This window comes from Streptomyces sp. NPDC001634, assembly GCF_040298185.1.
Lineage (GTDB): Bacteria > Actinomycetota > Actinomycetes > Streptomycetales > Streptomycetaceae > Streptomyces.
In genome coordinates, this window is record NZ_JBEOZU010000010.1 from 121,134 (window position 1) to 168,100 (window position 46,967).

The window sequence follows — 46,967 nt, forward strand, 5'->3', positions numbered from 1 at the left end:
GTCGGTGCGGCGCTGGGCGAAACAGGACGCATGACCTGGCTCGGCGGTGGCGCACAGGTGCTGGGTCGGCACCTTCTGGCCGACCTTGCCGGTCGAGTGGTAGGTCTGCCGCTCGGGGGCGGTCAGTGCCTTGTTGTTCTGCGTGACCTTGGAGGTCTGAGGGTGGGTCGCGGCAGGCTGGGCGCCGGCCGTCGGTGCGGCGGTGAATCCGGCGACGGTGAGGGCGAGGGCGGGGAAGGCGACGGCGACGAGTCTTCGCAGACTCCGTCTCCGCCCGCTCGGGTGTGACTCACGCATGGGGTACTGCCTCCGGTTGACGTGGGGTATCGCACTGGATGGGCAGGCCCGTGATTGCGCGTAGCGGCGGTGGAACCGCGCAGTCAGGAGCATGACACTCACAGCGCCCTGCCACGCCGGGTGAGCGTGACATGACAGGGTGCGAGGGGAACGTAGACCGGAACAGGTCCTTCCGGGCAGTACCGGGTCGAATTCTTTGCTTCTCCATAGAATGCGGTTGGCCCCCTCATGGGGGCCGGCGCGTGCTGATCAGCCTGACCTCCCTTCCGGGACCGCACAGCAACCGCAAGCGCTCCTTCCACCGTTGTCCAGCGTCTGCGGCACCCTCGACGAACCCAATGACGTCAGCCGGCCGCGCACCGCCGCGCCGCCTCTGGCCACCTGCCTTGGGAACGCACCGCAAGGGCTCTCCAGCCCCGAGACTGAACGGATCTACGGCCCGACCACGCCCCATCGCGCCCTGCCGCACACCCGCAGAGGGGCCGTTCTCCTCCTATGGCGACGGGAGTTTCGCGGCACGCACCCCGGGGGGCGGCGCGGAAAATGCGGCCGGTGAAGAGGTTCATGATCCAGGCATGGTGAGCAGAACGCTCGATCTTCTGGCGATGCTCGGGCTGAGTCCACGCCACAGCCGTTCCCTTACTCTTCCTCAGGGCCGCCGCGCAGGACCGGCTCCGGAGGGGGCACGGACAACCGCGAGGGAGACGGCATGGGAACCGCTGACCGGCAGAGCGCCGGAGACTGGAACCGGGTCGGCGACCCGCCCCGACCCAGAGGTGGTCGCACGAACGAGTACGGCCACGACTACGGGTACGGGACTCCTCCCGAGTCGATACCTCACCCCGGCTACGGACCCGATGCCGGCGCGGGCCACCTCCCCCTCTCTCAGGCGATAGGCCACGGGCACGCACCAGCGACCGCCGCCGAACATGGCTCCAATCACAGCCCCGAAGCGGGAGCCGGCGGTCACGGACACGGCCACTCGCACGGCCACGGGCCCGCGGCGCCGGTCTCCCGGCACCTGCGCAAGGTCATCGCGGCGATCCTGATCCCCTTCACCGCCGCGGTCGTGGTGGGGCTCGTCGTGCTGTGGCCGGGCGGAGCCCCGCCGCACAAGCACACCGGTGTCGGCTTCGACCAGCAGACCCAGCAGGCGACGGTCACCAAGGTCGTCGAGGTGAGCTGCAAGGCGGTGAACGCCTCCGGCGAGACCCCGACCGGCGACACCTCCACCGCCGAGGGCAACTCGGCACAGCAGGAGGCGAACGGCACCTGCCACAAGGCCACGATCCGGGTCGACACCGGCAAGGACAAGGGACGCACCTTCACCGAGATCGTGCAGCCCGACCAGGCACGTCAGCTGCACCAGGGCGAGAAGGTCGTCACTGCCTACGAACCCTCCGCGCCCAAGGACCTGCAGTACTCGGTCACCGACGTCAATCGCCGTTTTCCCATGGGCCTGCTGGCCGGCATCTTCGCACTCGCCGTCGTGGTCGTGGGCCGGCTGCGCGGCGTGATGGCGCTGGTCGCGCTGGCCATCAGCTTCCTGGTGCTGAACTTCTTCGTCCTGCCGGCCGTCCTGCAGGGCTCGAACCCGCTGCTCGTGGCGGTGGTCGGCTCGAGCGCCATCATGCTGATCGCCCTGTACATGTGCCACGGCCTGTCGGCCCGCACCTCGGTGGCCGTGCTCGGCACCCTGCTCTCGCTGGCACTGATCGGCATCCTGGGCTCGGCGTTCATCGGCTGGGCCGCCCTCACCGGCAACACCGACGACAGCACCGGCCTGATCCACGGCCTGTATCCGAAGCTCGACATGAGCGGTCTGCTGCTCGCCGGCGTCATCATCGGCTCGCTCGGCGTGCTCGACGATGTCACCGTGACGCAGACATCGGCCGTCTGGGAACTGCACGACGCCAACCCCACGATGGGCTGGCGCGGACTGTACCGGGCAGGCATCCGCATCGGCCGCGACCACATCGCCTCCGTGGTCAACACCCTCGTCCTCGCGTACGCGGGAGCCGCGCTGCCGCTGCTGCTCCTCTTCTCCATCGCGGAGAGCGGCGTGGGCACGGTCGCCAACAGCGAGCTGGTGGCCGAGGAGATCGTGCGCACGCTGGTGGGCTCGATCGGTCTGGTCGCCTCGGTACCGGTCACGACGCTATTGGCTGCCCTGGTGGTCGCAGCCGATCGCCCCGGCCCGGAGAGGGAAACGACAACCGCGGGAGCGGCAGCGGGCCGGGGCGGGCGTCGACGGAAGCGTTGAGATCGATCTCTTCAAAGTGAGGGCGGACCGCGCAGGCCCTCACCTGGTCAGCAGTGCAACCTCGCGCTCTGCGGGAGAAATCTGGGAGGGGGTGAGTCGGCCGCGTGGCCTTCGTCATCGACAACCACGGCGCACCACCGGCCGTCGCTACAACCGCGCTCCCCCGGTCTCCACCCTCGAATCCACGACAGATCCAGGCATCACGACGCACTCCACACGTTGAACCGCCAGGACCCGGAAACGGTCGAGCAGAATCTACCGGAGTCATGAATATGCAGGTCGGCGATCCAGCGCCATAGCTGGACCCACGGTGACCGCACCACAGTTCATCAGGGCCGGCAGGACGGCCGGACGCTGAGCAGCTCGGTCCGCAGCACGGGCATGCCGTCGACAGGCGCGGGGTCCTGCGTAGTTGGCTCGATTCCGCCAGCAGCGATCTTGTCGAGCGTCTTCAGGCCGGCGGCACCGACCGTGCCGAACACCGTGTAGTTCGGTCGCAACGCGGAGTTGCCGTAGACGACGAAGAACTGCGAACCGTTTGTGTCAGGCCCGGCGTTGGCCATCGCCAGCAAACCGCGCCCGTAAAGGCGACGGACGCCGGTCGGATCGCTCGGTGCCGGCGGTAGGTCCACCGGCAGCTCGTCCTTGTACTCGTACCCCGGCCCACCCTCGCCAGTGCCGGTCGGGTCGCCACACTGCAGGACCTTCAGCGTCGGATACGCCGTCAGCCGATGGCACACCGTACGGTCGTAGAACCGGTGCCGCGCCAGGTGCAGGAAGCTCTGGACCGTGCATGGCGCCTTCGCCCGGTCCAGGCGCAGCGGGAGCGGGCCCTGGCTGGTCGGGACAGCCATATCGACCGTGCCGTGACTGGGGGTGTGCCGCGGGTCGGGCGGCAGGGGAACCGGCCGCGCCGCCGGCTCGTTCGGTGTCTGGGTGTACTGGCAAGGACCGTGCGTGGTTCGCGGCGGGGCATCGGAAGCGGAGGCGGTGGTGCTGCCCCCGGACACGACCAACGCTGCCGCCGCCAATGCGGTCATGAGAGCTCGGTTCATCCTGCACACCCTCCAAAAGATCGTCAGATTTCGGAGCGGTCGCAGTCTAAAGTGCGGCCCGGCGGGCGAGTACCCGTCCGCAAGCCACATCCGCCTCCCAGCCTTCGGCCCGCGGCCACAGGCCACTACGTTCGGGTGCGACACAGCGTCGGCCGGCCGATCAGGGCGTCCACCCGGTGCACGACGGATGCTCTTGCGCGACCACGAACAGCCCGCGGACGAAAAGCCCGTGCGCCCCTCCGCGGGGGCAGACATCGCCTCAGCCATCTCCAGGGGCGTTCGACTTTGCAGGGGCGAAGGCTATGACTGTTGGTCGCCCGAACCCGAGGGCAACGGTGCCGACGCCGGAGCTGCAGCACACCCGCCCGTAAGCCCCCGCCAGCCGCGCCTGCAGGGGCTTGCCGTCGAACGCACCTCTCACACTGCCCCTATGACGGGGGTTGCGACTGCACAGGTCTGACCAGGTGGAAGACGATGTCGACTTGAGCAGGGCACGCAAAGGCGCAGGCCACGCCCGGTATTACGGCCCGCTGTCCCGCTTGCGGGCACCCAGAGCGTCAAACGAGCGTCACGGCTGGCGGTCATTTCTCCGGCCGCCGGGCCGGAATCACGCCTTCCACCTCCCTGCAACCGCCACCGCGCCGGTGGACCTCTCGGCTCGGACACCTAGAACTTCGCGCTGTACCCGGAGTAGTTCCGGCGGCGCCTGCCGGAGTCACTGAGCGAGTTACACGACCCGCGTGTGGTGACCACAGGACGTGATCAGTGGGCGCGCGCGATGGGCTGTTCGGACCAGATGATCTTGTGATTCTGGCCGTGGCGGCAGCCCCAGCGCTCGGCGAGTTGGGCAACGAGGAACAGGCCGCGTCCACCCTCGTCGGTGGTGCGAGCGCGGCGCAGGCGGGGTTGGGCGGTGTTGGAGTCGGTGACCTCGCAGACCAGAACGTGGTGGCGGATCAGTCGCAGCTCCGCCGGCGGACGACCGTAGCGGATCGCGTTGGTGACCAGTTCACTGACGATGAGCTCGGTGGGGAAGAGGAGGTCGTCCAGCCCCCACGCGGTGAGTTGGCGGGTCGCCCATCCCCGGGCGTCCGAGACAGCAGCCGGATCGGCCGGTATCTGCCAGTGAGCGGTGTCCTCGGCCGGTACGGCGCGGGTGCGTGCCAGCAGCAGGATCGCGTCGTCACGCGGTGCTTCGTCCACCAGATTGCCGAGGAGGGCCCTGCCGGTCTCCTCCAGCGCGCGGTCCGGGCGGCAGGAGGTGGCGAGGGCATCGGTCAGCCGCTGGAGCCCGTCGCACACGTCGTGTGCGGCTTGCTGGACCAGGCCGTCGGTGTAAAGCGCGAGGACGCTGCCCGGCTCGACGTCGATCGTGGTTGTCTCGTACGGCATGCCGCAGACGGCGAGGGGCGGCCCCGGGAGTATGCCGACGGCTTCGGCACTCCCGTCGGGCCGCACGAGCACCGGCGGCGGGTGCCCGGCACTGGCCATGGCGCAGCGTCGGGTGACCGGGTCGTAGACCGCGTACAGACAGGTGGCGCCCATGACGTCATGGTCGCCAGGAGGTGCTTCCGCCGCGAGGCGCTGGACCAGGTCAGCGAGACGCGTGAGCAACTCGTCCGGCTCCAGTTCGAGGTCGGCGAGGGTCTGGATGGCAGCGCGCAGACGGCCCATGGTGGCACTGGCGGGTATGCCGCGGCCGATCACGTCTCCGGCGACCAGGGCCAGCCGGAGAGCGGGCAGGGGTATGGCGTCGTACCAGTCGCCGCTGGTGCCGCCCCCACGGTCTGTGGGCAGGTAGACGCCGGCGGTCTCGGCCGCCGGAGTGTCGGTCGTGGCCGGGGGAAGGAGTCTTTGCTGCAGGGCCATGGCCGCTCTGTGCTCGCGCGTGTAGCGGCGGGCGTTGTCGATGGCGAGTGCTCCCCGTGAGGCGATCTGCCTCATGAGATCCACCTCGTCCGCGGTGAACGGTTCGGACGGACCGGTGCGCCAGACCACGATCGCTCCGAGGGTGAGGCCGCGGGCGTGCAGCGGTGCCACCATCACCGCCTGGACGTCGTACGGGAGGAACTGCTCGGCCGAATGTGGGCCGCCGATCAGGGCGATGTAGTCGTCCCGGTCGTAGACGACCGTCTCGCCGTGCTGGAAGCGGCGCAGGAGGGGGTGGTCGGACAGGGATGGGACGAGGTTGCCGCGCTGGATGCCGGGCGGCCAGTCCGCGGTGGCCGGCGCCAGGGCAGCGTTGCGCAGATGCGGATCTCCGCCACCCAGCCGCTCTGCGGGTTCGCCACCGTCGAAGACGGCGTCCGCAAGGTCGACTGCTGCGAGATCACCGAAGGTGGGTACAAGGGCGTCCGCGAGATCCTGGGCGGTCCGCACGGCATCCAGGGAGCCCCCCACCCGCTCGGCGACCGCGTGGGCAAAATCCAGCTGTCGGCGGGCACGCAGTTGGTCGGTGTCGTCTATGTACAGGGCTGCGACTCCTGCAGGGCGTCCTCGCGCGTCCTCCAGTCGGAAGGCGGACAGCGACAGCGCGTGCCGCCGCGCCGGATGGTGTCGCCAGCTCACTCGCTGGTGCCTGTGGATCACCGGGACGCCCGTCTCGAGCACCTGCCGCAGTACCACTTCGATGGTCTCGGCGTCCTCGGCGCACAGCACGTCGCTCAGTCGGGCGCCGGGCTGTATGGGACGGCCGTCGGGAGTGTCCGGCACGGCGTTCGTCTGCACGGTGGTGAGATCCGTGTCGTGCAGGGCGATCGTGATCCGGTTCTGTGCGGACAGTGCGCGCAGGAGGGCTGCGCCGTGCCAGTGGTCGGCGACGTGAGGAGTGGGGGCCGCGAGCACGAGGAAGTCCGCCGAGCCGCTCACCCGTGTGGTCCGGAATGTGACGTCGATCGTGTTGCCGCACTGGTGACGCAGTCGTACCCGGCCGGTCTCCGGCACGTGTGCGGCCCTGCGCGGGTCGTGCGGGAGGTCGGCCACGAGCTCCTGCACGGGGCGGCCGTGGACCTCGTCGGCGCAGAACCCGGTCAGGTCCTGTGCTGTGCTGGTCCACCCCACCACCGTGCCCCGATCGTCGAGCACGGCCGCGGCCAGACCGTCGAAGGCGGGCGGCCGGCCGCCGGGGCCGGCGCCGGAGACGCTCGTCGCGCCTCGAAAGGCGCCTGCCGGGTCGGTGTTTTCAACATCCGATGTGTGCATGTCCCTGGCTTTCATTACGAGGTTCCGCGGCTACGGGAGATGGGGATCCTGTGGCGGCTGTCGGCGCTCAGCGGGCGCCTGTCGGGGATGGCAGGTCCTGTTCGGCCCAGACGACCTTGCCGTCTGTTACGGAGCGGGAACCGCATCTGCGCGACAGCCGACCGACCAGGTAAAGGCCGCGGCCGTGCTCGTCGAGATTGCCGGGATGGCGGGGGCGTGGCCGACCGGTGTTGGTGTCGGAGACTTCGCAGGTAAGCACCCGGTGCTGGATGAGCCGTAGGCGGATCGGGCCGTCGCCGTGGCGGATCGCGTTGGTGACCAGTTCACTGACGAGCGACTCCACGGCCGTCACCAGCGGCTCCAGACCCCATTCACGGAGTTGACGGGCGGCCAGACGCCGGGCCGTCGGAACGGTGACGAGTTCGTTCGGCAGATCCCAGGACGCGACTTGGGCGGGTGGCAGGGCGCGCGTCCGCGCAAGGAGCAAGGTGACGTCGTCGGCCGGTGCCTGCGCCGACAAGGTCTCCATCGCCCGCGAGCACAGGTCCTCCAGGGCGGCACTGGGCTGTGCCAGGGAGGCGCCCAGACGCCGCAGGCCAACGTCGATGTCCTCGCCGCGGGACTCCACCAGGCCGTCGGAGTAGAGGGCGAGCACGCTTCCTTCGGGCAGTTCCAGTTCCACGGACTCGAAAGGCACCAGGCCGAGACCGAGGCCGAGCGGGGCTCCGGCCGGCAGGTCGGGGACAGTGACCCCGCCCTGCGCGTCGACGACCAGGGGCGGCGGATGCCCGGCCCGTGCCAGCGTGCACCGTCGGGAGACCGGGTCGTAGACGGCGTACAGGCAGGTGGCACCGACGACCGCGGGAACCCGGTCGGTGTCGTCGGCGTCCTCGTCGTTCAGTCGCCGGACCGTGTCGTCGAGGTGCGCCAGCAGTTCGTCCGGGGGCAGGTCGAGGTCCGCGAGCGTGCGCACGGCGGTGCGCAACCTGCCCATGGTCGCCGCGGCGTTGATGCCGTGTCCCACCACATCGCCGACGACCAGCGCCACCCGTGCGCCGGACAGCTCGACCACATCGAACCAGTCGCCCCCCACACCGTGGTCCATGTCGGCGGGCACATAGCGCGAGGCGACCTCGACGGCAGCACCGCCCTGCACCTGGTGAGGGAGCAGGTCGCGTTGCAGCGTGAGAGCGGCGGTGCGCTCGCGCGCGTACTGGAGCGCGTTGTCCAAACAGAGCGCGGCCCGGGTGACCAACTCCTCGGCGAGGAGCAGGTCGTCCTCTTGGAACGGCGTCTGTTCCGTGGAACGGCCGAACAGCGCCAGTCCCAGCACGCAGCGCCTGGCACGGATGGGTACGACCATCAAGGAGTGGACGCCGCTGTCGCGTACCTTCTGCGCCCGCACCGCGTCATGGTCGACCCAGGGGCCGGAATGGGTGTCCAGCATCGGCTCCAGGTACGACCGTCCCGTGCGCATGGCGGCGAAGAACGGCGAGTCCGGGTGGGGGTGGACCACTTCTTCACGCACCCACGGCAACTCGAGGAGACCCAGGTCGACGGAGGCCAGACCGGCACGGCGCAACAGCGGCGGTCGGCCACCCGTCGTGCCGGTCCGTGCCGGCGGCTCGACGCCGAACGGAACAAACTCCACGAGATCGACCAGGGCATGGTCGGCCAGCAGGGGCACGGTGAGCTCTGCCAGTTCCTGGGCGGTCTGCATCACGTCGAGGGTGCTGCCGATGTGCGTGCTGGCCTCGCTGAGGATGGCGAGGCGCTCGCGCGCCCGCTTGTTTCCGGTGACGTCCACGGTCATGGAGCACACGCCCAGTGGCGTGCCGTCCGCGCCCTGGAGACAGAAGAAGGAGGCGGAGAACGCGTGCTCGCGGGGCCGGTCCGCAGGCGGCCACGCACGGTACTCGTGCACCGTCGTCGTGCCGCTCTCCAGCACCTGTCGCATCACTACCTTGAGCGCTTCGGCCTCGACGGCGGGCAGTGAGTCCTTCAGACCGCGCCCGAAGCGTCGGTGACGAGGCACGCCGTCGTGCCGCTCCATGGCGTCGTTCACCCAGACACAGCGCAACTGCGCGTCATAAACGACGATGCCGATCGGAGCTCGGGCAAGGAGCGACTCCCGCACCGGTCCCCCGGTCGCCCCCGAGGACAGAGATCCTATGTCCGTCACGGACACCAGCCACCGGGTGCCGGCGTCCTGCCCCCGCAGCAGCGAGACCCGCAGCGTCATCCTGAGCGTGTGGCCGTCGCGGTGGCGTATCGCGACAGTGCCGGACCAGCCGCCCCGCTCACGGCACTGCTCGGAGAACGCCGAAGCCCTCCGTGCGTCCTCGGGAGGCGGCAGCACGTGTACGGCGGACCGGCCCACGACCTCCCCGGCCGTATAGCCGACGAGCTGCTGAGCGGCGTGCGTCCACCCCACGACGATGCCCTCGGCATCGATCATCGCTATCGCGGCATCGGGCACCTCAGGGAGGCTCACCGGCTCGGCGAGGAGGGTGTGGTCAGTGTTGGTCATCGCGGTCCGTCCCATCGGTGCGGAAGTAGGAGCGTCGGCATGTGGCCCGGCGGCCCTGTGTGCAGCGGTGGTGAACGGCGATGTCCCGGTGAGCGGCACACGGTGCGGTATGTGTCATATCAGAGCAATTTAACCCTTTCTGATGAAATCATCAGATGTAATGGCTTGGACGTCAAGACCCTCATAGGTGATCGAAAAATCAGATGCTGGGGCTCCAGGTCACGGCTTCACAGGTGAACGGACGGGTGGCGGGTTCCGCGGAGCATGCACGGCGGGTGAGAGCGGCTCCCCGAGGCTCAGACCACCCGCCGGATGGCGGCTCACCCTGGCGGTCGCCCGGCAGACTGGGCGCCGGGACGATGCCGGGGAACCCATACCCGTAGTGCCCGAGGGCTGATGCGGCACCGCACGGGAGTCGGCAGGCTGACGGCTTCGCCGTCCAGCCCGGCGGGGAGGACCGGGGCGTCGGCGTACACGACCACGTCGTCGGGCGTGGCGAGACGGGTGAGGCCGTGCGGTTGCCCGCTGCGCAGCCTCGCGGCCGTCTCGGCGGGCGTCTCTGCCCTGGCGGTCAGTACTCCCAGCAGGCCGGAATCCAGGTGCGCACGCCTGCCGAGTCCGGCAGGGTCATCGACTTGGTACGGGTTGTTGCTCACCAGTACGGCATCCGGCCCGTCCACGGTGAGCGGCCCAGTGCGGACCACCAACTCCGGGCCCTCGTGGCGGGCCAGGAATTCCGGAAGGACGCGCACGGCCGTGCCAAGCTTGTCGTCCCGATAAGCCGGGTCCTGCACCAGGGCGGCATAAGCACCGAACGAGACGTTGTTGACGAACACCCGCTCGCCTGCGTACCCCAGATCCACGCGCAGCTCGACGCCGTCCGTGAGGGCCTCCAGCGCGGCCGAGGGGTTCTCACGGTCCAGGCCGAGATCCATGGCGAAGTGGTTGCGGGTACCCGCCGGAATGACCACGAAGGGCAGGCCGCTCTCCGCGGCCACCTCGGCGACAAGCGCCTGTGTACCGTCTCCGCCCGCCACGCCCAGCAGATCCGCACCGTCGTCCACCGCGCGTCGGGCGACCGTCGCCAGGTCCTGGGGCAGGGAATGATCGATCAGGAACACCTGGGCTCCGAGCGTGCGGGCGCGTTCCGCGATCCGGAACCGGCTCGCCTTCCCTCCCCCCGAACGCGGATTCACGATCAGACAGGGACGCCGCGCGCCGGTCGTCGGCCGCGCTGCGTTCTCGCTCACGGCGCGTACCCGAAAGCCGCATGCATCAGCCGCGCGCACCTCACTGGCGACAACAGGACTGCCGCGATCACGCCCGCAGCTGACGGCTCCGTCCCCCACCGGGCCGACGGTCCGGCGATTGCGCCTGCGGCCACCGCCACGATGACACTTCCTTCGACGGTTACGGCCTATGACATCAGCTTGCAGCTCGGCCTGGGGATCCGCACCTGGGATACGGCGGTGCCCATAACGCCCTGACCACCGCCGAGCCGACGCCGTCTCCTCCACGGCGTACGGATGAGAGTCCGGCCGGGGCCTTCTCCAACGCCAGCCGAACGAGGCGACAACGCCCGGGACGCGACGGACGCGGCAGCCTCGGGTGATCCGTTGGGGACGGACGAAGCATCCACCACCGCAGCCCGAAGAGGGCTCCTCGTTTTCCCGTGACCGGGGCTGGGCACCCGACGCCCATGGCGACGCGTCCGGTTCCGGTGCGAACCATCCTCGCCACCATCGGCCTGGTGCTCGGCGCCTACGTCGTACTCGAGCTGGTGGTGCAGGCTCGCCGGGTCCTGATCTGGGCGGTCATCGCGTTGTTCCTGGCCGTCTCCCTTCATCCGGCGGTCGAAGCCCTGCAGCGACGGGTGCCGCGGTGCCGACGATCGGTGGCCGCCTTGCTGGTCTTCCTGGCTGCGGCCGCAGCCGTCTGCGCGGTGGTCGCCCTGTTCGTCATCCCCCTGGCCCAGGAGGGAAGCCGGTTCGCCGGTCGCCTGCCCGCGATGATCAGGGACGCCCAGGCCGGCCGCGGGCCGGTCGGCAACCTGCTGGAACGGACGCACGCTCTGCAGTATGTCCAGCACCATCAGGCGCAGATCCACGCGTTCGCCACCGGACTGAGCACGCCGGTCGCGAAGTTCCTCCGCGGTGCAGCGAGCACCACGGCGGGAGCTCTCACCATCTTCGTGCTGGCCTATCTGATGGTGCTGGAGGGCCCCAAGGCCATAGACCGGTCCCTGGCCCTCGTGGACGAGGCGCCCGCGGCCCGCATACGCCGCGTCGGAGCCGCGTGCGCCCGTACCGTCAACGGCTACTTGACCGGGAACTTGCTGATCAGCGTCATCTGCGGGCTTCTGACCTACGTCGTGCTGCTGGTTTCCGGGGTGCCGTTCGCCGGCCTGCTGGCCCTCTTCGTCGCCGTGACCGACCTCATTCCCCTGGTGGGAGCCACCATAGGAGCTGTCGTCGCCTCCGCAGTGGCGTTCGTCCACTCCCTGCCGGCCGGCATCGGGGCCATCATCTTCTTCATCCTCTATCAGCAGGCCGAAAACCACCTCCTGCAACCGGTCATCCTGTCTCGGACGGTGAAACTCAACCCCCTCACCGTGCTGCTGGCCACCCTGATCGCCGCCGAAGTCGCCGGGATCCTCGGTGCCCTGCTGGCGATTCCCGTCACCGGCATCATCCAGGTCGTCCTCGGTGACATCTGGGCTCACCGCGGCGGTCGGCCACTGGGGCTGCCGACACGGGCAGACAACGGCCCCGAGAACGCCGACCGGTCCGACGCCCCCGGATGACGGCCCCGTGGAATCCGGCCGCCACAAGCGCAGCGAGGATTTCGCCCGGGTCGACGGCTGCGCCTTTCCTCGTCAGGGGAAAGTTCGTTGACAGGCCGGTCGGGGTTGCAGGGCACAGCTTGAACGGACGGACCTGGCAGACAGCGAGGACCCGGGGTGAGAGCGGGTTGTTGATCGCCCTCGCCCGGTCAGTGTTCGAGCGGGACCTGGACGTCGGACTGACCGAATACCTCGGCTGCCGCCTGCGTCGCCATCACAGCCGCGCCGAGATGCGTGTGAAGGGCCGCTCGCCGGCCGACGGCCGGCGGAGGTGGCGGGATGTCGCCGCTCGCCGGCGTCCGGTCGATCCGGCTTCGCCGGTCAGTGCTGGGGGTGCGGACGTGCGTGGAACAGGGGGCGCCGCTGAGGGGCCGTGCCGGCAGCCAGACGGCCGATCTCGACGCGTGTCCTGATGGCACGGACCACTTCGGTCAGACCGACGACGATGGCCATGACGCCCACGACCAGCGTGAGTGTCGCGATGGAGTCGAACGGCATGACGATCATCACGATGCCGGCCATGGTGCCGATGATGCCGAAGGCCACGTGCCAGCCGCGCGCCGGCATGGTCTGATCGGAGGCCGCCGCGACCGTCTCCAAAGTGCCCCGAAGCAGCCAGCTGAAGCCGATCCACAGGGCGAGCAGGAAGACCGACTCGAGGGGGCCCCGGAAGCAGATCAGTCCCAACAGGACGGAGGCCGCGCCGGTGATGAAGTGCAGTACGCGAAGATGCCGGGGGACGTGGGTGCCGAAGGCGGCGGCGAGTTGGAAGGCACCGGTGGCCAGCAGGTAGACGCCGAAGAGCACGCCGACGACGCGGAGCGTCTCGCCCGGCCAGACCAGGGCGATGACGCCCAGGGCGATGGTGGCGAGGCCCATGGTGAGCAGGAACTGCCAGCCCATGTTCGCCAGGGCGGCGATGCCTTCGGCCGCAGGGCCCTCTAGTGGGTCGGTGCCACGTGGCGGAACGGAACCGGAGGAATCGGAAGGAGATGTCATGGCACCTACCTCCTTCTGCGAGCAGCGTGGTCACGTCACTACATGTCCATCGTCACCCCATCAGCCTCATATCGCTCGGCGGAAAGGCCAGGGGCCGTGGCGCATGAGGTATTCCGGGCAAGCTCCTCCGCCCTGCGGGAGCCGGGGGGCGTTTCCACCGGACCGCCCGATGCCGGCGGCCAGACACAGTCGTGGTGTCCCGTTCGGGTTGACGACGGCATTCACACGTGAGGGGTGATGACGGCGCGTCCCTGGATCCTGCCGTCGTGCAGGAGCTGGTAAGCCTCGTTGGCGCGTTGCAGGGGAAAGTGCTCGACCAGCATCTTGATCTTGTCCTGCTGGGCGAGGGTGATCACTTCCATCAGTTCGGTGAGGGACCCCCAGTAGGGCGAGGCGACCGAGCACTCGTGCGGCGGGCTGGAGAAGTCGACGGGCAGGGCTCCGCCGCCGAGGCCGACAATGGTCAGGTGCCCGAGCATCCTGGCCACCCGGGCAGCCATCCGCAGGGTCGCGTCCATGCCCACCATGTCCAGCACGAGCTGAGCGCCCTGCTGCTCCGTCATGTCCCTGATGCGCGCGATCGCCTTGTCGCCCGACAGCAGAGCCTCCTCGGCGCCCAAGCGCTGCGCGGTCTCCAGCTTGCCGGCGTCGGTGTCCACGGCGACGACGGTGGTCGCCGCGCTGAGCGCGCGCAGAATCTGGATGGTCATCTGGCCCAGACCGCCGGCCCCGATCACGACCGCGGTCGAGCCCGGTCCCAGCAGGTGCAGCGACCGCTTCACAGCGTGATAGCTGGTCAGTCCGGCGTCGCTGAGCGGGGCGGCCTGGCGGGGATCGAGGGTGCCGAGCGGAATCAGGTAGCGCGCCGCCGGGACCAGCAGGTACTCGGCCATGCCGCCGTCGTGTCCACCGCGCAGGCCCGGTCCCTCACCCGCGCACTTCTGGCAGTAGTTTTCCCTGCCCTCACGGCAGTTGGCGCACCCTCCGCAGCCCCAGGCGCCGTAGACGATCACAGGGTCCCCGGGCGCGAACCCAGTGACGCCCGGTCCCAGCCGCTCCACCCACCCGGCGTTCTCGTGCCCGAGCGTGAAGGGCGGATTCGTGAAGCCGGGCAGCGGTCCAGGTGCCTGCATGATGTGCAGATCGGAGTGGCAGGCACCGGCACCCGCGACCTTCACCAGGACCTGTGCCGGCCCGGGCTCCGGTGTCGGCACCTCGCGCAGCTCGGGCGGCTGCCGCCAGCCGACGAGTTGAAAAGCCCGCATGGCGATCCTTTACGCGACGCTGGTCAGTCGCGGATGCCGTCGATGTCGACGAGGACGTGGCGGGGTCCGCGGAAGATCTGGTTGTGCCGGTACGGCGGCGGATCCTCGACGAGCCGGGGGTTCTGTACCCGGCGGACGAACTCGCCGACCGCGATCTGAACCTCGAGTCGCGCGAGCGGGGCGCCGAAGCAGAAGTGGATGCCCTGGCTGAACCCGAGGTGTTCGTTGTCGCGGCGTTCGAGGTCGAGCCGGTCGGGGTCGGTGAACCGTTCCGGGTCGCGGTTCGCCGACCCGTACGCCAGGAAGATCGGAGCCCCCTTGGGGATGGTGGTGCCGGCGATGTCGATGTCTTCCAGGGCGGAGCGGGTGTGCCAGAACTGCACGGACGACTCGAAGCGCAGCAGTTCCTCCACCGCGGGCACGATCAGCTCCGGACGGCGGCGCAGCTCCTCCAGCGCTTCGGGGTGCCTCAGCAGCGTGAGCACGCTGTGGGCGATCAGGTTGACGGTGGTTTCGTGTCCCGCGAAGATCAGGAGCAGGGCGTTGCTGGCGAGCACGCCCTTGGACATCCGTCCCTCCGTGCCGTCCTCGTTCACCATGGCCGAAAGCATTCCCGGGCCGGGCTGGTCGGCGTACCGGTCAAGCAGGTCGGCTGCGAACTGCCCGAAGTCCTGCACGGCCCGCCGTCCGCCGGCCAGCCGGCTCCGGATCTCTTCGGACGCGGCCTCGGGGCCGAAGTCCAGGGCGTCCAGGGCCATTTCGATCCAGTGGTGGAAGCGTGGCTCGTCCTCCAGCGGCACGCCCAGGACCTTGCAGATCACCGTGACCGGCAGGGGGTAGGCGAAGTCGTCGACGGCGTCGATCCGGGTCTTGCCTTGCATGTCGTCCAGGAGCCCGGACACGATGCGGCGGATCTCGGGTTCAAAGTCGGAGATCAGGTGAGGCGCTTGGGGCGGGCCGACGAAATGCGGCATCAGCGTCCGGCGGTCTCGATCGTGCTCGGGTGGATCCTGGGTGATGATGTTCGGCTCCAGAGAGATGACCGCCTCCGTGATCGGCTCGGCCTCCGCCTCCGCCGCTCCCTCTGCCGGGGTGGTGGCCGGGACGGGGCACTTCCGTGGATCCGAGCTGACCCGGGGATCGTGCAGCAAGGTGACGATCTCCCGGTAGGTGCTGACGACGTAGGTGCCGTCCGGCTGCCGCGCCACCGGTGTCTTGCGCAGTTCCTCGTAGAACGGGTACGGATTGGCGCGGTTGGCGTAGCGGAGGGCCTGCTGCCAGGGGGTTTCCTCGACCACGAAGCTCCCCTCCTTCTTCCTGTCGGTGCTGCCGGCCTACGGGCTTGTCCCGACGCGCACGTCAGTGACGGCGCGGCCGGAACTCAGCCGTCCGCTCGCTCGGGGCGTGTCCGGTCAGGACGACGTCGGGGACGGCCGTCGGGACCCGTGGGTCCGGGAACTCGGCCGGCACCGGCTTCGAATCGGGCGGCTGGTCCCAGCCCGGCGGCGGAGGCGGGAACGGACCTGATTGCTCGATCAGCTTCCCGTAGTACTCCAGCCACTTGCCGTGATCGAAGGTGACGGCCGCGACGATGCGGCCCCGGTGACCGTAGGCGGCAGCGAAACGGCGCTCCTCGACCGATCCTTGAGTGAAGACGATCTCGTCACCGAAAGGCGGCACGCCGACGGACTTGATGTTCACGCCGAACTGGCCGGACCAGAAGCCGGGCAGCAGCAGATGCGGACGATAGTGGGGCTCCAGGTTCACCATGTTGTGCGCCGCTACCTCCGCGCCGAGAACGGCGTTGTCCCAGTGTTCCATCGCGAGGAACTGGTACTCGTAGAGCACATGCGGCGCACGCGCCACGTCACCTGCCACGTAGATGCTGTCGGTGACCACACCGTTGATGTCGAAGGCCCGACCGCCGGCATCGCACCCGACACCCCAGAAACCGGCCGCCAGCCCCGAGCCCTCCAGCCATTCCACGTTCCGGATCGACCCCAGCGAGGCCACCACCACATCGGCGTCGACAGTGGTTTCGTCGGACAGGTGCGCCCACCGGACATGCCCTTCGGAGTCGCCCTCCAGCGACGACACGCCCAGCCCGCAGCGCAGGTCCACGCCGTGATCACGCTGCATCTGCGCGGCGATCTCCCCGATCACCCCGCCCAGCGCGCCGACCAACGGCGCCGAACCCCGCTCGACGACGGTCACCTGGATGCCGAGCTCCCGGCAGACAGAGGCCACTTCCGAGCCGATGAACCCGGCGCCGATGACCAGGACCCGCGACGGCGGCTCGGCCAGCTCCTTCTGCAGCTGCGCGGCATCATCACGCGAGCGAATCGTGTGCACCCCGTGCAGGGCTGCCTCGGCCGGGTTCGGCCACTGCCGCGCACGGGTGCCCGTGGCGATCAGCAACCGGTCGTACGGCACCTGCTCACCGTCGGCCAGACGCACCCTCTTGGTGCTTCGGTCCAGCCCAACGGCGGCCACCCCGAGCCGCCAGTCCGCGTCCACTTCCCGCATGCGGGGCAGCTTGGTGTGGTCGGCCGACACCCAGCCCTTGAGCACCTGCTTGGACAGCGGCGGACGGTCGTAGGGTTCGTACGGCTCGTCCCCGATGATGGTCAGGGAACCGGTGAAGCCCTCCTCGCGCAGGGTCTCCGCGGCCCGCAGCCCGGCCAGAGAGGCACCCACGATGACGATCCGGCCGCTGGCCCGGAACTCCCGGACCAGCTCTGCGACCGTTGCCCGCAGAGTCATGGCGCCTCGCCCCGCTTCGCGCCGTCCAAGCGGTCCATCACGATCGCCTGCACCGGGCACGCCGCAGCCGCTCGCTCGACCTGCAGGCGCCGCTCGTCGTCGGGGTTCGGCTCATAGGTGAGCGCCTCCTGGCCGTTCAACCTGAAGACCTCGTGCGCCAGATACACGCACTGCGCGTATCCCTGGCACCGATTCAGGTCCACGACGATCCGCATGGGCAGACTCCTTCCGCTCTGCCGCTCGCCCTGCGGCGGCGACCATCGCCCCGGTCATGCAGCCTCGGTCATGAAGCCATCGGCCGGTTTCTAAAGTCCCGTCAAGGCGACGGGGCTGGATGCCCCACCCGCCGCCCCGGCCAGGCCACCGAATGAGCAGGTTCGGTCCTGTTCGCTGCGCCGCTTCCTTCACGGTGACGCTTGTCGGCTGTGAGCGTGAGCGTGGGCGTAACCAGAAGGGGGCGCTGCATCGACGGTGTCGGCATCAGGGTGTGCCCCGGGCGTCACGCCCTAAAAAAATACTCGTCCCGCCTGCCGACGATCGCAAACCCGCCTCTGCGGCGAACTGGATGCATCCGTGACTTCGAGCCCTTACTCCCCGGGCTGAGGCGATTTCCGGGCCGCTGAAGCCACCGATCACCAGGACACACACTGCCGTGGCCAAGGCGAGGAAGGCCGGCGTGCCGAGGGGACGGCGACGGGCAGCTCGCGCTGAAGAGCGACATCGGTTGGCGCTCGCGCCAGCCGGTCAACGGTTACCTTCGCCACTTCGACATTTCCATACGACGTATGGTAACAATGAAAACGCGCTTCCATACGACGTATGGAACTGCTCGCTCGGACCACACCGGGCGTCATACATCGCCTGGCAGAACCGCCGTTGGCACAGATCACCCCCTCGGGAAGGAAAGATCATGAACAAGCTCGCGAAGCGCATCGCCCTCACTGTCTCCTCCGTCGCGGTCGCCGGTGCCGCCGTCCTCGGTGCCGGTGGCACTGCTTCGGCCGCGCCCCTTGCGTCCGCGCACGCCCAGCACCCGACCGACGGGGCCGTGACCGCTGACTACAGCTGGGACCACGGTGTCGGCTACCTGCTCGAGCGGGGCTACTCCTGCGACGAGACCCGCGGCTGGCACCAGGACCGCCACGGCACCGATTCGACCCGGCACGACTGCGACGGTCTCTACTACCGCGATGGTCACTTCTACCGCTGGGAGGGCGAGGGACACGGCTGGACGTCCGACAGGTCCTACCGCCACGACGGGAACCGCTGCGAGCACGACGGCGGGGGCAGGCACCACCATGACCTGAGCCGCGACGACCGGTGAGACGGGTATCGGTCATGTGCGCAAGCAGTTCCCCTCGGCCCTGTCCCTGCCGGCGACGGGGATCCGTCTGGCGGTCGGGGGCGGCGTCCCCGACTGCCGGCCTAGTGAGTGCAGCGCTACTCCTCATGCGGTGCGCCGGTGCCGTCCGGCGCCCGCGCCCTGCTGTACCGCCTCCGCCCGCGCTGCCTCTTCGCCACAGGCCGGTGTGAGGCACCGCCGAGCCATACCCAGGAGCGGAAGCCGATGAAGAAGTCCTTGAGAGCCGTAGAACGGCGGGTGACCGTGCAACTGGTCGTCTCGCACGTCTACTCGTTGCCCCTCTGCGTACGTCTGCGCTACGAGCCCGCTGATCCCTATGTCGTCCGTGCCGCCTTCTTCGTCGACTGTGACGAGCCGGTCGAATGGATCCTGGGGCGGGATCTTCTGGCTGACGGGCTGGAGGGTTCCGCAGGCCACGCGGATGTCCGGATCTGGTCGGCCGCAGGGCGGGGTGACGAGTCGATCTGCATCGCCCTCGGGTCTGCCGCAGGCACCGCCTTGCTCGAGGTCCCCGTGCAGGACATCTCGTCCTTCCTTCAGGACACCCAGGCTCTGGTGCCACGGGGTACCGAGTCCGGACTCATCAACTGGGATGCCGAACTGGCACACCTCCTCCCCCAAGGCTGACCGCCGACCATCCATGCTCAGAAGTAAAGGAACCAGTGTCATGTCTCAGTACCAGCTTCGCGTCTACACCCTGCGCAGCTCCGACGCGCTCGCCGCCTACGAGAAGATCTGGGCCCAGCACATTCCCGGTATGGCCAAGCACCGGATCACCACCCACGGCGTCTGGACTGTGCCCGCGGCGCCCGGAAGCGACACTCCCCGGCTGTACGCCCTCGTTTCCTACAAGGACGCCGACGACGTGCAGGAGCGGCTGGAGGCATACCTGTCGAGTCCTGAATTCCGCGCGGACATGGAGGGCTTCGACATCAGCCAGATCGTCGGCCTCGACGAGATCCTGCTGACGCCCACCGTGGACTCACCCTTGCGCTGACGGTCGGCCTGCGACGAGTGACGCGGCCAGAAGGGCCGGTATCCGGCGGCCCTGCGATGGTGGTTCCGGTGTCTTCGATGGCGACCCACCAGTGGTGGCCCTTGCCGGGATCGATACCGCCCCATAAGCAGGGCACCTGTGTGGTCATGTGCGTCTCCTCGGACTCGGACAGCGTGCCGTTCCGGTCCAAGGACGGCTCTGCCCTGCGTGACCGGGCCCGGCAACCACGGCCGGCGTCGAGGTGGGGACCGTGACGAGTCGGTTCACTACCACCACGACCGGTACAGCGTCGATCGCTGAGACCAAGGGCGCCCTTGGTCCGGCAACCACCGTTGGCCACATCTCCGGGATGGCCCCGGCCGGCAGTGGTGGCCTCGCCTGCTCCCGTCGGCCGGGCGCCCTCGCGACGGCACGAAGAACTGCTCCTGCGGGTGTCCTCGTGCCGACCGCCACCGGTCCTCGCAGTAACCGCGTCTCTGTGCAGCCCCTTTGAATCCGACGACAGCCCTTCCGATGACCCTCCCCGGATGACTCGAAGCACCAGGAGTAAGACCCAATGAAGTCATTGAGAACTGTGATCCAGGGGCTACCTGTGAAGCTTGTCGGCGTGCATGCGACGTCCTTGCCCATGATCATGAATCTGCGGTACGAGCCGAGTGATCCCTACGTGGTCCATGCCGCATTCACCACCGATGTCGACAGCGACGAGCCGGTGGAATGGATCATCGGGCGCGATTTGCTGATCGACGGCCTGGAGGGCCCCGTCGGCGAGGGAGACGTTCGCATATGGCCCACCGGCGAGGAGGGCTGCCGCGACTTGTACATCCTTCTCAACCCGCCGTCCGGTACGGCCCTGCTCAAGGCCCCAGCGCAGGAATTCAAGGCGTTCCTGCAGGAAACGGAGGCAGTGGTGCCCCGGGGGGCCGAGCTCGGCCACAGAGACTTCGACCGCTTGCTGGCGCACTTCCTCGCCGAAGGGTGAGTCCTGTCAAGGTGCGACCTGAGGCAGGCACACGGACGTCTGCGCCTCGGTGTTCACCGCCATGGTGAGTGGCTGGACGCAGTCGTGGCGTCGAGGGCGGCCGGGCCGAAGCCGGCCTCGGTCAGGATGTTCGCCGCGACTCCGCGGCCGACCCGCCTCGGTGAGACCAGCCGCCACGCGGCAACCCGCTACCTGCGTCGCATCGCCCACCTCCCTGCGCTCCGTAGCTCGCCGCTCATCGGCAGGCTCTGCCGCAGGGACGCACCTGATCAGAGTCGGCGCGATGACCAGCAACGGGCCCAGATGAACACTGGTGCCGATGCCGATGTCCGTCATCGTGATGGCAACGATCAGTGCGAGCGCGATCCCCAGCAGCCCGCGCCTCGCGCGCTGCTCCAGGAGGCGGTCTCCCGATAAACCTCTCGCACCCATAGGCCCTTATTACGCCGTCTTCGGCCGTACCTGCCGCTGCGTCGGCTCCTGTCGAGGTCGGTACGGCTTGCGGTGTTGCATGTGAGCGCGGACGGGAGTACTCGCCCATTACCGCTGGTCACTAGCCCAGGTCAGCGGGGGGTTCCAGGCGGTGCCGCCGAGGTCTGAGCGGGTCCGTGGTCCGGAGCGAGCGACCCGAACGCTGGCGCCCAGGGTCCTGGCCACTGCCAGACGCTGCGTTTCCTGGAGCCCGACGAGACCGGGGCCATGTACACCGTCCAGGCGAGCAGAGCATCGGCAAACATGGTCGGCGAAGCGCTGCGGAAGGAAGGCGTAACCGGCTGCGAAGAATTGAAGGCCGGAGACCTTGTCGGACGGATGGCCTGGCTTGCTTCGCGGCCGCAAGCCGCTACACCTAGGACCAACCTCGCAACGCGGCGTCCACGACGGCGTTCACGGTGTCGCGTCCCAGGTGGTTCCCGACGAAGAAGCGCTCGAAGAACAGCGGCCCGGCGGTGGCCATGGCGAATGTCTCGGGGGTGACGTCGGGCGGGAGCTGGCCGCGCTCGACGGCTGTGGTAACCGCGGGACGCAGGGCATCGGCGATCTGGTTCAGCAGTGACTCCCGGAGGCGGCGCATACCTTCGTCGTGCCGTGAGCCCCCGAGGACCGCGGCAAGGACGGCCCCCGATTGCTCGTCGTCCCAACGCTCGGCGAGCACGTTCAGACGGTAAATGAGCTCCGCTCGCGGATCGTTGCCCGAAGCGGCCCGAAGCTCCTCGGGTACCGGAGGGAGAGGGGGCATGCCGGCCTCCAGCGCGGCCAGGCGGAGGTCGAGAAGGCTCGGCCAGTGCCGGTAGACGGTTGCCCTGCCGACGCCGGCACGAGTCGCAACCGTTTGATGTGTCACGGCCTCCAGCCCACCTTCCGTGAGCAACGCGGTGGCCCGCCTCGGTGAACGCGGGTGATTCAGCTCGACGAGGCCGACGGTCTCCCCCTTCAGGAGGGAGACCAGGAACAAGCCAACGACCATGGTTATTTCACGGTTCAGCTTCGGCATACGGCTGCCGTGTAGAGGCTGGATGGGGAACCACCCGCCGGGCGGTCTCACCCGATGTGACGGGGTGGCTCCCGTGTGTCGCAGCCTGAGATCGCCCGACTGCGGGCGCGCCTCAGCCGCCAGTGCCTGGGGCGCAGCGTCTCAGGCTGACTGGCTCAATGGCCGGCGTACCGGCCGTCACGACCGGCGGTGAGGCGGCTTTCCAGGCCCGTGATCAGCGTGTCCATCACGAGGCGGAACATGTGGTCCTGGTCAGGGCCTTCGGGGGCCGCACCCGTAGAGCCAGGGTGTGCGTCCGTGGCCCCGTCTTCGTCGGCTTCAGGGCCGTGGGGCTTGAGGGTCGACCACTGGTGGAGTGCGCCGTTGAGTTCTGCGGTGAGGACGCCGATGACGACGGCGACCATCAGCGCGGCGATCTTCGAGACCTCTGACTGCGGCACACCGGCAGCGGCCACGATGGCGGTGAGGGCGGTCCAGAACGGGTCGTTGGGCTGGATGAAGTCCGGCTGATGGCTGAACGAGTACGCCAGCAGCTTGGGGTGACGGTGCGCCAGGGTCCGGAAGTCTGTGGCGAGCAGACGGATCCGCTCCTGCCAGGGAGCGCCCTCCAGTGTCACGGTGCGGAACTGCGCTCCGACCATTCTCGTCACGCCGCGCAGCACGGCTTCCTTGTTCGGCACGTGGTGGTACAGCGACATCGGGTTCGCGTCGAGCTCGGTGGCGAGTTTGCGCATGGTGAGCGCCTCGACGCCGTCCTCGTCGATGAGCCGCAGGGCGGCGGTATAGATCCCGGCCTCCGTCAGAGGCACGTCTCTCTTCCTCGTTCCCCGCGGGGGACGTCTCACTTTCTTTTCCATACCTCGTACGGTACCAGTTCCGTACACGGTATGGAAATGCCGCTTCACCACAGCCCCACCTGGGCTCCCGGGGTTGCACTCCACTTTCCGTACCGCGTATGGTTCCAATTCCATACGGCGTATGTTTCCGTACGGCGCCACGGCATCGACCTGCGCAGCGCGCCCTTGCCCATCCCCCTCCACGCAGAGGAGCAAGCCATGACCACGCACTCCGCGAACGACCTTCGCCCCATCCGGTCCCCGCGCGGGATCCCCCTGCTCGGCAACACGCCGCAGATCCCCAGCACCAACCCGGTCGAGTACTTCGCCGAGCTGTCCAAGCAGTTCCCCGAGGGCATCTACGGCTTGGACATCGCCGGTGTCGAGCAGATCTTCGTCTACGACCCGGACCTGGTGGCCGAGGTCTCCGACGAGACGCGGTTCTTCAAGCAGATCGTGAAGACGCCGCTGCAGCATGTCCGGGACTTCGCGGGCGCGGGCCTGTTCACGGCCCACCAGCACGAAGAGGAATGGGGCATGGCGCACCGGATCCTCCTGCCGGCGTTCAGCCAGCGGGCCATGAAGGCGTACTTCGGGCAGATGCTGGAGATCGCCCAAAACCTGGCGGGCAAGTGGGAGCGCAAGGCGGGTCAGCCGGTCAACATCACCGACGACTACACGCGGCTGACGCTGGACACCATCGCCCTGTCGGGGTTCGGCTACCGGTTCGACTCCTTCGAGAAGGAGGAGCTGCACCCCTTCCTCAACGCGCTGCTGGGCGCGCTGGTGGAGTCGCTGCGGCGCTCGCAGGAGCTGCCGATGATGACCAAGCTCCGCAAGGCCGATGCCAAGAAGTACGGCGAGAACGTCCAGCTGATGCAGGAGCTGGTCGAGAGCGTGATCAAGGAGCGCCGCGAGGGGAAGGGCGGCGGTGAGGAGGACCTGCTGGGCCTGATGCTTGAGGCCACCGACCCGGAGACCGGCAAGCGGCTGGACGTCGACAACGTCCGCGACCAGGTGCTGACGTTCCTGATCGCCGGTCACGAGACCACCAGTGGTCTGCTGTCGTTCGCCACGTACTCGCTGATGCGCAACCCGCACGTGCTGGCCCAGGCGTATGCCGAGGTGGACCGCCTGCTGCCCGGCGACACCGTCCCGGACTACGACACGATCATGCAGCTGGACGTCATCCCGCGGATCCTGGACGAGACCCTGCGCCTGTGGGCTCCCATCCCGTCGTTTGGCAAGACGGCGCGGGAGGACACCGTCATCGGCGGCCGCTACCAGCTGAAGAAGGGCGCGAAGGTCCTCATCCTGGAGGGCCCGCTGCACACCCACCCCAAGGCGTGGGAGCGGCCGGACGAGTTCGACATCGACCGGTGGCTGCCGGAGAACCGCGTCCAGCAGCACCCGCACGCCTACAAGCCGTTCGGCAACGGTGTGCGTGCCTGCATCGGCCGCCAGTTCGCGCTCACCGAGGCCCGCCTGGCCCTCGCGCTGGTGCTGCAGAAGTTCAAGTTCTCCGACACCAACGACTACAAGATGGACCCCCGGGAGGCGTTGACGCGCAAGCCCGGCAACTTCGAGCTGATCGTCCGCCGTCGTCAGGAACACGAGCGCACCGTCTTCGGCGCCGCCGACCTGCAGACCGGCGACACGCAGGCGCAGGCAGCGGTCAGCGGCGTCGGCGTGAACCTGACCGTCGCCTACGGCTCCAGCCTCGGCTCGTGCGAGGACCTGGCCCGCACCATCGCCGACCGCGGCGAGCGCTCCGGCTTCGGCACCACCCTCATCAGCCTGGACGAGCTGGGTGACAACCTGCCCACCGAGGGCCTGCTCGCCGTCGTCGCCGCCAGCTACAACGGCAAGGCCCCCGACAACGCCCAGCGCTTCGACGACCTGCTCGCCGCCGGGCTGCCCGAGGGCTCGCTGGCGAATGTGCGGTACGCGCTGCTGGGCGCCGGCAACACCCAGTGGGTGGCCACCTACCAGGCATTCCCCAAGCGGATCGAGGAAGGTCTGCTGGCCGCCGGCGCCACCCCCATCGTCGAGCGCGGCATCGCGGACGCCGCCGGTGACTTCGACGGCATGGCCACGCGGTGGATGGACACCCTGTGGGCCACTCTGGCCGAGGAGTACGCCGCCGACACCTCCCAGGCGAGCGGCCCCCGCTACCAGGTCCAGCTGCTCACCGAGTCCGACGTGCGTCCCGCCATCGTCTCCGAGCAGGCGTACGCCCTCACGGTGGTGGCCAACGAGGAGCTGGTGGCCGACGCGACCGGCTTGTGGGACTTCGCCATCGAGCCGCCGCGCCCGTCCGCGAAGTCCATCACCTTCGAGCTGCCCGAGGGTGTCACCTACGACACCGGCAACCACCTGGCCGTCTTCGCCAAGAACGAACTCGCCCTGGTGGAGCGCGCGCTGAGGCGGCTCGGCGTCGAGTACGACCAGGTGCTCCGGCTCGAGCAACCGGCCGGTGGCCGCACCCACCTGCCGGTCGGCACCCCGGTCACCGCCGGCATCCTGCTCACCGAGTTCCTGGAGCTGCAGGACGTGGCCACCCGGTCCCAGATCCAGACGCTCGCCGAGTACACCGAGTGCCCATGGACCCGGCCGCAGCTCCAGGCGTACACCGCCGAAACGGAGGAGGCCGAGGAGCGCTACCAGAAGGAGATCCTCGGCAAGCGCATCTCGGTGCTGGGCCTGCTGGAGCGCTTCGAGGCGGTCGAGCTGCCGCTGGCCGTGTTCCTGGAGATGACGGGCCCCATCCGCCCGCGCTTCTACTCCATCTCCTCCGCCCCGTCCGCCAACCCGCGCCATGTGCGCCTGACCGTCGGCCTGCTGGAGGGCCCGGCCCTGTCCGGCGACGGCCAGTACCGCGGCACCTGCTCCGCCTACATCGCCGGCCTCGAGCCCGGAGACGTCGTCTACGGCTACGTCCGCGTGCCCTCCCCCACCTTCGCCCCGCCCGCCGACCCCGCCACGCCGCTGATCCTCATCGGCCCCGGCACCGGCATCGCGCCGCTGCGCGGCTTCCTGGAGGAGCGGGCGACACAGCACGCGAACGGCACCCAGGTGGGCGCGTCGCAGGTCTTCGTCGGCTGCCGCCACCCGGAACACGACTACTTCTACAAGCAGGAGATGCAGGACTGGGAGCAGGCCGGGATCGCGCAGATCCACACCGCCTTCTCCGCGGTGACCGGCCACCCGGCCCGCTTCGTGCAGAACGCCATCGCCCATGCCGCCGACACAGTGTGGCAGGCCATCGAGGACGGCGCGTACATCTACGTCTGCGGTGACGGCCGCCGCATGGCCCCCGCCGTCCGCGAGGCCCTCGCCGCCATCCACCGCCAGAAGACCGGCAGCGACGACGAGAGGGCCCAGCAGTGGCTCGCCCAGCTCGAAGCGGACGAGCGCTACCAGCAGGACGTCTTCGCCTGACCGTCGCACGCCGTCAAGGCGCGCTGACCCCCAGCCGCCGGGAGGCGTGCGGACGTCCTGCCTCCCCCGCACGCCTCCCGGCCCCACCAGCCATGCAGACACCCCATGGCACCCATGGCCCGAATCACCGGGCCGTGCCGCTCACAGAAAGAAGATCACCATGGACACCATGCTCGCCGGACGCTTCCACCTGGACAGCAAGAAGTTCGCCGTGGAGGAAGTCCCGATCCCCGTGCCGGGCCCGGGCGAGGTCCTCATCGAGGTCAAGGCCGCCGGCGTCTGCCTCTCCGACGTCCACCTCCTCGACGGCTCCCTCGTCCCCCTGTTCGCCACCTCCGACACCATCACCGTCGGCCACGAGGTCTCCGGCGTGATCCACACCCTCGGCCCCGACCTCAAGCGCGGCCTGACCGTCGGCACCCGCGTCACCCTCGAGGCCGGCAAGACCTGCGGCACGTGCGCCGGATGCGTGCGCCACCGCCCCTGCACCCAGATGCTCACCGCCGGCATCGACTACGACGGCGGCTGGGCCGAGTACGTGATCGCCCGCGAGGACACCCTCATCCCCATCCCCGACAGCCTCCCCTTCGACCAGGCCGCGATCATCCCCGACGCGGTCTCCACCCCCTACGCCGCCGTCGTCGCCACCGCGGGCGTCCGCCCCGCCCAGTCCGTCGGCGTCTGGGGAGTCGGCGGAGTCGGCGCCCACAACGTGCGCCTCGCCCGCCTGGTCGGCGCCGCCCCGATCATCGCCGTCGACCCGCTGCCCAGCGCCCGCGAGCGCGCCCTGGCCTTCGGCGCGGACCTCGCGCTCGACCCGGCAGCCCCCGACTTCGCCGACCAGGTCCGCGCAGCCACCGACGGACGCGGCCTCGACTTCGCCTTCGACTGCGCCGGCGTACCCGCCGTCCGCGACCAGGCCGCCTCCGTGCTCGGCCTCGGCGGCTCCCTCATCCTGGTGGGCATCACACCCCGGCCACTGACCATCACCGAGGGCCTGACCTTCAACTACCTGCAGAAGCAGGTGCGCGGCCACTACGGCGGCTTCCCCGAGTCCGTATCGGAACTGGTGCGGCTGACCGCGGCAGGCCGCCTCGACCTGGCCCCCTCCATCACGGACCACATCCCGCTCGTCGACGCGGCCGACGCGGTCAGCCGTCTCGAGAACAAGATCGGCGACCCGATCCGCCTCATCCTCGTCCCCTGACGCCCGTCAGCAGGACACCAAGCCACCCTGGGCAGGGGTGAGTGGGCGCCGGTGCGTGAGGGAGCACCGGCGCCCACGGCTTTCCGGCAACCGTGGAGAGAAAGAACCATGCAGACGACCGACACCCCGGGCCGTACCTTGCAGCGCAAGGATGCTCACTCCAACCGCAGACGCATCCTCGCGACCGCCCGGCGGAAACTGCGGGAGGACCCGGACGCGAGTCTCGACAGCATCTCTCAGGCAGCCGGCGTCGCCCGGCGCACCCTCTACGGACACTTCCCCAGCCGGCATGCGCTGATCGCCGACCTGGCACAGGAAGCAGGCCATGAACTCCGGCAGGCGTTCGCCAGAGCCCGCACCGCGGATGCCGACCCGATCGAGGCGATGACACGGATGGTGCTGGCGGCATGGACGGTGGGCGACCACTACCGCATGCTCATCACCTTGGGACGGCGCCATCTGGGAGAGGACGAGATCCGCACCACCCTGGCACCGGCCCGCGCAGAAGCCGTCGCGACCCTACGGCGCGGTCAGCGCGAACGCGTCTTCGCGGACCACCTTCCAGCACCCGTCCTCGCCCAAGCACTGGAGGCACTCATGCTGGCCCTCGCCGAGGAGAACGCCGCATGCCCGTGGGCGGACCCCACTGGTGAGGCCGCGGCAACCGCGTTCCTCGTCGCCGCCGGCGTAGCACCACAGACGGCCGCGCTTCAGGTGCAGGAGGTCATCGGGCGAGATCGGGCAGCGGGCGACGGGTGACCTCGTGGGCGTCGTCCGCAGCGAGGCCGAGCATGCGCAGGACCATCTCGGCCAGGTCGGAGGCGGCCTCGTCGCCGTCAAAGTCCGGGCGGTCCAGCCGGAGAGCCACCAGGGACAGCAGGGTGCCGCCCAGGGCGGACAGGGCGGTGGTCGCGTTGCCGCAGGTGAAACGGCCCGAGGCGATGCCGATCTCCAGGTCGCGCAGGGCGCGTGGGGCGAGGCCGCGGTCGGAGTGGATGTGGACCAAGCCGCGGTCGCGCAGGATCCGCATGAGTTCCGGGTGGGAGTCGGCCATCCGGGCGGTGAGCCGGAAGCCGGCCGCGACCAGCTCGGCCGGGTCGTCGATGCCTTCCACGCGCGCGTCGATGACCTGCCCGAACTCCTCCAGGGCGTCCGTCACCGCCGCGTCGAACAGCTCCGTCTTCGACTCGAAGTGGTTGTAGAAGGACCCGAAGCCGACATCGGCGCGCTCGGCGATGGCCTGGATGCTCGCGCTCGTGTCCCCGGTTTCCGCAAGGATCTGCCGGGCCGCGCGGACGAGCGCCTGGCGGGTCTCGGCACGGCGTCGCTCGAAGCGGTTCTTGGGCGGGGCTGACGTCGGCATACGGCCCAGTGTAACCGCCGCAACGATGACACTGCCATTACTGATGAGATCCTCAATTATTTGGGCTGCGCCTATTGACGACGAGAAACGGCAGAGTTGATGATTTCCTCATTACGGCAGTGTTGCTTGGAGGACACCATGTCCCACATCCCCGTTAACAAGGGCGGTCCTCTGACGCCCCACCAAGACCTCCACAGTGAGCAGGGCGCCCTGCGCGGTGAACACCCCGGACGAGCCCGGAATCCGGTGATCAAAGTGGCGGATCTGGCCTGGCTTGAGTTCGAGAAGCCGGACCTGGACCGGGCCGAGGTGTTCGCCCGTGACTTCGGATTCGCCGTCGCCGCCCGCACCGAGCGGGAACTGTGGCTGCGCGGCACCTTCGCGGGCTCCCCCTGCATGGTCATCCGCCGCGGGTCGGCATCCCGCTTCATCGGGCCGGCGTTCCGCGCGGCCGAACGGGGCGATTTGGACCGGCTCGCCCGCGCGACCGGTAGTGAGGTCCGGGACATCGACGTACCCGGCGGCGGACAGTCGGTCACCCTGCTCGATCCCTCCGGCTTCCCGGTCCGGGTCGTGCACTGCGCCGAGCAGCTGCCCGCTCTGCCCGGGCAGCAGCCCCTGATCATCAACACCGGAGTCGACGGCCGTCGTACGAACGCCACCCAGCGGCCGCCCCGCGAGCCGTCGCGTATTCAGCGGCTCGGGCACGTGGTGCTGGAGACACGGGTGTTCATACGGGCCCTGGACTGGTACCTGGACACCCTGGGGATGATCGTGTCCGACTTCCTCTTCCTGGACGGGCAGCGCGGGCGCGGGCCGACCATGGCGTTCATCCGCTGCGACCAGGGCAGCACGCCCGTGGACCACCACACCCTCGCCCTGCACCTCGGGCCCGGCACCAGCTACGTCCACTCCGCCTACCAGGTCACCGACCTCGACGCGATTGCCGCCGGCGGAGAGTACCTGGCCGAGCGCGGCTACAAGCGCAGCTGGGGGATCGGCCGGCACATCCAGGGCAGCCAGCTCTTCGACTACTGGCGCGACCCCGACCGCTTCATGCTGGAGCACTTCGCCGACGGCGACCTGTTCTCCTGCGACCTCGAACCCGGATGGGCACCCATGTCGGCGAGCGGCCTGGCCCAGTGGGGCCCGCCCGTCACCCGCGACTTCCTGGGCGCCAACCCCTCCCCCACCAAGCTCCGCGAGGTCATGACGGCCCTGCGCGGCGACAACGAACTCGACCCCGCACGCCTGCTGGGCCTGATGAAAGCGATGAGCTCATGAGCACCAACGTTCTGCGCACCCCCGGCGGCTGGTGGGCCGTCCGGGGCGAGCGCGCCGTCCGTATCGAGACCAAGGCGGTCACCACCGCCGAGCTGATCGCCGACCGGGACGCGGTCCGCGACGCCGGCGCCTCCGACGACAGCGGCACGCCCGTCGCCGACCTGGTGGCGCTGCCTCCGGTCACCACCCCTTGCCGGGTGGTGGCCCAGATGGTCAACTACCGCAGCCACGCCAAGGATTCGGGCTTCACTGGTGACATCCCGCCCACCTTCTTCCGCAAGGCGTCCGGCTCGGTCAGCGGTCCGCACGAGCCGATCGTCCGCCCCGCGCACGTGAAGTTCCTCGACTACGAGGTCGAACTCGGCCTCGTCATGGGTGCGCCGCTGCCGGTGGGCACCGTCGTGGAGGAGCGGGACCTGTCGCGTTACGTCGCCGGGCTCGTCCTCACCAACGACGTCAGCGCCCGCGACGTCCAGCTGACCAAGACACAGTTCTACGAGAGCAAGTCCTACCCGACCTTCACGCCGACGGGGCCGTACCTGGCCCTGCTGGAGCCCGAGGACTTCGCCCACCTGCTGAACCTGCGGCTGCGGCTGAACGTCAACGGCGTACCGCGTCAGGACCGCACGCTCGCCGACATGATCGTACGACCGGCGCAGGCGCTCACCCTGCTCGCCCGCTTCCAGGCCCTCGACCCGGGCGACCTGCTGCTCACCGGCACGCCCGGCGGCACCGCCCTGAAGGCCCCGCCCAAGCCCGTCGAGAAGATCGCCGCCCTGCTGCCGCCCGCACTGAAGTGGAAGGCGTTCTTCAAGGGCCAGGCCAAGAACCCCCACTACCTGCAGAACGGTGACCTCGTCACCGCCACCATCGCCACCCCCGACGGGCGCATCGACCTGGGCGAGCAGCGGACCGCTGTGGCGGACGCGACGTGAGCGCCGCATCCCGGAGGCCGGTGGTCATCATCGGTGCGGGACCCGTCGGAGTCACGGCCGCGCTCCTGCTCGCCCGGTACGGGGTGCGCAGCCTGCTCCTCGAACGTCACCGGGACGTCTACCCGCTGCCGCGTGCCGTCGTCGTGGACGACGAGGTCCGCCGTATCCTGCAGAGCGTCGGTGTTCACGAGGAGTTCGCCGCCCTCGCCCGTCCGGCGCCCGGGTTGCGGCTGTTGGACGCCCGGCGTCGCGTGATCGCCGAGTTCCCGCGGTCCCTGCACGGACACCACGGCTTCCCGCAGACCAGCATGTTCGACCAGCCGGAGCTGGAACGGCTGCTGCGCGACGCCCTCGCCCGCCGCCCCGAGTGCGAGCTGTGGGGCGGGGTGGAGGTCGTGTCCGTCACCCAGGACAGCGACGGATCGCCCGCTGCCGCGGGTCCGGTGCGGGTGACCTTCCGCCGCGACGGCAGCAACGAGGACGAGCAGGTGTGGGCCGATGCCGTCCTCGGCTGCGACGGCGCCGGCAGCCTCACCCGCGACGCCATCGGCGCCGTGTGGGAGGACCTGCACTTCGAGGAGAGCTGGCGGGTCATCGACGTACGCACCAGCCTCCCGGTGCGCACCTGGGAAGGCGCCGAGCAGATCTGCTGCCCCACCCGGCCGGCCACCTTCATGCGAGTCGGCGAGGACCGCTACCGCTGGGAGTTCCGGCTGGCCGAGGGTGAGTCCTTGGACGGCCCGGAAGGGCTGGAGCAGCTGCACGAGCTGGTCGCCCCCTGGGTCGACCTGCCGTCCGCTGCCCACGGGGGCGACGACTTCGAGGTGATCCGGCAGGCGCGGTACACCTTCCGGGCCCGCCTCGCCGACCGGTGGCGTCGGGGACGCGTCTTCCTGCTGGGCGACGCGGCCCACCTCACCCCGCCCTTCATCGGGCAGGGCCTGTGTGCGGGCCTGCGCGACGCCCGAAACCTCACCTGGAAACTCGCCCGCGTCCTTCAGCAGGGCGCAGACGACCGGCTGCTGGACACCTACCAGCAGGAGCGCAAGCCGCACGCCCGCCACGTGATCCGTGTCGCGGTCGCCGTCGGCTGGGCCATGACCGGCGGACAGGACCGCGGTGCGGCCATCCGCCGGGCCGTGGTGGGCGCGGCCTGCCGCATCCCCGGCGTGACCGCAGCGGTGAGCCGCGACCTCAGCCCCGCCCTGGCCGCCAATCCGCTGGTACGACGCCGCCCCCGGCTGACCGGCCGCTCACTGGCCGGCACCTTCTGCCCGCAACCCTGGGTGCTGTACGACGGCACGCGAGAACGCCTCGACGACATCCTCGGGGACTCCTTCGCCGTACTGACCACCGTGCCGCCCACGGCACGGATGACGGGCGTGGCCACGGCCCTGGGCGCATCCGTGATCCATGTCGACGACCTGGACGACGACGGCACCCTGGCCGCCTGGCTGGCACGCGGCCGGGCGGACGCCGCCCTGCTGCGCCCCGACCGCGTCGTGATGGACACCGTCCCCACCGGCACCGGCCACTTCACCGCCGCCGCCTGGGCTCCCCTGCTGCACACGGCCCGCCGCCCCGCCGAAGCCCGGCCCGCACCCTGACGAGGAACACCACACCATGACCACCCCGCACTCCACGCCTTGTCCGGAGCCCTTCCTGCCGCCCGACCCCCAAGCGGCCGCCGGCAGCCGCATCGCGGACTTCGCCCGCTGGGCCGCCCGGCACCAGGGCGCCGAAGGCATCCAGGACCCCACCGACTACCAGGCCCTGCACCGCTGGTCCGTCACCGACCTGGAGGCGTTCTGGGCGGCGGTGTGGGAGTACTTCGACATCGACGCCGCCACTCCGCACGAGCGGGTGCTGGCCGAGGAGACCATGCCCGGCGCCCGCTGGTTCCCCGGCGCCACCCTCAACTACGCCCACCACGCATTGCGCAACCTGCACCCGGACGCACCCGCGATCACCGCACTGGACGAGACAGGAGCCGCCTACGAGATCACGGGCCGGCAGCTGCGCGCCCAGGTCGCCTCCGTCGCAGCCACCCTGCGCGACCTGGGCGTCGGACAGGGCGACAGGGTGGTCGGCTACCTGCCCAACACCCCCCACGCCGTCATCGCCTTCCTCGCCACGGCCAGCCTGGGCGCGGTGTGGTCGGTGTGCGGCCAGGACTACGCGCCCAAGACCGCCGCCGACCGCTTCGCCCAGCTCGAACCCACGGTGCTCATCACGGCGGACGGCTACCTCTTCAACGGCACCGGCCACGACCGCCGCGCTGCTTCCCTCGACCTGGCCGCCGCCCTTCCCACGCTCAAGGCCACGGTTCTCGTGGATCACCTGGGCCTTGCGTGGTCCGAGACCCGGGCCGCGGGACTGACGGTTCCCTGGGAGGACGCGGCCGGTCGCACCGAGTACCTCAGGATCACTCCGGTGCCGTTCGACCACCCGCTGTGGATCGTCTTCTCCTCCGGCACCACCGGCCTGCCCAAGGGCATCGTGCACGGCCACGGCGGCGTCCTGCTGGAGCACCTCAAGACCCTCGGCCTGCACTCCGACCTCGGTCCCGGCGACCGCTTGCTGTGGTACACCACCACCCACTGGATGATGTGGAACCTGGTCGTCTCCACCCTGCTGACCGGCGCCACCACCTGCACCTACGACGGCAGCCCCGCGCCGGTGGCGCGCCCGGACGTCCTGTGGGAGCTGGCGGCCCGCCACAAGGTCACCGTCTTCGGCACCAGCCCCCAGTACCTGCTGGCCATGGCCAAGCTGGGCATCGAACCCTCCGTGCACGACCTGTCGGCCGTCCGCGCCATCGGCAGCACCGGCTCCACCCTGCCCGCCTCCGCCTACCGCTGGGTCCGCGACCACGTGGGCGCGGGCATCCAGCTGGCCTCCACCAGCGGCGGCACCGATGTCGTCTCCGCCTTCGCCGGCAGCGCCCCCACAACCCCGGTGTGGGCGGGTGAGCTGTCGGCCCCCAACCTCGGCGTGGCGCTCGCGGCCTACGACGGCGCGGGACGGCCGGTCGTCGACCAGGTCGGCGAACTGGTCGTCACCCGCCCGATGCCCTCCATGCCGCTGTACTTCTGGAACGACCCCGACGGCAGCCGCTACCGCGACGCCTACTTCACCGCCTACCCGGGCGTGTGGCGCCACGGCGACTGGATCACGATCACGGGTCACGGCTCGGTGATCGTCCACGGCCGCTCCGACGCCACCCTCAACCGCAACGGCGTACGCCTGGGCAGCGCCGACATCCACGACATCGTCGAACGCCTCCCCGAGATCGCCGAGGCCCTCGTCATCGGCGCGGAGGAACCCGACGGCGGTTACTGGATGCCGCTCTTCGTCGTCCCGGCGCCCGGAGTCACGCTGGACGACGCCCTGCGCGAGAAGATCCGCGACGCCCTCCGCACCGGCGCCTCACCCCGCCACGTCCCCGACGAGATCCTCGCCGTACCGGCCATCCCGCACACCAGGACCGGCAAGAAACTCGAGGTCCCGGTGAAGCGCCTGCTCCAGGGCGCGCCCGCCGAGCAGGTCCTCAATCCCTCGGCGGTCGACAACCCGGACCTCGTCGCCTACTTCGCCGACCTGGGAGCCGAACGCCGCGAGACCCGTCACCCGCACACCGTCAAGGACGCCTCATGAGCCTCTCCGCCGCCCTGGCCTGTCCGATCGTGCTGATCTTCGCCCTGCTGGGCGTGGCCAAGATCATGGCCCTCGGCCCGATGCCCGAGCTGGCCGCCCACGCCGGCTTCACCACCTCGGCCTACCGGCTGATCGGTGCGCTGGAGCTGGCGGGCGCCATCGGCATGGCGATCGGCCCGGCCCTGCCCTTGTTCGGAGAGCTGGCCGGCCTCGGCCTCCTTGCGCTCCTCGCCGGTGCCGTGACCACGCACGTGCGCAAAGGAGACGGGCCGCCCAAACTCGTCCCCGCGGTCATGTGCGCCGCGCTGGTCGCCTGGTATCTCGTGGTCCTTGCCGGTGGCGGGTCGTGACATCGGCTGCGCGCCGTAGCTGCCACCTCTGACAGGCGGGACCGCCGTGCTCGTCAGCCGCCGCGCGCAGGCGGCAGAGGAGCCTGAGTGCCGTTAGCGAGCCCACGCCGGGGCTGACACACTGGATCTGTGGTTCCACTGATGACCGCGACCGATCAGGCCGCGTCCTCATCACTCACAGGCGCCGGCGTGGTGTCGGTCTGCGCACTGCTCTTCACCGTCGCGTCGTTCTGGTGGCTCAACGCCAGACAAGGGCGGCTGAAGACCTGGGAGCCTCACGCCTTCGCGGCGATCATTCACTCGTCCACGGCCCGCCTGCGGCTCCCGCTCGTCCTTCACAACACCGGCCCCAAGCCGATCGTCGTGCAGGACCTCATCCTGACCTTCCCCGACGAGCCCGCTTCTCACCTGCCGCTGCTGTGGGTGTCCTCACCGTCCCGCCTTCAGCCGGGGCCGGACGAGGATGCGAAACTGCCGGCCGGCTTCGTAGTGCCCGGAAGGGAAGCGCAACAACTCTTCATCGAGTTCGAGGCACCCTTTTCCGGGTTCGTGCCGGAAGCCCGTGACTACAAGGTCCAGCTGCAGGCAAGAGTCGGCCACCGAAAGGGGTGGCGCCGCCTGCTGACGTTCACTCTGCGGGCCGCCAACATCATCGATCCGGATCGCTACACCGTCTACAACAACGCACCGGTCGAGCTGACGAAGGAAGATCAAAGAAGAGCGGATGCCGCACTCCTTGAGTTGTTGCAAGAGCAAGGGGACGACTCCGCGCCGGGCGGCAGGAGACCGCGGCGTTCTTCCCATGACGACGGCGACACCGACACGAGCCGCTGACGCAGCACCCGTCGACCGCAGGAACCGTGATCTCCTGATCGCAGCAGGAGCGTGCTCGGCCGCAGATTGAATGCCTCCGCTCAGTTCGGCGACAGCGTCCCTGCTCTTGGTGCTGGAGAGCATTCGCCAGCCACTGCTGGGAAGTGGCGAGGTCCTGCATCCGGGAGCCGATGGATGCACGGACCAGGTGGCGGGTGAGGAGGGTCGCGGCGGTCAGCCCGGTGGGCGCGGCACCGATGACCACAACGGGTACATGCTCAGGGTGGGGGCGGTCACTTGCTCAGGGCTTTCATCAGGCCCAGCAGCCGGGCGCGGTCGATTTCGTTGTCCTCGCGCAGTGCGGAGATCGCCTGCAGGAGCGCCCCCGGCGAGGGGGCGGTGCCGAGGAAGTCGCGGGTGGCGGGCGGGCCCCACTGGGCCAGGCCGGAAGCGGACATGGCGGCCCAGCCGGGTTCCAGTGTGTTGTCGAAGACATCGCCGTCGGCGTAGTGCTCCAGCATGAAGCGGTCGGGGTCGCGCCAGTAGTCGAAGATCTGGCTGCCCTGGATGTGCCGGCCGATGCCCCAGGAGTGGTGGTAGCCGCGTTCGCGCAGGTATTCGCCTCCGGCGGCCAGCGCGTCGAGGTCGGCGACCTGGTAGGCGGAGTGAACGTAGCCCGTGTCGGGACCGAGATGCATGGCCAGGGTGTGGTGGTCGGCGGGTTCGCCGCCGCGGTCGCAGCGGATGAAGGCCATGGTGGGTCCACGGTCGCGCTGCCCGTCCAGGTAGAGGAAGTCGCTGACGATCAGGCCGAGGTGCTGCAGGTACCAGTCCAGGGCGCGACGGAATACCCGGGTGGAGAGGACGACGTGGCCCAGGCGCTGCACCTGGGCGGGTTCGCGGGGCGGGCGCTGGGTGGCGTTGATGCGGGCGGCCGCGGTGGTGGTGCCCGTGTTGAGGACCAGGGGCTGTTGCAGCGGTCGCGCGGGCTGCTCGGCGACGCCGTGTACGACGCGGACCGGGATGCCGGAGGGGTCCAGCAGGTCCACGGCGCGGCCACCGCCGTACTCGGTGAGAGCCTGGGCTTTGTGGCCGGTGGCGCGGGCGAGCCGTTCGAGGTCAGCGGCGTCGGCGGCCTGGAAGGCGGGGCCGATGAACCGGGAGGCGGGACCACGGCGGATCACCAGGCAGTGCGGTCCGGCCAGGGCGCCGCGTAGATAGAGGGTGTCATCGGTGCGGGCGGCGGTGGTGAACCCGAAGTCGTGGGCGAAGGTCTCGGCGCGGTCCAGGTCAGGCTTAGTGAACTCCAACCAGGCCAGGTCGACCACCTTGATGACGGGCTGGGCGGCGCGGCCGGGGTGCTCCCCGCGCAGGGCGCCCTGCTCGCTGTGCAGACCCTGATGGGCGTCGGCAGTGGCGGCAGGGGTGGGTGTCGGATCGTTCACGGGGTTCCTTCCTGTGGCCTCCACGACCTGTGGCGAGGGTGGGGCGGGTGCCGCAGTGCCGCGGTGTCCCGGAGGCGAGGCGGAGATGAGGGTGGGGGCCCGGCCCGCCGACTGCGGCGGTGATCGGCAGGCCGGGTGGCACGGCAGATAAGCCCTACCGTGCGAGGAGGGAGCCCAGTGCGGCGGTGAGTTCCGCGACCGGGTCGGTGGCCGCGCCATGGAAGCGCCGGCCGATGAAGCGGTCCGGGCGCACGAGGACGGCGCCTTGCGGTGTGTGGCCGCGTGCGGCGGTCCAGGTGGAGCGCAGGTCGCGGTAGTCGCCGTCGACATGGCCGACCCGGATGGCGTCCAGCGGCAACCCGCTCTCGGCGGCGATCTTTTCGGCGGCCTCGCGCCAAGCCTGGCCGTCCTCCCCGGCGATCAGCAGGAACCGGCCGGGGCGCACAAGGCGGGCCAGGGCCACGCGATGGCCGTCGAGGTCCTCCAGCCAGGCGTGGGGCAGCGGGTGTCCGGGGCGGGCGGCGGGCTGGTAGATGCGGACCGGGTCGGGGTTCTCGGGTGCGGGAGTGCCGTCGGGGACGACGGCCGCGGAGTCGTAGGTGTAGCCGAACTCCACGCCCAGTTCGTTGAACTCCATGGACTGGGCGGCCACGGCGGCCAGGAAGGTGCGGCGGAAGTCGGCGTCGGCGGGGTCCTCGCTCCACAGGCGGCGGGCCTGCCGCCAGTTCTCCTCCTCGTCGGCCTCGGGCCCGCCGCCGAAGAGGGCGTTGATGGCGATGTGGTTCATGGCGTTCTCCAGCGAGCGCTGGACGTTGGTGGCGTCCACGGGGCGCCGCTCGGCCTCGTAGGTGTCCAGCAGGGCGTCGTCGGCATGGCCGTTCAGCACGGCGGCGAGCTTCCAGGTGAGGTTCTGGACGTCGTGCATGGCGGAGGTCAGGCCGAGGCCGCCGGTCGGCGGATGACGGTGGGCGGCGTCGCCGGCGATCAGGACGCGGCCGACGCGGTAGCGGTCGGCGACCACGCCCTCGAGTGTCCAGCGGGAGATCATGTGGACCGTCAGGTCCTCCTCGCTCAGGCCCAACCCCGTGCGCAGGTCGGCCAGTACCGACTCGTCATCCAGCGCGCGACCGTCATCGGGCCCGTAGTTGAGGTGGAAGACCCACTCCTCGGACTCCGGGCCCCAGTGGCCGGGGCCCATGGGCACGAGCACGCCCGGGATGCCGAGGTCGGGCAGCCACAGCCAGCGGATCAGCACGTCAGGGTCGGTCGCCACCTGGGACAGGTCGGCGGAGATGTGGAAGGAGACCACGCGGGCGAGGTTACGCACGCCCTCCTGGACGATGCCCAGGGCGGGTCCGACAGTGCGGCCGCCGTCGCAGCCCAGCAGGTAGCGGGCCCGCACCCGGTAGGTCTCGCCGGTCTCGCGGTCGGTGACGGCGGCGGTGACGCCCTCGTCGTCCTGGGCGAGTGCGGTCAGCTCGTGATGGAAGCGGACCCGGCCCGTGGCGAGTTCCTCGGCGCGGGTGCGCAGGACCGGCTCCAGTCGGATCTGGGGCAGGTTGGCCTGTCGCTCGGGGCTGGCCGCGAGCCACTCCGGGGAGTGCCCGCCGGCTCCCCAAGCCTCCATCCTGGCGACCCTGCGGCCGTAGTCTTCGTGGTCGCCTGCCAGGCCGACGTACCAGGCGGTGTGGGACATCTGCTCGGCCGGGGTGGAGGCGGCGTAGATGGTGTCGGCCACGCCGGCGTCGCGCATGATCTCCATGGCGCGCTGGTTCAGGACGTGGGCCTTGGGCAGGACGGAGGTGCTGGGCCAGGCGGTGACCAGCAGGGACTCGATGCCCATGCGGCTGAGCAGCATGGAGGCGGTGAGCCCCGCACCGCCTCCGCCGACGATGAGGACGGGGACGTCGATGTCGTTCATGGGTACTCCATGGGGTGTCACGGCTCGGGGCCATGGGGTGGGGACGGCTCAGGAGCGGCGGGGGAAGAGCGCCAAGGGCGTTTCCCCGGTCGATTGATCGAGGCGGGGTGTCCGCGAATTGAGCGGGCGGCGGCGCACGGATGCGAAAGGCTGGTCGTTCCGAGAGGCGCCCGCTCGCTGCGGGCGGGCGTCGGCAGCCCGGACGGCACGGAGGGGACGCCAGAAACAGTGGTGTCGATTCAGAGGCCGCACACGGCCTCGGCGGCCAAGGCGGTGAAGATGCGGTGGGCGCCGTACGAGCCGTACGAAAGGAAGGCGGCCGGCGGAGGCGGGCTGAGTATGGACGCTGTGCTACGCCAGCCACCGCGCGGAGGCGCAGGGCGGCAGATGCTGGCGGACGTCGATGCGGCTCATCGTGATGCTCCTCGGAGCCCAGGCGGCGGCGATGCTAGCCGCCGACCAGCGCGACGAGATGGGCTCCGGCCAAGGCACCCGCGATGACGGCCGGCAGGCAGCGGGCCGCCGGATCGCCGCTGCGCAGGTGGACGACGACGGCTCCGGCCATGAGCAGGATCAGGCCGACCGATGCGGCGGCACCGAGCACGGTGATCCACAGGCCGAGCAGCAGACCGGCCGCTGCCGCCACCTCCAGAGCACCCAGCAGGCGGTAGTGGGTGGTGGTCATGCCGACGTGGGCCGCGGCCTGGCGCATCGCGGGTACTGCCGCGAGCTTGGCCGACCCGAGCAGAAGGAAAATCCCGGCGAGGAGGACGGCGAGAACGATGGCGGTGGTGCTCATGGGGTTTCTCTCTCAAGTGGCTTGCTGGGGGCGTACTGCCAGTGCAGGACGTACCGGTCGAGGGCTGCGGTGACCTTGCTCCGTACCGCCTCGTCGGCAGGGGCGGGCACCGTGACGCGGACACCACCGTCGTGCGGTCGGCACAGGATGCGTTCCGGGTCGCAGTCCGCGCCCTGGGCGGCCAGTTCGGCGTGGACCGCGCGGCGGGTTGCGTCCAGGCGGAGGCCGAGCTTGTAGGGCTTGCCGACGGCGGTGAGCGGGATGGCGTCGATCACGAGCACCTCGCGCGGGGTGGCGGCGCGTTCGGGGACCCGTTCGGTGGCCCAGGTGAGTAGTTCGGCGGGCTCGGTCTGGGCGCCGGGGGCGAGGGTGACGTAGGCGACGGGCACTTCGCCGGCGTGCGGGTCGGGGCGGCCGACCGCCACGGCGGCGGTGACCTGGGGGTGGGTGAGGAGGGCGTCCTCGATCGCGGCGGGGTCGATGTTGTGGCCCCCGCGGATGATCAGGTCCTTGGCTCGGCCGGCGAGATGGATGAAGCCGTCGGCGTCGATGCGGGCCAGGTCGCCCGTGTCCAGCCAGCCGTCGCGGATCTTTCCAGCGGTCTCCAGGCGAGGTCCGTGGGCGGTGTGCTCGGCGACGTACCCGGCGAAGACGACCGGGCCGCTGACGGCGAGCACCCCGGTGGCGCCCAGCGGCAGGTCGTGCCACTCACCGGTGTCCGGGTCGATCCGCACCGTCTTGACCTGCTGGTAGAGCAGGCGCCGACCGACGCTGCCGGGGCGAGTGTGGCCGGGCAGGCCGAGGGCGGAGGCGCAGGTCGCCTCGGTCAGCCCGTAGCCCTCGCACAGGGGGATCCCGGTGTGCTTCTCGAAGGACTCCCGTACGGCGGGCGGCAGCGGGGAGGCTCCGACGGCGGCGAACCGCATGCTGGAGATGTCCGCGTCGACGGGGACCCGGGCGAGGACGGAGTACACGGTGGGCACCGCCGACATGGCGGCGATGCGGTAGTGCTCCACCAGCTTCCAGAACACCGGATACAGCTCGGGATCGCGGTAGCCCAGCGGCCCGGCCCACACCACTCCCCGGCCGCGCAGCAGCGGGCCGAGCAGGGTGACGATCAGGGCGTTGACGTGGAACAACGGCAGCGCCGCGGACATCACCGAGTCCTCGTCGAGAGGAATACTCGCGGCCACCATCCAGGCGTCGACGACCTCGTTGGTGTGCGTGTGCGCGGCGAGCTTGGGAGTTCCGGTGGTGCCGCCGGTGTGGAAGTAGGAAGCCAGGTCGTCGGCGGCCGGGGGCTCGATGTCCACCAGCCGATCGGCGGGATGGGACGCGGCAAGCCCCGTGAGATAGCCGACGCGTACGCCCTCGATGGGGTCCAGAGCGGGGGCGGGGCCGTCGGCCAGGGTGGGGGTCAGTGCCAGCAGCGCGTCCAGCCGCAAGGCCGCGGCGACCTGCCGGGCCGTGGTCCACACCTGTGCATCGAGCTGCGGACCGGCGGCGATGAGCACCCGCGCGCCGCTGCGCCGCAGCAACTGCTCGACGTGCTCGGACGCCAGGCCCGGGTTGACCGGGGCGGCGATGCCCGCTGCCTGCGCGGCCAGCAGGGCGCCGGGCAGCTCCGCGGTGTTCGGCGCGAGCAGGCCCACGGCGGCCCGGCGGGTGACGCCGAGAGAGCCCAGCAGATTGGCGGTGCGATGCACCTGGTCACGCAGTTGCGCGAAGGTGGCTGTGGCGGGGCGCAGGAAGCGGGCGGCATCGGGTAGCACCGTCAGGGCCGGGCGGTCGGGCCACAGGCGGGCGGCGCGCAGCAGGGTGTCGTAGGTGGTGGCGGGCAGGCCGCGCTCATGCAGCGGAACGGCCTCGATCGTGGACAGGTCCGCGCTGCTGTCGGGGGTGGGCCACAGCAGGTCGGCGGGTGTGCGTGTCACCGGTGCGCCTTTGCAGGGTGAGGGATGGGGTCAGGTGGCCGGCCCGGTACGGGGATGCCGGGCCGGCCGGTCCCGGGCGGGGGTCCCGGGAGCCGTCAGCGGGCGCGCACCACCGTGCGCTGCTCGCCGAGATCGAGTGCGCCGTCGTCGGTCGCGATACGGGCCGTGACGACGTCGCCGTCCTTGAGGTAGTCGGGATTCGCCTGCTGGCGGGCGAAGAACTTCTGCCAGCGCTTGTGCGGGGGCAGCAGGGCGGCAAGGGTGGTCAGGAGCCTGCCCGGAGACTTCAGGGCGGTGCCGCCGGGGGTTCCGGTGAGCAGGACGTCACCGGGCTGCAGGTGCTGGAAGCGGGCGAGCAGACTGAGGGCGCGGGCGGGCCGGACGATCATGTCCGTGGTGGTGCGGTCCTGCCGGGTGGCCCCATTGACCTTGAGGGTAAGCCGCAGGTCCGGCAGGCGGGCCAGGTCGTCGGCGTCGACCAGGAGCAGCCGGGGCCCAAGCGGTGTGAAGGTCGGGTACGACTTGGACTCGTAGAACTGCGTCTTGGGCAGTTGCAGATCGCGGGCGCTGACGTCGTCTGCGACCACCAGCGCGGCGACGAACGCCGGCAGGGTGGAGTCGGTGACCTCGGTACCGACCGGCAGGTCGGCACCCATCACCAGCCCGAGCTCCACCTCGTAGTCCAGGAAACGCACGTGCTGTGGACGCCCGATGTCCTGGTAGGGCCCGCTGACGGACCCGGACGCCTTGCGGAAGAACGCGGGCGGAACAGTGTCCGGGTCGAACCCGGAGTCCACCGCGTGGGAACGGTAGTTGACCATCTGCGCCACCACCCGGCAGGGCGTGGTGACAGGCGACAGCAGCTCGGCCTCTCCAACCGAAACCCCGGCGTCGGGGTCACCCGTGGCGCGGGCAGCCGCCCGCTGCACGGCGGAACGGTCGGCGAGCAGGCCGGCGGTGGTGTCCGCGCCGGTGTCGACGCGGTGCAGCCGTCCTGTGCCGCTCTCCACCCACCAGCCGTCTGTGGTGCGGACGACCTGGATACTCATCAGCTCTCCTGAGTCCTGGACAGGCACCGACCGGCGCTCCCGCGAGCAGCTCCAGTCAGCAGTGATGAGAGAATCAGTCCAGATGACGACCCCGTCAACAGCAGTCAGTCGTGACGAAACAATCAAAGCTGATGCACTGAGCATGGTGGAGAGATGAGTATTGATCGACAGGGCAGGGCCAACGCACCCAGTCACACGCCCAACCGCGTGGACCGGCGCAAGGCGCGTACCCGTGCCGCGCTGATCGCCGCCGCGCAGCGGTTCCTCGCCGAGCAGGGGCGGACCGACGTGAGCATCCAGGAGATCACCGAGGCGGCGGACGTCGGCTTCGGCTCCTTCTACAACCACTTCACCAGCAAGGACGAGCTGTTCGACGCGGCCGTCGCCCTCACCCTGGAGGAACACGGCGCACTCCTGGAATCCGTCGTAGGAGACCTGAAGGACCCCGCGGAGATCTTCGCCGCCAGCGTCCGCCTGACCGGCCGACTGCAGCGCACCCACACACAGATCGCCAGGATCCTCGTCCGTACGGGCATGCCCTATCTGACCTCCGACAGCGGCTTGGCACCTCAGGCGATGCGGGATCTGCGGGCCGCCGCCGACACTGGACGGCTGGACATCGACGACCCGCGCACTTCTGTGGCCATGGTCGGCGGCGCCCTGCTCGGAGTGCTCCACCTACTGGAGACCCGCCCGGACCTCGATGCCGCGCATGTTTCCGACCAGCTGGCCTTCCGCCTGCTGCGCATGTTCGGCATGACGCGCGCCGAAGCACAGGAGATCGCCACTCGGCCCCTGCCATCGCTGCCCCGGACCTGACAATGGCGAGCAAGTTCGGTGACGCATGCGGATGTGACCAGCGCCCGTAAGCGGTCTACCGCACGTCGCACCCGCGCAGAGACACGTCGCCCACGTCCGCCAAGGTGACGCTCAGGGAGGCCGGGGGCGAAATCCCCGAAGGATCTCGGCGCAGAGGATGGTTGTGCCTGCCCGGGAGGCGCTGCCCCGGGCGACGACCTTTCCGTCGTCCACCAATACCTCGGTCGAGCCGGAGGCACCTGTCAGCTGAACACTGTCCCCTCCACTCCGGCTGGCCGGGAAAGCCTCGGTGCCGATCACTTCCCCCACCACGGAGAGCGCGGCAGCCACATGAGCGTCCCGGTGCGTGTCCACTCCAAGGACCACCTCCCCCGTCGGCCGACGTCGGCGGGTACACGGGGCGGGGGACGTACCGGTCACGCTCGTGCACCTTCCGACCCGACGGCTCATCGCGTAGTTGGCACCGACCGCACGGACGGTCAGAACAGTGATGGCACATGGTCGGCGCGCCCCTGTCGAGACAGACCCCTCGGCATCAGCAACGCACCATCCCCGGCCAGCGGTCGACGAGCGGCAGTACGTCCTCGGCGGCGGGTCGTATCGAGCGCTCGTTGGATCACCCTGTCCCGCTCTCCGGGTACCGTCAGCGTATGAGTCATCCGCACCCCGAGCTGAAAGCCGCCCCGCCCCTTCCCGAAGGAGGGCTGCGGGTCATCGCCCTGGGCGGCCTGGGTGAGATCGGCCGCAACATGACCGTCTTCGAGCACGCGGGCAAGCTGCTCATCGTCGACTGCGGCGTGCTGTTCCCCGAAGAGACCCAGCCCGGCGTGGACGTGATCCTGCCGGACTTCACCTCGATCCGGGACCGGCTGGACGACGTCGTGGCCGTGGTACTCACCCACGGCCACGAGGACCACATCGGCGGCGTGCCGTACCTGCTGCGCGAGCGGTCCGACATCCCCGTCGTCGGCTCCAAGCTGACGCTGGCGTTCCTGGAGGCCAAGCTCAAGGAACACGGCATCCGGCCGCGCACGGTGCGGGTGCGGGAGGGCGACCGGCGTGGCTTCGGGCCCTTCGACTGCGAGTTCGTGGCGGTCAACCACTCCATCCCCGACAGCCTCGCGGCCGCGATCCGCACCCGGGCCGGGATGGTGCTGCACACCGGCGACTTCAAGATGGACCAGTTCCCTCTCGACGACCGCATCACCGATCTGCGCGCCTTCGCCCGCCTCGGCGAGGAGGGCGTGGACCTGTTCCTCACCGACTCCACCAACGCCGAAGTACCCGGCTTCACCACCTCCGAGCGAGAGCTGAACCCGGCGATCGAGCAGGTGATGCGCACCGCGCCGCGCCGGGTCATCGTCTCCAGCTTCGCCAGCCACGTGCACCGCATCCAGCAGGTCCTGGACGCCGCCCACCAGCACGGCCGCAAGGTCGCCTTCGTCGGCCGGTCGATGGTCCGCAATATGGGCATCGCCCGTGACCTGGGCTATTTGAAGGTCCCCTCCGGTCTGGTCGTGAGCACGAAGGAGCTGGAGAAGCTCCCGGATCACAAGATCGCTCTGGTGTGCACCGGCTCCCAGGGCGAACCGATGGCCGCGCTGTCACGGATGGCCAACCGCGACCACATGATCCGCATCGGCAAGGACGACACCGTCCTGCTCGCCAGCTCCCTCATCCCTGGCAACGAGAACGCCATCTACCGGGTGATCAACGGACTCACCCGGTGGGGCGCCCACGTGGTCCACAAGGGCAACGCCAAGGTGCACGTCTCCGGACACGCCAGCGCCGGCGAACTCGTCTACTGCTACAACATCGTCAAGCCCCGCAACGTCATGCCCGTGCACGGCGAATGGCGCCACCTGCGGGCCAACGGCGACCTCGCCATCCGTACCGGTGTCGACCCCGACCGGGTCGTCATCGCCGAGGACGGCGTCGTCGTCGACCTGGTCGACGGGCGCGCATCCATCACCGGCAAGGTTCCCGCCGGCAACGTCTACGTGGACGGCATGGAAGTCGGCGGCGCCACCGAAGCGTCCCTCAAGGACCGCCTCACCCTCGCCGCCGAAGGCGTGGTCACAGTGGTGGCGATCGTCGACGCAGACACCGGCGAGCTCGCCGAGGCCCCCGACTTCCTCGCCAGGGGCTTCGTCCACGACGACACCACCTTCGAGCCGGTCATCCCCGTCATCGAGAAGACCCTGGCCACCGCGGCCGAGGAAGGCGTCGGGGACGCGCGCCAACTCGAACAACTCGTCGCCCGGGCCGTGGCGAACTGGGCGTTCCGCACCCACCGCCGCAAGCCCCTCATCATCCCCGTCATCATCGACGCCTGAGCCACAGCCCGGCAGCAATGTCCCGTTCCGGCCGCGGCGCCGCCGGCATCGAGGTCGGGCACGGGGGTCGGCAGCCACCCCAGCAGACCGGGGTGGCAACGCACTCCACATGAGGAGTCATCGAAAACACGTCGCCGGAGGCGAAACGCATGAGTGAGTGAGCGGGGCCCGCCACGTTGTCCTGATCAGCCGGGGAGGTAGCAGCGAATGGTGACGCCGTCGGGGCCGGTGTGGACACGGACGAGTTGCGCGAATTGGTGGACGAGTAGGAGTCCCCTGCCACCGGGCTGCGTGGGATGGGGCGGGCGGCGACCGGCCAAGGGATCGTTCAGCTGTCCGTCGTCATGGACCTAGCAGACGATCCGGTCGCTCTCGGCCCAGATCCGCAGCATGCCCGAGCCGGCGCCGTGGACGACGCTGTTTGGTGGTCAGCTCCGCCACCGCGCTCAGGAGTCGAGGGTCTGTCTTGATCTTGGTGTGGTCCTGCTGGGCAGAGGTCGGTGGCAGGTGGTGCAGACGCCGGTCCAGCAGTTCAGCAGGTCCTGGAGGGTGTCGAGGATCTGGTAGAGGGTGAGTCCGTTGTGTCGGCTTTTGGGGCCAGCCGCTGCTCGGTGAGGAAGGCGTGGGCGGCGGTGACGAGGGTGGCGTGGTGGTGCCAGCCGTTCCAGGAGCGGCCTTCGAAGTGGTCCAGGCCCAGGCCGTGCTTGAGTTCGCGGTAATCGTGCTCGA

35 protein-coding genes and 2 pseudogenes (1 of these 37 only partly in view) are annotated in these 46,967 nt (G+C 69.8%); 17 read left to right on the forward strand and 20 right to left on the reverse strand.

Annotated elements, in window-relative coordinates; genetic code table 11:
- A protein-coding gene (locus ABT186_RS09275; RefSeq protein ID WP_351924325.1) for a putative Ig domain-containing protein crosses the window boundary here: on the reverse strand, window positions 1-297 show its start. It extends 1,773 nt beyond the left edge of the window; only the first 297 of its 2,070 coding nucleotides appear in the window; it begins with the start codon at window positions 295-297; the stop codon falls past the left edge of the window.
- 709 nt (window positions 298-1,006) lie between these two features.
- Here ABT186_RS09275 and ABT186_RS09280 point away from each other — a divergent pair.
- Window positions 1,007-2,560 carry a YibE/F family protein gene (locus ABT186_RS09280; protein WP_351228511.1) on the forward strand — a complete coding sequence of 518 codons (1,554 nt, stop codon included), beginning with the start codon at window positions 1,007-1,009 and terminating at the stop codon, window positions 2,558-2,560.
- 329 nt (window positions 2,561-2,889) lie between these two features.
- Here the strand turns inward: ABT186_RS09280 and ABT186_RS09285 are convergent, their stop codons facing one another.
- The 4 genes from ABT186_RS09285 to ABT186_RS09300 form a co-directional block, all read right to left on the reverse strand.
- Window positions 2,890-3,414 (reverse strand): peptidylprolyl isomerase, encoded by a 525-nt coding sequence (locus ABT186_RS09285; protein WP_351228509.1) that lies wholly within the window; start codon window positions 3,412-3,414, stop codon window positions 2,890-2,892.
- A 963-nt stretch (window positions 3,415-4,377) separates the two neighbouring features.
- Window positions 4,378-6,816: an ATP-binding SpoIIE family protein phosphatase gene (locus ABT186_RS09290; protein WP_351924327.1), complete on the reverse strand. Its 2,439-nt coding sequence runs from the start codon at window positions 6,814-6,816 to the stop codon at window positions 4,378-4,380.
- A 67-nt stretch (window positions 6,817-6,883) separates the two neighbouring features.
- Window positions 6,884-9,346, reverse strand: coding sequence for a SpoIIE family protein phosphatase (locus ABT186_RS09295; RefSeq protein ID WP_351924329.1), 2,463 nt, complete (start codon window positions 9,344-9,346; stop codon window positions 6,884-6,886).
- A gap of 320 nt (window positions 9,347-9,666) precedes the next feature.
- Complete coding sequence (locus tag ABT186_RS09300) at window positions 9,667-10,596, reverse strand: diacylglycerol/lipid kinase family protein (RefSeq protein ID WP_351228503.1); 930 nt, start codon at window positions 10,594-10,596, stop codon at window positions 9,667-9,669.
- Between the two features lie 449 nt (window positions 10,597-11,045).
- On the opposite strand from ABT186_RS09300, the gene ABT186_RS09305 reads away from it, so the two are divergent.
- Window positions 11,046-12,149: an AI-2E family transporter gene (locus ABT186_RS09305; protein ID WP_351228501.1), complete on the forward strand. Its 1,104-nt coding sequence runs from the start codon at window positions 11,046-11,048 to the stop codon at window positions 12,147-12,149.
- A gap of 360 nt (window positions 12,150-12,509) precedes the next feature.
- On the opposite strand, the gene ABT186_RS09310 is transcribed toward ABT186_RS09305, so the two are convergent.
- The 5 genes from ABT186_RS09310 to ABT186_RS09330 all read right to left on the reverse strand — a co-directional run bounded on the left by ABT186_RS09310 (window position 12,510) and on the right by ABT186_RS09330 (window position 17,430).
- On the reverse strand, window positions 12,510-13,187 hold the full coding sequence (locus ABT186_RS09310; RefSeq protein WP_351228500.1) for an HdeD family acid-resistance protein: 678 nt from the start codon (window positions 13,185-13,187) through the stop codon (window positions 12,510-12,512).
- A 221-nt stretch (window positions 13,188-13,408) separates the two neighbouring features.
- Window positions 13,409-14,452 (reverse strand): NAD(P)-dependent alcohol dehydrogenase, encoded by a 1,044-nt coding sequence (locus ABT186_RS09315; RefSeq protein WP_351228499.1) that lies wholly within the window; start codon window positions 14,450-14,452, stop codon window positions 13,409-13,411.
- Window positions 14,453-14,475: 23 nt separating this feature from the next.
- Window positions 14,476-15,750, reverse strand: a complete 1,275-nt coding sequence (locus tag ABT186_RS09320) for a cytochrome P450 (RefSeq protein WP_351924331.1) — start codon at window positions 15,748-15,750, stop codon at window positions 14,476-14,478.
- Between the two features lie 61 nt (window positions 15,751-15,811).
- Window positions 15,812-17,215: an NAD(P)/FAD-dependent oxidoreductase gene (locus tag ABT186_RS09325; RefSeq protein WP_351924333.1), complete on the reverse strand. Its 1,404-nt coding sequence runs from the start codon at window positions 17,213-17,215 to the stop codon at window positions 15,812-15,814.
- Window positions 17,212-17,430 (reverse strand): ferredoxin, encoded by a 219-nt coding sequence (locus tag ABT186_RS09330; protein ID WP_351228493.1) that lies wholly within the window; start codon window positions 17,428-17,430, stop codon window positions 17,212-17,214. The genes ABT186_RS09325 and ABT186_RS09330 overlap by 4 nt, the downstream gene beginning before the upstream one ends.
- A 695-nt stretch (window positions 17,431-18,125) precedes the next feature.
- On the opposite strand from ABT186_RS09330, the gene ABT186_RS09335 reads away from it, so the two are divergent.
- The 4 genes from ABT186_RS09335 to ABT186_RS09350 all read left to right on the forward strand — a co-directional run bounded on the left by ABT186_RS09335 (window position 18,126) and on the right by ABT186_RS09350 (window position 20,557).
- The gene (locus ABT186_RS09335) at window positions 18,126-18,539 is read left to right on the forward strand and encodes a hypothetical protein (RefSeq protein ID WP_351228491.1); all 414 of its coding nucleotides are present in this window, start codon (window positions 18,126-18,128) and stop codon (window positions 18,537-18,539) included.
- 243 nt (window positions 18,540-18,782) lie between these two features.
- The gene (locus tag ABT186_RS09340) at window positions 18,783-19,205 is read left to right on the forward strand and encodes an SsgA family sporulation/cell division regulator (protein ID WP_351924335.1); all 423 of its coding nucleotides are present in this window, start codon (window positions 18,783-18,785) and stop codon (window positions 19,203-19,205) included.
- 40 nt (window positions 19,206-19,245) lie between these two features.
- Window positions 19,246-19,575 carry an NIPSNAP family protein gene (locus tag ABT186_RS09345; protein ID WP_351228487.1) on the forward strand — a complete coding sequence of 110 codons (330 nt, stop codon included), beginning with the start codon at window positions 19,246-19,248 and terminating at the stop codon, window positions 19,573-19,575.
- A gap of 556 nt (window positions 19,576-20,131) precedes the next feature.
- The gene (locus tag ABT186_RS09350) at window positions 20,132-20,557 is read left to right on the forward strand and encodes an SsgA family sporulation/cell division regulator (protein ID WP_351924337.1); all 426 of its coding nucleotides are present in this window, start codon (window positions 20,132-20,134) and stop codon (window positions 20,555-20,557) included.
- Between the two features lie 847 nt (window positions 20,558-21,404).
- On the opposite strand, the gene ABT186_RS09355 is transcribed toward ABT186_RS09350, so the two are convergent.
- Together ABT186_RS09355 and ABT186_RS09360 are read right to left on the reverse strand one after the other, a co-directional pair.
- Complete coding sequence (locus ABT186_RS09355) at window positions 21,405-22,022, reverse strand: TetR/AcrR family transcriptional regulator (protein WP_351924339.1); 618 nt, start codon at window positions 22,020-22,022, stop codon at window positions 21,405-21,407.
- A 182-nt stretch (window positions 22,023-22,204) separates the two neighbouring features.
- Complete coding sequence (locus tag ABT186_RS09360) at window positions 22,205-22,858, reverse strand: TetR/AcrR family transcriptional regulator (protein ID WP_351924341.1); 654 nt, start codon at window positions 22,856-22,858, stop codon at window positions 22,205-22,207.
- 246 nt (window positions 22,859-23,104) lie between these two features.
- On the opposite strand from ABT186_RS09360, the gene ABT186_RS09365 reads away from it, so the two are divergent.
- From ABT186_RS09365 to ABT186_RS09375, 3 genes are all read left to right on the forward strand, one after another.
- Window positions 23,105-26,326 (forward strand): bifunctional cytochrome P450/NADPH--P450 reductase, encoded by a 3,222-nt coding sequence (locus ABT186_RS09365; protein ID WP_351924343.1) that lies wholly within the window; start codon window positions 23,105-23,107, stop codon window positions 26,324-26,326.
- 160 nt (window positions 26,327-26,486) lie between these two features.
- Complete coding sequence (locus ABT186_RS09370) at window positions 26,487-27,533, forward strand: zinc-binding dehydrogenase (protein ID WP_351924345.1); 1,047 nt, start codon at window positions 26,487-26,489, stop codon at window positions 27,531-27,533.
- A 108-nt stretch (window positions 27,534-27,641) separates the two neighbouring features.
- A complete protein-coding gene (locus ABT186_RS09375; protein ID WP_351924347.1) occupies window positions 27,642-28,292 on the forward strand; it encodes a TetR/AcrR family transcriptional regulator in 651 nt (216 codons plus the stop codon).
- Here the strand turns inward: ABT186_RS09375 and ABT186_RS09380 are convergent.
- Complete coding sequence (locus ABT186_RS09380; protein ID WP_351924349.1) at window positions 28,258-28,896, reverse strand: TetR/AcrR family transcriptional regulator; 639 nt, start codon at window positions 28,894-28,896, stop codon at window positions 28,258-28,260. The two genes, ABT186_RS09375 and ABT186_RS09380, sit on opposite strands and share 35 nt — an antisense overlap.
- Window positions 28,897-29,034: 138 nt before the next feature.
- Here ABT186_RS09380 and ABT186_RS09385 point away from each other — a divergent pair, with 138 nt between their 5' ends.
- The 6 genes from ABT186_RS09385 to ABT186_RS09410 all read left to right on the forward strand — a co-directional run bounded on the left by ABT186_RS09385 (window position 29,035) and on the right by ABT186_RS09410 (window position 35,956).
- A complete protein-coding gene (locus tag ABT186_RS09385) occupies window positions 29,035-30,180 on the forward strand; it encodes a VOC family protein (protein ID WP_351234626.1) in 1,146 nt (381 codons plus the stop codon).
- Window positions 30,177-31,115 carry a fumarylacetoacetate hydrolase family protein gene (locus ABT186_RS09390; RefSeq protein ID WP_351234624.1) on the forward strand — a complete coding sequence of 313 codons (939 nt, stop codon included), beginning with the start codon at window positions 30,177-30,179 and terminating at the stop codon, window positions 31,113-31,115. Before ABT186_RS09385 ends, ABT186_RS09390 begins: the two co-directional genes overlap by 4 nt.
- A complete protein-coding gene (gene mhpA / locus ABT186_RS09395) occupies window positions 31,112-32,722 on the forward strand; it encodes a bifunctional 3-(3-hydroxy-phenyl)propionate/3-hydroxycinnamic acid hydroxylase MhpA (RefSeq protein WP_351234622.1) in 1,611 nt (536 codons plus the stop codon). Before ABT186_RS09390 ends, mhpA begins: the two co-directional genes overlap by 4 nt.
- A 16-nt stretch (window positions 32,723-32,738) precedes the next feature.
- Window positions 32,739-34,772, forward strand: a complete 2,034-nt coding sequence (locus ABT186_RS09400) for an acetoacetate--CoA ligase (RefSeq protein ID WP_351234620.1) — start codon at window positions 32,739-32,741, stop codon at window positions 34,770-34,772.
- Window positions 34,769-35,122: a DoxX family protein gene (locus ABT186_RS09405; protein WP_351924351.1), complete on the forward strand. Its 354-nt coding sequence runs from the start codon at window positions 34,769-34,771 to the stop codon at window positions 35,120-35,122. Before ABT186_RS09400 ends, ABT186_RS09405 begins: the two co-directional genes overlap by 4 nt.
- A 141-nt stretch (window positions 35,123-35,263) precedes the next feature.
- Window positions 35,264-35,956 (forward strand): hypothetical protein, encoded by a 693-nt coding sequence (locus ABT186_RS09410; protein WP_351924353.1) that lies wholly within the window; start codon window positions 35,264-35,266, stop codon window positions 35,954-35,956.
- Between the two features lie 272 nt (window positions 35,957-36,228).
- Here the strand turns inward: ABT186_RS09410 and ABT186_RS09415 are convergent, their stop codons facing one another.
- The 5 genes from ABT186_RS09415 to ABT186_RS09435 form a co-directional block, all read right to left on the reverse strand.
- Entirely contained in the window at window positions 36,229-37,380 is a 1,152-nt protein-coding gene (locus tag ABT186_RS09415) for a VOC family protein (RefSeq protein WP_351924355.1), read from the reverse strand.
- 154 nt (window positions 37,381-37,534) lie between these two features.
- On the reverse strand, window positions 37,535-39,301 hold the full coding sequence (locus ABT186_RS09420; protein WP_351924357.1) for an FAD-dependent monooxygenase: 1,767 nt from the start codon (window positions 39,299-39,301) through the stop codon (window positions 37,535-37,537).
- Window positions 39,302-39,749: 448 nt separating this feature from the next.
- Window positions 39,750-40,100: a DoxX family protein gene (locus ABT186_RS09425; RefSeq protein WP_351924359.1), complete on the reverse strand. Its 351-nt coding sequence runs from the start codon at window positions 40,098-40,100 to the stop codon at window positions 39,750-39,752.
- A complete protein-coding gene (locus ABT186_RS09430; RefSeq protein WP_351234608.1) occupies window positions 40,097-42,034 on the reverse strand; it encodes an acyl-CoA synthetase in 1,938 nt (645 codons plus the stop codon). The genes ABT186_RS09425 and ABT186_RS09430 overlap by 4 nt, the downstream gene beginning before the upstream one ends.
- Window positions 42,035-42,129: 95 nt before the next feature.
- Window positions 42,130-43,083, reverse strand: a complete 954-nt coding sequence (locus ABT186_RS09435; protein WP_351924361.1) for a fumarylacetoacetate hydrolase family protein — start codon at window positions 43,081-43,083, stop codon at window positions 42,130-42,132.
- A 153-nt stretch (window positions 43,084-43,236) separates the two neighbouring features.
- Between ABT186_RS09435 and ABT186_RS09440 the strand changes: the two genes are divergently transcribed.
- Together ABT186_RS09440 and ABT186_RS09445 are read left to right on the forward strand one after the other, a co-directional pair.
- Complete coding sequence (locus ABT186_RS09440; protein WP_351234604.1) at window positions 43,237-43,902, forward strand: TetR/AcrR family transcriptional regulator; 666 nt, start codon at window positions 43,237-43,239, stop codon at window positions 43,900-43,902.
- A 650-nt stretch (window positions 43,903-44,552) separates the two neighbouring features.
- Window positions 44,553-46,238 (forward strand): ribonuclease J, encoded by a 1,686-nt coding sequence (locus ABT186_RS09445; RefSeq protein ID WP_351924363.1) that lies wholly within the window; start codon window positions 44,553-44,555, stop codon window positions 46,236-46,238.
- A gap of 185 nt (window positions 46,239-46,423) precedes the next feature.
- On the opposite strand, the pseudogene ABT186_RS09450 reads toward ABT186_RS09445, so the two are convergent.
- Together ABT186_RS09450 and ABT186_RS09455 are read right to left on the reverse strand one after the other, a co-directional pair.
- A pseudogene (locus ABT186_RS09450) lies at window positions 46,424-46,691 on the reverse strand (ATP-binding protein); the annotation flags it as partial.
- 79 nt (window positions 46,692-46,770) lie between these two features.
- Window positions 46,771-46,967, reverse strand: a pseudogene (locus tag ABT186_RS09455) (IS701 family transposase); the annotation flags it as partial.

Excerpts from the sequence above, each read along its gene's own strand:
- ABT186_RS09280 (WP_351228511.1), top strand. The coding sequence starts at position 1,007 with ATGGGAACCGCTGACCGGCAGAGCGCCGGAGACTGGAACCGGGTCGGC.
- ABT186_RS09285 (WP_351228509.1), bottom strand. The coding sequence starts at position 3,414 with ATGGCTGTCCCGACCAGCCAGGGCCCGCTCCCGCTGCGCCTGGACCGG.
- ABT186_RS09290 (WP_351924327.1), bottom strand. The coding sequence starts at position 6,816 with ATGCACACATCGGATGTTGAAAACACCGACCCGGCAGGCGCCTTTCGA.
- ABT186_RS09295 (WP_351924329.1), bottom strand. The coding sequence starts at position 9,346 with ATGACCAACACTGACCACACCCTCCTCGCCGAGCCGGTGAGCCTCCCT.
- ABT186_RS09305 (WP_351228501.1), top strand. The coding sequence starts at position 11,046 with ATGGCGACGCGTCCGGTTCCGGTGCGAACCATCCTCGCCACCATCGGC.
- ABT186_RS09310 (WP_351228500.1), bottom strand. The coding sequence starts at position 13,187 with ATGACATCTCCTTCCGATTCCTCCGGTTCCGTTCCGCCACGTGGCACC.
- ABT186_RS09315 (WP_351228499.1), bottom strand. The coding sequence starts at position 14,452 with ATGCGGGCTTTTCAACTCGTCGGCTGGCGGCAGCCGCCCGAGCTGCGC.
- ABT186_RS09325 (WP_351924333.1), bottom strand. The coding sequence starts at position 17,215 with ATGACTCTGCGGGCAACGGTCGCAGAGCTGGTCCGGGAGTTCCGGGCC.
- ABT186_RS09330 (WP_351228493.1), bottom strand. The coding sequence starts at position 17,430 with ATGCGGATCGTCGTGGACCTGAATCGGTGCCAGGGATACGCGCAGTGC.
- ABT186_RS09335 (WP_351228491.1), top strand. The coding sequence starts at position 18,126 with ATGAACAAGCTCGCGAAGCGCATCGCCCTCACTGTCTCCTCCGTCGCG.
- ABT186_RS09340 (WP_351924335.1), top strand. The coding sequence starts at position 18,783 with ATGAAGAAGTCCTTGAGAGCCGTAGAACGGCGGGTGACCGTGCAACTG.
- ABT186_RS09345 (WP_351228487.1), top strand. The coding sequence starts at position 19,246 with ATGTCTCAGTACCAGCTTCGCGTCTACACCCTGCGCAGCTCCGACGCG.
- ABT186_RS09350 (WP_351924337.1), top strand. The coding sequence starts at position 20,132 with ATGAAGTCATTGAGAACTGTGATCCAGGGGCTACCTGTGAAGCTTGTC.
- ABT186_RS09355 (WP_351924339.1), bottom strand. The coding sequence starts at position 22,022 with ATGGTCGTTGGCTTGTTCCTGGTCTCCCTCCTGAAGGGGGAGACCGTC.
- ABT186_RS09365 (WP_351924343.1), top strand. The coding sequence starts at position 23,105 with ATGACCACGCACTCCGCGAACGACCTTCGCCCCATCCGGTCCCCGCGC.
- ABT186_RS09370 (WP_351924345.1), top strand. The coding sequence starts at position 26,487 with ATGGACACCATGCTCGCCGGACGCTTCCACCTGGACAGCAAGAAGTTC.
- ABT186_RS09375 (WP_351924347.1), top strand. The coding sequence starts at position 27,642 with ATGCAGACGACCGACACCCCGGGCCGTACCTTGCAGCGCAAGGATGCT.
- ABT186_RS09380 (WP_351924349.1), bottom strand. The coding sequence starts at position 28,896 with ATGCCGACGTCAGCCCCGCCCAAGAACCGCTTCGAGCGACGCCGTGCC.
- ABT186_RS09385 (WP_351234626.1), top strand. The coding sequence starts at position 29,035 with ATGTCCCACATCCCCGTTAACAAGGGCGGTCCTCTGACGCCCCACCAA.
- ABT186_RS09390 (WP_351234624.1), top strand. The coding sequence starts at position 30,177 with ATGAGCACCAACGTTCTGCGCACCCCCGGCGGCTGGTGGGCCGTCCGG.
- ABT186_RS09400 (WP_351234620.1), top strand. The coding sequence starts at position 32,739 with ATGACCACCCCGCACTCCACGCCTTGTCCGGAGCCCTTCCTGCCGCCC.
- ABT186_RS09405 (WP_351924351.1), top strand. The coding sequence starts at position 34,769 with ATGAGCCTCTCCGCCGCCCTGGCCTGTCCGATCGTGCTGATCTTCGCC.
- ABT186_RS09410 (WP_351924353.1), top strand. The coding sequence starts at position 35,264 with ATGACCGCGACCGATCAGGCCGCGTCCTCATCACTCACAGGCGCCGGC.
- ABT186_RS09420 (WP_351924357.1), bottom strand. The coding sequence starts at position 39,301 with ATGAACGACATCGACGTCCCCGTCCTCATCGTCGGCGGAGGCGGTGCG.
- ABT186_RS09425 (WP_351924359.1), bottom strand. The coding sequence starts at position 40,100 with ATGAGCACCACCGCCATCGTTCTCGCCGTCCTCCTCGCCGGGATTTTC.
- ABT186_RS09435 (WP_351924361.1), bottom strand. The coding sequence starts at position 43,083 with ATGAGTATCCAGGTCGTCCGCACCACAGACGGCTGGTGGGTGGAGAGC.
- ABT186_RS09440 (WP_351234604.1), top strand. The coding sequence starts at position 43,237 with ATGAGTATTGATCGACAGGGCAGGGCCAACGCACCCAGTCACACGCCC.
- ABT186_RS09445 (WP_351924363.1), top strand. The coding sequence starts at position 44,553 with ATGAGTCATCCGCACCCCGAGCTGAAAGCCGCCCCGCCCCTTCCCGAA.